The following is a 57671-nucleotide window of genomic DNA, read 5'->3' as shown; positions in this document are numbered from 1 at the left end:
CCAAGACACAACTTCTAATTATAAAATTCCGCCTTTTCCTCTTTGAAACCGTTTGGCTTATTCTCTGCACAATAGCGGAGGTCAAGTCTTCCGGATGGTCCAATACCGGTTGCCCGCTTCTTATTCCAGACAACCATTCTTCATAACGCTTATCTTCCTGTCTCATAAATCGGGGTCTGTTTGATTCATTTTATTTCGTATATTCTTACGTGCCAGATAAAGATTCGTCTTGATCTTCCCGGCAGAAAGCCCGGTTATTTGCCGCACCTCCTCCACTTCAAGTTCTTCTACATCCCGCAACATAAAAACCAACCTCTGCCGGGGAGTAAGTTCATCCGTATATTTCAGAATGAGTTCTTTCAATTGTTTATTAGACACATTTCTTTCAATATTATCCCCGGATGCCATATCGACAGAAGTCGAAGTATCCGAACTGTTATCCAAAGGCGAATGCCGCATCGAGCGTAACCGGTCATAGCAGGTATTACAAGTTATCTTGTAGAGCCAAGTGGAAAAACGGCATTCTCCGCTATATTGTCCCAATGACAGCCACACCTTCACAAACGTCTCCTGCACCATATCTCTGGCCTCGTCTTCATTGCACAATAACCGGAAAGCAAGCCGGAATACAAGCGGTTGAAATTCGGAAACCAAAAGAGCAAAGGCGGCCGTGTCCTCTTGTCTGCTCTTATCTACAAGTACTTGTATTCTTTCCTGCTCCATCATTATAACATCTTGTTTATAATATGATACGTAACAAAACGTATCCGGTCGATTGTGAAGTACCAAATATACAAAAAAAATCCCCGGACAAATAATTTTATCCGGGGAGAACATATATAATTAAGGTCCGGCTTACTGGCCTACCTCACTCAATTTCTCTTTCACATCATTGGCTTTATCGGCAACTTTACCGGCTACTTTCACACCCGCCTTCACAGCTTTTGCCTTGGCATCCTCCATTGCAGTTTCCGCATCTGCCTCTATTTCGCGAAGAGCATTGAACACATCATTTTTCAGTTTCTTAGCTTTTGCAGTGCGCGAAAAATGATAAACCAGCGCACCAATAGCAGAACCGATCCCGAGTCCTACTAAAAATTTAGTACTTCCACATTCCATAATCAAATCAATTTATGTTAGTTAATATAATAAATGCATCGCAAAAAATTAGCGGGAATGGCTGAATAATGAAGCAATCCACAGAAACAGGATAGCCCCCACAACGGAAGTTATCAAACTGCCGATGATGCCTGTTGCCGCAAGTCCGAGCAGAGAAAACACCCAACCGCCCAACACACCACCGATTATCCCCAAAACAAGATTAACCAGCAAGCCAAAGCCACCGCCTCTTGTTATTTTACCGGCCACATAGCCGGCTATTATTCCTATCAGAATATACCAGATAAAGTTCATAATATTCTTTTTTGTATGTTTATACGATAGGAACATATCTGTTCGGAGAAAGGTTCGGAACAACAAAAGGGAATTAACGAGAATTTAGAGTAAGACATAAAAAAACAGTGTAGAAGTTTCCTTCTACACTGCCCCTATCTCTTATAAAAATAAGAAAATCTTATTTATTAGTACCGTACATTCTTGCCCGTAACTCTTTAATATGATCCGAAGTGATATATTCGTCATACTCCATCATCTTATCGATAATACCATTAGGAGTCAACTCTATCACACGGTTTGCCACGGTCTGAATAAATTCATGGTCATGTGACGAAAACAGGATATTGCCTTTGTAAGTCTTCAAATTATTGTTGAATGCCTGAATAGATTCCAAATCGAGATGATTGGTCGGTGTATCCAAAATAAGACAGTTGGCATTGCGGAGCTGCATACGGGCAATCATGCAACGCATCTTTTCACCTCCCGAAAGCACACTTACTTTCTTCAGCACCTCTTCACCCGAGAATAACATACGTCCCAAGAAACCTTTCATATACACCTCATTTCCTTCACCATACTGGCTCAACCAGTCTACCAGATTCAAGTCAGTATTAAAGAAACCGGTATTGTCCAATGGCAGATAAGCGGTAGTGATAGTCACTCCCCAGTTAAAACTTCCGGCATCAGGTTTCATATTCCCATTAATAATCTCGAAGAATGCAGTCATAGCACGCGGATCACGTGACAGAAATACAATCTTGTCCCCCTTCTCCACATTGAAGTTCACGTCGTTGAACAGCACCACTCCCTCTTCCGTCTTCTTGCTCAGTCCGGAAACTTCCAAAATCTGATTACCCGGTTCGCGCTCGGGCGTAAAGATAATACCCGGATATTTACGTGAAGAAGGTTTAATCTCTTCCACGTTCAGTTTCTCCAACATCTTCTTACGGCTTGTAGTCTGCTTACTCTTTGCCACATTGGCACTAAACCGGCGGATAAACTCTTCCAATTCCTTCTTCTTCTCCTCAGCTTTCGCCTTTTGGTTCTGCTGCTGACGAAGTGCCAACTGGCTCGATTCATACCAGAAACTATAGTTACCTGCAAACATATTGATCTTTCCATAATCGATATCGACCGTATGCGTACATACAGAGTCGAGGAAGTGACGGTCGTGACTAACCACCAGCACGGTATGTTCAAAGTTCGACAGGTAATCTTCAAGCCACATCACGGTTTCCATATCCAAGTCATTGGTAGGTTCGTCCAGCAACAGATTGTCCGGATTACCGTAAAGCGCCTGCGCCAACATCACGCGTACCTTTTCCTTACCGCTCAATTCACCCATCAGTGTATAGTGCTTGTCTTCCTTCACTCCCAAGCCACTGAGCAACATGGCGGCGTCACTTTCGGCATTCCAACCGTCAAGTTCCGCAAATTTCTCCTCCAATTCGGACACTTTCAAACCGTCCTCATCGGTAAAGTCTTCTTTGGCATACAATATTTCGCGCTGTTTCATAATATCCCACAATACGGTATGCCCCATCATCACTGTATCCATCACCGTAAAAGCATCCCATTTGAAGTGGTCCTGGCTCAATACCGAAAGGCGTTCGCCCGGGCCTAATGCAATCGTTCCGGTAGTCGGATCCAGATCGCCATAAATAGTACGCAGAAAAGTAGATTTTCCTGCACCGTTGGCACCAATTATACCATAACAATTCCCACTTGTAAACTTCAGGTTTACATCATTAAACAATACCCTTTTACCAAACTGTACCGATACGTTTGAAACTGTAATCATCTTAAATAATTAATTAATGTGCTAATATGCCAATGTGCCAATTACCATGCAGTGTATTGCCATAGCGCAGCCAATTGGCATATTGGCACATGGACACATTGACACATTATTATTTCCGGCCGCAAAGATAGGTATTTTTAATGAATAACATACTATACCGGTTGTGTCAATCTGACAGAAAAGTATTACCTTTGCTGCGTTTTTTGGCATACAAAGTAAATTGGCAAAGTTTTTGCTGATATGCCACTATATTGTAACGTCTATCGACATGAAATTGAATCCATTTAATAAGAACAAAAAAAATAAAGATATGAATCCAAAAGAAAAAGAAGCAGAAAAAGAACTGAACAGCCAGGAAACCGAAAACATTGCAGAAGAACAACTGCAAGAAGAAACAACTGATCAGGAAGCTCCCCTTACCAAAGAAGAAGAGTTGGAAAAGGAATTGGAAAAAGCGAATGAAACAATTGAAGACCAGAAGGATAAATATCTTCGCCTGTCGGCAGAATTTGACAATTACCGGAAACGTACAGTAAAGGAAAAGGCCGAATTGATTTTGAATGGAGGTGAAAAAAGCCTTAGTAGCATACTTCCTGTCGTAGACGATTTGGAACGCGCTCTTCAGACAATGGAAAAAGCAACGGATGTGGCAGCCGTGAAAGAAGGCGTAGAACTGATCTATAACAAATTTATTTCCGTGTTGGGACAAAATGGCGTAAAAGTAATCGAAACCAAAGACAAACCACTGGATACCGATTACCACGAAGCCATCGCAGTAGTTCCCGCACCGTCTGAAAAACAAAAGGGAAAGATTCTGGATTGTGTACAGACCGGATATACACTGAACGATAAAGTACTGCGCCACGCTAAAGTGGTAGTTGGAGAATAAAATAAATATATGGAAAAGAGAGACTACTATGAAGTGCTGGAGGTGACGAAAACCGCAACAGCAGAAGAAATAAAAAAAGCGTATCGTAAAAAGGCAATCCAATTTCATCCGGATAAAAACCCGGGTGATAAGACAGCAGAAGAGAAATTTAAAGAAGCTGCCGAAGCATACGACGTGCTGAGCAATCCGGATAAGCGTGCCCGTTACGACCAGTTCGGTCATGCAGGTATGGGCGGTGCGGCCGGCAACGGAGGTCCGTTCGGAGGTTTCAGCGGAGGAATGTCTATGGATGACATCTTCTCCATGTTCGGTGATATTTTTGGCGGCCGTGGTGGCGGTGGCTTTGGAGGTTTCAGTGGATTCGGCGGTGGCGGTAGCCAACAGCAAAGACGCTACCGTGGCTCTGATCTCCGTGTAAAAGTAAAACTGACATTGAAAGAGATCTCCACAGGAGTAGAAAAGAAATTCAAATTAAAAAAATATGTACCTTGTACGCACTGTCACGGAACAGGTGCAGAGGGTGACGGTGGTTCGGAAACCTGTCCGACCTGTAAAGGAAGCGGTTCGGTAATTCGCAACCAACAAACGATTTTAGGTACGATGCAAACGCGCACTACCTGCCCTACTTGTAACGGTGAAGGTAAAATCATTAAAAACAAGTGTAAAGAGTGCGGCGGAGATGGCATTGTATATGGAGAAGAAGTAGTTACAGTGAAAATTCCTGCCGGAGTAGCCGAAGGAATGCAACTGTCTATGAGTGGAAAAGGAAATGCCGGTAAGCATAATGGTGTACCGGGAGATCTGCTGATCCTGGTTGAGGAAGAACCGCATGAAAGCCTTATCCGCGATGAAAATGATTTGGTATACAACTTGCTTCTCAGTTTCCCGGCTGCCGCCTTGGGTGGTGCTGTCGAGATACCTACCATCGATGGCAAAGTAAAAGTAAAGATCGATGCAGGAACACAACCGGGTAAAGTTCTTCGTCTGCGTGGCAAAGGATTACCGAGTGTCAACGGATACGGTACAGGAGACCTGCTGGTAAACGTAAGTGTTTATGTGCCGGAAGCATTGACAAAAGACGAAAAGAACATACTTGAGAAATTAGATGCTTCTGATAACTTCAAACCGAATACTTCTATAAAAGAAAAGATTTTCAAGAAGTTCAAAAGTTTCTTTGACTGATAACGCAAAGTCATTGAATTGATAAATATTGAAACGCAGATTTCCATGAGTTAATAAACCTCTTGGAAATCTGCATTTTTCATTTTTATAAAGACACAGACTTCGACAGATTGCCGGCAGGAAGTTATCAAATTGGCAAGTATAAACATTTCGTATTCAAAGCTCAATAGGTTCTACTCAAATCTAAAGCAGCAGCACAGTCCCACTCAAACAATTATATATCAATGACATAAACCACTAATATCAGATATAAAAGATAAGAATTTTCAGCAGACAAAGAATAGTAATTAACACACTATTAAAATCATATTTTTATATACCAAGAAATACATTCTTTATACACAAGAAATATATCTTTTGTAAGACTGATAATGAAATGCGGAAAAATCAATTAACAATGTTAAAAGACACCATCCATGATTTTGTATAAATAAAAAACAATGAGTATTTATTCCCAAACGTTTTTGTATTTATACAGACTATTATTATTTTTGCCGCAAAAAACAGGTATGCGTGAAAATATTTCAATCATCGGAAGAGGGATCGGACAAGTAATGTTTCAAAATAACGCGCTTTCCGGAATAATCATGTTAATCGGAATCATCTGCAATTCATGGCAACTTGCCATATTAGCCGTTGCAGGAACCGTTGTAGGCACAATAGCCGCCTCTCTTTTAAATTACGATAAAGAAGATATCCGTGCCGGTCTTTATGGTTTTAATGGCACTTTAGTCGGCATTGCCATAGGAGTGTTTATGGAAATTAATATCATATCTGTTGCATTATTAGTAATAGGGGCAGCCATATCCTCATGGGTTGCACATTGTTTTCGCCGGCAAAGTTTATTACCGGGATTCACAGCCCCGTTCATTCTTGTCGTATGGCTTTTACTCATAACATGCCATTATCTATATCCCGCTATACTACTACCCTCTCTCTCTGAAAATCCGGATAATGCAAGTCATTTTTTCCAATCATTCAGTTTAAATATCGGTCAAGTGATGTTTCAGGGAAATATCCTCTCCGGACTTTTCTTTCTGTTGGCTATCCTCATAAACTCCCGTATAAACGCTTTTTATACTGTCATCGCTGCTGCTCTTCCCTTACTCATAGGCTTGTTTCCAAACATAGACCTTACGGCATGGAATATAGGATTATTCGGATATAATGGAGTTCTTTGTGCCATTGCTTTGGGAGATTATACACATAAAGGAAATGTCAAAGTAATACTATCCGTCATACTCTCTATTCTGCTACAAATAGGGGGCATGCAAATAGGAATGACTACTCTAACCGCCCCATTTGTCATTTCGGTTTGGATGATCAATCTACTATGGCGTATAAAGCAAGCATAAGGCAATGCCTATGTTCTATTATATAATTTACCTGCTGTTCCTATATTAGGGATATTCAGCATTATACAACAACAAAGCCCCGACACAGTCATTATCACAATAAATCGTTATAACTTTACCAATCAAACATTTATATGATTTGTCTTCCCAATCGCCCCTTGTATCCAAAACGCCTTTAATCAATCATTCACAAAAACGTCATAATTAGATACATTAATGAAACGAATGCATCCTCTCCAAACATAAAGTGTTAACCCAAGACTATCAAAATAACAAACACCATAATTACGACCATTTTTTTTAGGACCACGTACATATATATCACCTATGTCATCAGGTAACAAATTTACCAAAGATAAAAAATCATCATACAACATATTTATCAATTCATGACCTTTATATACGCAAGATATATCTGTTCTTATCTCGTATATGATTTTATTTGTTTTTTCATCTGTCCAAAGTGATACCCCTAAGTCTGGAAAAGTATAAGTATCACTATATACTTTCATTTCCTCTTTTGAAATATATTCATAATTTAAATGAAAATAATTCTCCACATTTGTTCCTAATACAAAGATTGATAACGATTTTAGTGGTATCAATATGTTAACGACCTGTTCTTCCATGTTCTTCTCCTTTATTTTTAAGTTCACCAGTTTGTCTGATATTTCTTATTTTTTTCAAGTGCTTGCCTCTCTTTTATTTTTAGCAAGTTCCTTTTGCTGTTCCAAATCTTTTATCTGTTTTTCACTTTTAGCTTTAGCTCGTCCGTCGTCTCCATATTTTTCATTCTTACTACTATCAGTTGCCTCATCAACTGTACGCTTAGGAGAACTATCCCCTTGAAGTGTAAGTATAATAAAAATCGGACCAATATAAGAATCTGAAATTCCCGCATGCGAGCATTGAAATCATATTAATTCAATCCATGCGTAGAGAGAAGTTCCTTACCAGTGTACCTCTTGAGCTGAAAATCATAATTGGTGCATCGGAAAATCAAACCGGAAGGGAGATATTCCAAACTTTGAACCACATCACCGGTCTTCCCGTCATAGACCAAATGAACACTACCCAAATAATCACAAATATAAGAGATATCTACATGCATTATGCATCCGTAAAGAATCAAGTTTGTAGCAATTGCTACATAAATATCAACAAAATTATCCAATAATCAGTTATCATATTTCTAAAATCAATAAAAATAAAAACCTTACTAAGCTATAAAATGCATTGGACACTTTTCAATACTTATATAAAAGTGTTTTCTATATTCACCAGGGATATCCAATCTATCGCCATAATACTCCACGGCTACAAAAGTGACTAAAAACGTATTTAGCTTTATCTCTTCAGTAAGCTCCCCATTCATTTTAATAGTTATTACATGATTACCTAATGTTGTTTTAGCAGAATACTGTTTATCTAAATGAAATACACTGTTAATTTTATCATCTATGATTTTAATTCCGTCTACAAAAATCTCTAATTGAGCTGGATCTGCCAAAGATTCATTAGCTATATAAAACACTAAATTACCTTCATATTCAATTCTATAATACAATTGCTGAAAAATACCACACATAAGTATTACTGAGAAAACAATTAAAAACCTCCTCTTTATCTTTTTCATACAAATCCACATTAATTATTAATATTCAACATATGTACGGGCGATTCCCAATCCCCTATTAGTTTTTTTTCTTTATTATTACGCCTCCTGCCGAAGGACTACTATATCTAACATATTCCCAATTATCTCCTTGATTTAAAAGATCTTTTCTATAATTACTATGTATCAATTGTAATTGTTCATTATTCATTTTAGTACAACTCATCCATAAAATTCCTCCAGGGTACTTCCCCATCAATCCAGACGAATGATCTAAACCTGCCAGATGTCCTAATTCGTGGGCTGCGACTCCTAATCATAACCCAGATGCAAATAATCCTCCACATTTGTTCCTAATGCAAAGATTGATAACGATTTTAGTGGTATCAATATGTTAACGACCTGTCCTTCCATGCTCTTCACCCTTTTGATTTTTAATAGCAGTTTCTTTGATTTTTATCTTTAGCTGTTTCTTTTCTGTTTTCTCACTTTTCTGTGAATTATCTTCTATTTTGTAAGAATCCATAAAAAGATACTCTAATACAAATTGTGGTACATGTACAGATGACACACTCGAAAATACTTGCTTATTATAAATATCCATATTAAAATTCTGTATAGAAAGCCAGTCTGACACACTATTCTCTCTACCATCCATATCAATATATTTTACAGGATTTCCCATACGATATACATACGAACTCCAATCATAATGCAAGATTCACCATTTTCATTCTTTCAAATTTATAAAGAACACTATTTTTTTCTACTGCTTTTATATTCACCTCTGGTATAAACCCCAATCCACTTATCCATATCAGCATACCTGTATATCAAGAAAATAAAAAGGAAGAAAAAACCAAAAACAACCATACCTGATTCCGGACTATTCAATTTCAATTCTTTTGTTCCAACATAACTTAAGAAAGGAATTTTCTTATTATAGTACACACTATTCTCATAAAAATCGCATTCTGCAATACTTGGTATGTAAACAGACTGTTTCGATTCATACACTTTCTGATCAACAACGTATTTATAAAATATTGTTTTTGTTTCCTTTATAGAATCAATCTTAACATGCGTCTCAAGCTGTTCAGGTTTTACGTATTCAAAAATATCACCAAAACCATTATATGCGATAAATTGGAAAAAAGCAATTAAAAAGCCTCCACCCAAAAATAAAAAATTAGCAACAAATATTAGTTTTACAAACAATTTCATTTTAATGTCCTCCTTTTTTATATGATCTTCTACCTATTTTGTTGTATTAGTTCCTACAGTCCCCATCCCTCTTGTTATGCCACTTACTGCCGTGGTTACAGTTCCTTCAGAAACACCTTGTCTTGTTAATACTGCTGCCGTTGTTGTAATGTTTTTAGACATAGTTCCTCCACAAGTGCAAGAATCGGTTAAAAGCTACTCCGATACAAATTGCGATATACGCACAAACGACATATAGTCGAAAATATTCGCCCATAAATTTCCAATTAGAATACTACATAAAAATTTAGAGCACACTATTTTTCCTTATCAATCGTATCAACATATTTTACAGAATTCTCTATTGCTTATAATATACCTCATTTGTTCTCTTATTTATTAAACGATATTTACTATACAGAAAACATTCATTCAAAACTTCCGAATTTCTACGATTATAAATATCCAAGGAATCTATAAATAACTCGTTATCTACCAATTTGTATTTAATCTCAACAGATGATCCTATTCCACCATTTCTTTTATTATACCTTAAAACTGAATCATTTACTAATACAATAAATCTTTTCACATAATTTTTTGATAGTTTTTCCCTTATAATATCATCATTATCAGAATCACCAATAGGCAAGAATTGATAAACTTGAACTCTAAATCCTATTTTGCAAGATGCCGCAAAGAATGCCACAAACGCAAAGAATAAAAACATTACTATTAATTTCATTTCTTGTTTTGAACGTAGTTCCATCATTCATTTATATTTATTACATATGTATCACAGTCAAATATAGAAATACGACCATTTTTTAGCTCCGTGAATATATGTCATTTACATCATCAGGCTAACAAGTTCGCAAAAATTAAAATTGTTCCTAACACAAAAATTAATAACGATTTTAATGGCATCAATATGTTAACGACCTGTCCTTCCATGTTCTTCACCTTTTTGATTTTTATCTTTAACAGCTCCTTTTCTTGTTTTAGCATTCTTCACATCTGACTCAAGTCCTTCCAATCTTTCTTTTTCCTTTTCAAGAGTTCGTCCACCATCTCCATGTTTTTCATTCTTGCTACTATCAGTTGCCTCATCAACTGTACGTTTAGGAGAACCATCCCTTAAAGGCCCCACACGAACATAAATAATATCTCACAACTTTATATGTTCTCCATCCTCTTCATATATATAGTCTACTTGAATACTTCTAATTTTTTTACGCCAAACCCAAACTGTTACTCCTTGATTAAAGTAATATACATTATAATTACGCCCATTTTTTTGGGGACCTTCAGAAAAAACAGAAATAGCCTTATAAGGCAATAATCCAAATAAATATAAGAAAATATCATAATACATATTAATGAGTTCTCGTCCCATATAAACACACGAAGAATGCGTAGTTATACAATCTACAATTCCGTCTGTTCGTACATATAAATCAACATTTAATTCAACAAATTCATAAACATCATAATCATAAACTATATTTTCATTTTTAGGATAAAATAGATGTTTTAAAAATAGATAATTGGAAATGTTTGTTCCCAGTTTAAATATAGACAATGATTTCCCCATAATTAATTCCATTGACTGCTTTTTACCTTTTTGAATTCCGTCCATGTTCTTCTCCTTTATTTTTAAGTTCACCAGTTTGTCTGATATTTCTTATTGTTTTTTCAAGTGCTTGCCTCTCTTTTTTATTTTTAGCAAGTTCCTTTTGCTGTTCCAAATCTTTTATTTGTTTTTCACTTTTAACTTTAGCTCGTCCGTCGTCTCCATGTTTTTCATTCTTACTACTATCAGTTGCCTCATCAACTGTACATTTAGGAGAGCTATCCCCTTGAAGTGTATATAAGATGCGACTGTTGTACCAAATACTTCTACTGCAGTACCATAATCATACCCATGCATTTCAATAAACTCTTTTCTATTCTATTTACGGTTTTGGATATTTCTTTTCTCTAATATTATTATCTTCAATTTTCTCTTTACTTTAACTTAGTAAATTTATATAAATTGAGTTCGTCAGGATCACCAATATATTGAAATAGATACCAAGGAGGAGTATTGTTAAATAATCCTTCTCCTGAAATGTAAAAGCACATAAAAAGTACGCCTTCTTTACTAATTATTATATTATATTGTTTATTACCTAAGTCATCTTTATCTCTAAATTCCCATTTACCTTTGTAACTCAACATTTCTGTACATAAATATCCACTATATATAATGTTCTTAATTACACAGATACTGTCTTCTTGGAGAACAATCTCCCCTCCAGTGGACGATTTCCAGATGCCTATAAAATCTACAAGTGTAGGCTTTTTATAAGTACATCCTCCAATTGACGATAAAACACCTATCAGAATAAGTACGTTCAAAAGTTTTCTCATATTATTTCAAATTAAATATCCCAGTCCATTTAAAAGTTTGTGTTGTTGTTGACATAGGGCCTATTTCAAATATTGAATTCAGTTTATTTCCGACATTATTCTTCCAAAAAGTAGTATATCCTAAAATAAGATGAAAGCATTCATTATTCATTTTAGTACTACTCATCCATAAAATTCCTCCAAGGTACTTCCCCATCAATCCAGACGAATGATCTAAACCTGCCAGATGGCCAAATTCATGGGCTGCGACTCTTGGTCCTACATTACCTATATTAGTATCCAATGGTCCAGTAAAATAATCAGCATTAACAAATGCGACTTTTCCACCGAGAGAGTTAGCTACACCCTGCACAGTCCCACCCAAAGGAGAATCTATATCAGCTAAAGCAAACACATGATCGCTTTTTGCGATATCATTCATAGAATTTGCTACAGATAAATTTACGTTAGTTGAAAAAGTAATGCCATTATCATCTTGTCCGCTAAAGGAAGATTCCATTTGAGAAATAATTCTTTTAGTTGCATCAGCCATATTGATGTTAGAATTGGGTGAGACATTTATTACTTTGCCAATAACATTCATAGTTACACCGATCAAATTATTATCCGCCATTTTTGTTTATAATATACTCCCCATTTTTATCCTTTTCCCATTCATAGGAAAAAGATATTTCTTTTCCATCAGGATCTACAAAATTTGCTGGATTATTCGCACAATAAACATGCCTGATATCAAATGATCGAAACTATCATAATCAAAATATTAAGCATAAAGCGATCTACCTGTTTTGATACACTACATAAAAAATACGAATATAGATCAATCATTCACAAAAACATCATAATTAGATACATTAATGGAACGAATACGTCCTCTCCAAACAAAAAGAGTCAACCCAAGAGAATCAAAATAATAAACTTTGTAAATACGACCATTTTTTTTAGCCCCATGAATATATATATCACTTACGTCATCAGACAACAAGTTCACTAAAGTTAAGAAGTCATCATACAGCATGTTAATCAATTCATGGTCTTTATACACACAAGATACATCTGTTTCTATCCCATATATTAATTTATCTGTTTTCTCATCAGTTGAAAGTGATATTCCAAAATCTGGAAACGTATATGTATCGCTATATACTTGCATTTCCTCTTTTGAAATATAGCCATAACCCAGATGTAAATAATCCTCCACATTTGTTCCTAATACAAAAATTGATAACGATTTTAGTGGTATCAATATGTTAACGACCTGTCCTTCCATGTTCTTCACCCTTTTGATTTTTAATAGCAGTTTCTTTGATTTTTTTGATTTTTATCTTTAGCTGCTCCTTTTCTTTTCTTGTTTTAGCATTCCTTACATCTGACTCAAGTCCTTCCAATCTTTCTTTTTCCTTTTCAAGAGTGCGTCCACTATCTCCATGTTTTTCATTCTTGCTACTATCAGTTGCCTCATCAACTGTACGTTTAGGAGAGCTATCCCCTTGAAGTGTAAGTATAATAAAAATCGGACCAATATAAGATACAACTGTTGTACCAAATGCTTCTGCTGCAGTACCCAAAGTCGTTAAAATTGGAACAGGAAGAGCTGTTGCAGATTTTTTCTTTTCCGTTTTTTCACTTTTCTGTGGATTATCTTCTATTTTGTAAGAATCTATAAAAAGATGCTCTAATACAAATTGTGGCACATGTACAGATGACGCACTCGAAAATACTTGCTTATTATAAATATCCATATTAAAATTCTGTATAGAAAGCCAGTCAGATACACTACTCTCTTATCAATATATTTTATAAGATTCCCCATACAATATGCATACGGATTCCAATCATAATGCAAGATTCACCAGTTTCATTCTTTCAAATTTATAAAAAACACTATTTTTTTCTGCTGCTTTTATATTCACCCCTGGTATAAACCCCAATCCACTTATCCATGTCAGCGTATCTGTATATCAAGAAAATAAAAAGGAAGAAAAAACCGGTAATACACATATCTATTTTGGTACTTCTCAATTTAAATCCTTGCTTTCCAATATAACTTAGACAAGGAATTCGCTTATTATAGTACACATTATTTTCATAAAAATCGTATTCAGCAATCCTCGGAATATAAATGGATTGTTTCGATTCATACACTTTCTGATCAACAACGTATTTATAAAATATTGTTTTTGTTTCCTTTATAGAATCAATCTTAATATGAGTCTCAAGCTGTTCAGGTTTTACATATTCAAAAATATCACCAAAACCATTATATGCAATAAATTGGAAAAAAGCAATTAAAAAGCCTCCACCCAAAAATAAAAAATTAGCAACAAATATTAGTTTTACAAACAATTTCATTTTAATGTCCTCCTTTTTTTATACGATCTTCTATCAATTTTGTTGAAGCTTCGGTTGCCACTGATGTAACAGTTTCCACTTTCATCATTGATTTTGTTGTATTAGCTCCTACAGTTCCCATCCCTTTGGTTATGCCACTTACTACCGTGGTTACAGTTCCTTCAGAAGCACTCTGTTCGGTTAATGCAGCTGCAGTTGTTGTGATGTTTTTAGACATAGTTCCTTGAATAGCTTGTGTGGAAGAAGTTGCAGCTTTTCCCACCACCCCTAACAACCCTCCACTAAAACCTGTTATTGCACCACTTATGGCACCTCCTTTAGCTTTATCTGAAAAATTATCAGTTGAAATATTACTTGCTGCTTGAGAAAATGTTTTACCACTTCTCACTGACGCAACCACCTGTCCTGTAACATCTCCTGCAATCGCTCCTGTAGCCCCGGCTACCGTTCCTGCAGCAACACCCGCTCCAATTACAACCAAGGCCCCACCTCCAGTAGCAACCGTGGCTGCAACAGCAAGATCTACAGCCGCGCCTGTTATAGCACCAGCTACCATTCCTTCTGCAGCCCCTGCCCAAACATCAGTGCCATTCTTATGAGCCTCATATGCTCCCTTTATTCCTCCAACAATTGTCCCTATGGCAGTTCCTATAAATCGTCCGTCCGGATCAACATACCTCATCGGATTATTTGCGCAGTAAGCATACAAACTGATATCGTAATACTCCTCGCATAACGGATCCCGCGTCGTAAAATGAGGAATCTGAAATTCCTGCATACGCGCATCCGAATCATACTGATTCAATCCATGCATGGAAATTAACTCCTTACCTGTGTATTTATTAGATTGCAAGTCATAGTTTGTACTGCGAAAAATCAATCCGGACGGATAATATTCCAAACTTTGTACAACATCCCCCGTCACAGCATCACATACTTGACGAATGCTACCCAGATGATCGCAAATATATGCATAATAACCGATAGCATTTAAAGCACCGGATGTTTTATTTACATCTAACTGTAAATAACCGTCTTCAATATCTACTCGTTCCTCTATACCGTTTTTATAATGCATCCCTTCATTACGCCATTCCGTAGTTTCCACATAAGGATCAGCACTATGAGTTACTCCATCCAATGGGACCGACAGTGGAGTCGTATAGGTGCGTGACACACTCCCTAACTTAGTACCATTTGAAAGATAATAATTCACTATACGATTTCCATTCCCAAACTGCACTGTATCAGGTAAATTAAGAATATTGTAACGAGTGGCAACAATGTTCTTATCGAGATTAGCTATCTCATTCCCATTACTATCATAATAATATTCTTGTTCGTGGTCAACAAGATCAGGATAAATAGCAAAATCATAAGTTGCAGGAAAACTATGATTTCCATCCGTCACTTTCAATAATTGGTTCCCACGATAATGAATATCCAAATCATTCACCGACCCCGATTCTTCCAAACGAAGTAAAGAGGTTATATTACCCATTTTATCGTAATCGAAAAATTCATCATTCCTCATACGACTACCATTCACTCCATACATCATACCCGACGTTAAACGATCAAAACCATCATAATCAAAATGATAGAAATACAAACGCCCGCCCTGAGAAATGGATATATCAGCTATATTACCATTATTACAACGAGACAATTGATAGGGTAACATAGAATTGCCGAAATAAAGAGTTTCATTAAAGCCATTCATGCTGCCAATATTGAACAACGTTCCGTCATTATGATAACCATATGTCATCTTAACTTTATTTCCTTGCATCATTTTTTCAGAAATACGACCATGGGAATCATAAGTAAAAGCACGCAGAGGAGAAGTATAATGAGTGGTCCCATATCCCAAAACACATATACTGTTCTTTTCCCGTCCTGCATGATCGTAATTATAATCCAATCTCAAAGAATAACGATTACCGTAACGGGAGTCACTTCGTATCAATGCTCCACTAAAATTATAGCTATAATCGGCAGACAATGTATTGTTCGACAGAGTCTCTTTAGAGTCGCGACGAATCAAGCGTGATTTATCATCATATTGATTAATCGTAAAACGTCCTTTATCAGGTTGATTTAACACAGCTTCAAATACCCCTGTCAGCAAACCTTTGGCAGAAGCGGATGACGCCATATTAGCAAAAGACCAATCAGAAGAAAATTCTGTAAAAGCATAATTATCATAATAACGTATACAAGTTAAAATATAACGATTCTGTCCCATCTTTATATGATCTGTGTATCCACGACAAGGTCCTTCAGTTCCAATATATTCTTCGTGTACCAATACATCCTCATATATATCAGCCAAATCATCGCGAGTACGTTTATCTTTAACTATGCCTTCTATAACAACACGCCCTAAGCCGTCATATTTAATAAAACTCCATTCATCCCGTTTCCGCTGATTACCATCTTGGGAAAGAATGGGGCGATAATCTCCATCATATACTGTGTAAATCCAGTCCGCACCCGGATATTTTACGCCAACACATTGGTTATCGTTATCATAAATATAAAAATAAGCATACAAGTCGAGAAAATTACCGGCTGAAAGACTTTGATCATCAAAAGAAGAGTAAGCATCTACAGCAGCAGGTGGAAGAACACAACGTAAATGGTCGTAAGCATCGTATACCATATATGTATCGTGATATACATCTCCATCTACGCGACGCTTTAGCACCGTATGCCCATCGCTATCAGTAAACAAAAGAATACGATGTCCATCCTCATCTATTTCTTCCACCACCTGATAAGCCCCTCTCGCAGCCATACGTTTATTTATTGTAGTATTGTTCTGCATCCTGAATTCTAAAGCCGATAACTCCGGTTCTGAAGAATTACTTAACCGATAATCATATTTTATACTTTTTCCTCCGACATGCATCCCGGAAGTTTCTACTATCCGACCTTCCGTAGAAGCTTCATACAGATGCGTACGAGACCATGTCTGGGTGCTCTGTTCAAATTCAGAGACAGGTACAAAGACTCCATTATTTCCGGTAAAAGGAGTAGAGAGATACTCTTTCGCTATCCGGCCTGCTTCATCAAATTGAATATAATCCGCCAAATCTTCACCATTCGGTCCAAACCCTTTCCGTATCGTTTGTATCAAGCGGCCTGCTGTATCATAATACTCAATAGTAGTGACCGAGTTAGCATCATTTACTTCTGACACTTTTTGTACCGGTTCACGCAAAACGCGAGAAGTCAGAATATTCTCCTGTGCACTGAGAGACAGTGAAGTCCAAAGGAATCCTATAATGTATAATCTACTAAAACGTTTCATTTCTCGGTTGCTAATTTAAGGTGGTTTGTTTGAATAATATTATAATCATTATCACGTACACAACTCAACCGCCCCATATCATCATATTCATAATAGGTCGTCATTCCACGTCCATCCGTTTTTGAAGTAATACCAACTTCCGGTTCATAGGTCATCACGCTCACATCCGCTTTCGGGAGTTTACTTCGCAAAGCATGTAAAGCCTGCCACTGTGTTGCAGTGGGCTCGGCAGTACCACCTATTTTTTCAATGTCAACTCCTTGTGCTTTGACTTCTTCCAATGTCGCATTAAATATCTGAGCTATCACATAACGCCTGTGGTATCCCCAAACATAGACAGCACTTTGCCCCATACGACTTTCAATAGAAGTATGGTTACTCAAAGAATCATAACCAACATAGCGGATATCCGGTTTCTTATACAAACTAAAGTCACCGTACTGTACAGTAGGCTCTGCCAAACTTTCCGGCTGATAATAAGTATACTCAGCATCCGGAACAAAATGCCCTCCATGTATATTTTGCTTATTTTCTTTGTACGCATGCAAAGTTTTCTTTATGAGCCTGTTTTGTGCTCCCTTATAAAAATTCTCTTCTATCGGAGTACAAACCATATTAGCCTTGCTACACATTTCTCTATAAGGAGAACGATCCTTAAAATCAGTAGTATAAAACAATTCTTGTGTTTCACTACGGTTACGGTCTGTTACCACTTTAGTAATTTGCCGAGGTTGAAAATTATCAAGGTTATATCTATAATTCGTTCTATTGCTATGAATTATCGGATTCTCTTCATATACATCTATAATGGAATCACATTTCGTTGAAAGTGCACAAAATTTGAATGGTATTTTATACGATGAAATATTAAAGAAATTTCCTTCGTCTTCCCGAAGCCCTTTCAACGTATATAATGGAGTTTCCTGATAGGTATAATAAGAAGTATTCACCAACTTATCATCTTTATAAACACAATGCCTTTTCAATTTTCCATTAGTAAAAACAAACTCTCCAGGAAAGCCAGGAATGGCAGGTTCTTTCTCTTTTCGATTATAATAATAAAAATCTTCTCTCAGATTACCTTTATTCATCTCAGTAAAAACCTGTACCCAGTTGTATCCAAATAATACACCTGCAGTCTGACTTTCTATCGGATTAACAGGAGCCGAACACTGCTTTAAAACAGCAGCTATTCCCTCGGAAGTTATGACTTGCCCGAAAATTGACATGCGGGAATTAGCTTCAGAATAATAATAAACCTCGCGAACTGTATGTAGTAAATCACGCAGCAGAACCCCTGTGCTTTGCTTTTCTTCATCTATATATTGATATCTCTTTATGGACGAAGGTGATTTAATCTTCGCAATGCGAACCCCGCAAGAAGGGGGAAGGCCTGTATAATAAGGAATTTCATAGAATTTTATGGTTATCTCCGATTCAACCACTGTCGTGTTGGATTGAAGGTCAATCGTTGATATACCCTTAGATAAATAAAGTTTATGCTTATTCATTATAAAATTTTCTCTGTCGTCAATATCCTGAATAGTAAAGTAATATTTACCAAAAGCAACCATAGCCGTCCCCTTTTCTTCTGCAGCATGGAATTCATTACCATGATACCGATACTCAAAATCAATATAACCATCACACGGCATATCAAAAACAAATGTACAAAGGTGTTCTTTAGCAGGCTTTACAAAATGTACCGAACCTCTATATACTCCATCTGATGATAGAGGAATACGTACCGTTTCTCCAGCTATTTTGTTTGGCTCATATGTGAACTCGGTACGTCCCCCTTCCGGTGTCTCTAAAGCTGTCAGCATAGAAGAAGTAACAAGACGTGGATTTACAGACCGATCAGCACCACTTAAGTGAGTTCCTTTAGGCATTGCTATCACATTATTTTTTCCAATATAATCTTTATTTGTAACGACAGAAGGATACAGGCAAGTATTATTTTTACCGTTATAATATCCCCAATAATCACATGAAAAACTATTCTTATCGGGTAAAGGATAACGAGTATCATACTCCATTCTATACTTCAAACAACGCTCGGATGTTCCTTTCAAAGTAATAGAATCTAATTTTAAACGATGACATAAGTAATCATAACTCTTATCACGAAGTAATGTATCAGGAACAAAATAAGAGGTATGGAATTGATACGTTTCTAAAAGCTTATTCTGGCTACCAGAACCATAAATTTTTATTTCTTTCAATGAACGTGCCCAGCCATTTTGCAACTCATGGTTATGATTTACGTCATATAGAGAACGTATATCCTTTCGCCGTTCATCAGAAGCAATAAATTGAATATTCCCATTTTTCCAACTTATACGCTTCAAACGTGGATATTCTGTTGTTAAATCAATAGAATAAACTCCTTTATTATTAAAAAAAGGTTCAGGAAATTTTTTCCCCTCTTCTGCTAAAATATGATAGGTATATTGAGAGACACTTACAGGAGATACATAAGCATTCCATTCTTCATCATAGTCAAAGGTTATTCGATCTCCATTAGGATAATATATATCTTTCAAATACCACCCGGTGGTATATTCATATTTACTGATCACATCCAAATAGAAATTAGAATAAGGTCCATAAAGATCAGACATACTGGCTCTTTCATTCTTATACACATCCGAGTACTTCGTTTCAGGTTGAACAAAATAATAAGCTGTTCCATCTGGTACCGTTATTTTAAATCCAATAAAAGTAGTTGTATTGTTTAGATATACTTTTTCTATTCTTAAATTATCTTCCGGATTGGCACTGATAAAACCATTTCCAGGATCTGATTCCTGTAACTTTTCTCCCCCACATTTACAATAGAAACGTCCGGAATATCCGGCAAAATTATAATAGAAAATATCCGGTTCCGTATCACCAATTAACCGGTCATGAAACAAATGGGTAGATGAGTTATAAATAAGGCGTGTATAATTACTATTTACAATATCTTCCCCTTTCTCGGGTATTTCTTCCGTATTACTATAATACCCCTCTTCAAGGTCATCTCTCCCTCTTACTGTTCTCATTATAGCCCCTCCTGCATTCAAGGTCCACCCCAAGCCTACCCAAGAAGCTTCTTGAGCTACCCGAATACCGGAAGCATGATAACTCAAACTTACAGGTAGTTGATAACCTCCTAAATCAATCGTATAAATCGGTATATCAATAGTTGGAGTACCTGTATATAAAGATACCGGAAAATCAGCATATTGAACTAACGCACATGAATTAGGTGAAGGGATAAGATTTTTGAATGGACGAGTCTCCTCTTGTCCCCATAGTGAAGTTGAATAAAATAAATAACAAATAAATAATGTATATAGTGCTTTCATAATAACAATAATTTATACGAAGTTAGTAACAGATAATTTTTTGAGATTCCTGTTGCCCATTAACAATAGTACAAAGAACAAATTCATTTTCTCCTTGTCCGGCAAGATTCACCTGTTCGGTATAAATTCCATTAGAAACGGTATGAACTGGTTGATGATAAAGCACAATACCCGAAATCGTCGTAATAATCACTTCCAATTGTACCGGTTCATCAACCTGATAATGTAATGTCAGTTGTTTTTCGGAAGTCAGCATATAGTTTAATAAAACATTGCCATATTGTCCGCCGGAAGTGAATGAAAAATCGTTCGATTCTTGTTTGAAAGCTCTTTCATCAAGCATAGCTAACCGATCGCGAATAATACGATTTTCCGGGTCGTCTGCAAGATAGCACTGTTCCGTAAGAGGATAATAAAAAGCTGTATTAAAATGCTTGTACAAAGAACCGAATTTATAAATAGAGTTCTCAAACGTTTCGAATACCGGATAGCGATAACCGGGAACATACCACTGGCAATGAACAACATGCCACCTGGCCGGATCATGTTTCAGCCATTGTCGTACACTATCCGGCAAACAAGAAATACTATCGTTCATAAACTTACTATCAGCATGATAAACTTGCCCTATATATTGATTGTGACGAATACGGAGAACCTGTCGTAAAGTATCTACACCAGGGAGCAAAAGAGAACCTAAGCCATCTGCTACGGTAGAAGTAAATCCATAAGAAGAAATTCCTAAAGAATGGCTGTAACTACCCTCGCCATAAAAGTAAGACCCGATAGAATCACCATAAACAAAAGGGTAACATAAAGTAACTGCCGGAAGCTTATTTTCGATACGGATATTGGCATTTTCATAACCGACAAAAAGTAACGAATCTCCTGAAAGCCTATATTTATACTGTGTCCTTGATTCCGAAAGACACAATATTGAATCAATCTTACCAGAATAACTTACTTTGTAATTATCATCACGTACTGTCTGTTTACGAAAATCCCATATCACCTCTCCCCCACTCGCACCAGAAGTCGTGTAATCTAACTGTGTCTTATCAAGTATATCTCCCGCACGAGGAAGAGATATCTCTTGAGATAACTCCTGCGCAGATACCCGTATAAACACAAAAGACAGCAAAAACAGTAAAATGTAATTTTTCATATCATCATTTATAGGTTAACATATTTCAGATAACTTTTAATAGTTTTTTTTAATTATCGTAAAAATACAACAAGAAAACCTGTAAAACAAATAAATATTTATTTATTTTACAGGTGATTAGTATGTTTGTTAGCATTTATCAGCCAACAAAGCATTTTATATATTAATTATAAGTAGAAACTAAAGGAAAGTTGCATACCCCTCTCATTCATCATTTATACCCCGGATTCTGAATCAGATTCGGATTCATACGTCTTACCTTATCGGGAATCGGAAATACGGTAGTATACCCATTTCCCTCATCCGGCAGTTGTGGCCGGCTGCTATATGCACGGGTAAACAAGTCGAATCTGATAAGATCTTGCCGTCTCCAACCCTCCCAGGCAAATTCTAATTGTCTTTCGGCAAGCAAATTTTCCAAAGTAGCTTCACGATACGAAGCGCCCACTCGGGAACGAACCCGGTTCAATTCTTCATCGCCCGCTCCGCCGTTGCGGATTTTTGCTTCACTCTTCATCAGGAGCACATCGGCATAGCGATAAAGTACGATATCATTTTCCATCAGTTTACCGTCTTTCGTGGCCGTTTCATCCACTTCATATTTCTTCATACGGGCTCCTGCCGTTTTTTCATATGGGGTGTCGGATATATCTAAAGCAGCTTCCCAAGGCAGATACTCAAGTACCGTGCCATCGTCCAATCGGACTACATTCCCTTTCAAATCGTATACAATACCGGCAAAATAACAAATATCAAAACGGGGATCGACCTCCGCAGTGCCATACCCAAAAGTGCGCAACGCCTCGATGGTTGCACTGGAGCCATTCTCGCCGCTCAGTCCGTAGGCTTTGGCATGATTGTAATGGCGGGAACGGAAAAGATATTGCATTTGGTTAGTATACAGGTTTTTATTCATTGGAATAATAAATATATTCTCGGCCGACGACTCATTGAAAACTGCGAAGTTCGTCTTATAATCTTCTTCAAGACGATATCCGAATTTCGTAATAGAATCACAGTAGGCTTCCACTGTCTGCCAGGCATTCAAACGCTTTCCGTCAACAGTAAAATAAAGTTCCCGTCCATCCGGACGTACTCCGTCCGTCCAGTCATTATCAGCATACACCTCTGCATTCAAAGCCAATTTTGCTAAAAGGAAATAGACAACCGGACGGGTAATACGTCCATAATAAGTGCCGGGTAAATTGCTATGAGCCGTACTCAACTCCGGAGCTGACTCTTGTAATTCCTGTACCACGAAATCATACACTTCCCTGCGGCTCTTCTGCGTCACCTCTTTCATCGACGTGGAAGAAGAAAGAACCAAAGGGACATTTCCAAACAGATCTATCAGATGATAATAATACAGTGCCCGTAATGCACGCACCTCAGCCCGATAAGACGCCAACTCCTTATCAGTGTGGGTCTCAGCGTAAAGATCAATTCGCTCCAAAGACTTATTGCTGAGTACTACTACCTTATACAGATACTCCCAAGTTGCCTGTATGGCATCATTATTGACACCCCAATCGTGCAAATAAAGTCCTTGCCAGAAACCACCGTCATACCAGTCGCCTCCCCGAGTCGGCATAATGGCCTCATCGGTAGTGAAAGTGTTCAGATCGTAAATACCACGGCCGGTTCCCTGCAGCCCTTGACTGTCGCTATAACCGCCTATATGGTTATATAGAGAGGCTACCGCGTTCAGATAGAGCTCCGGAAGGTTCCGATAGGCTTCTTCCTCACCTATTCTATCCCGGGGATTTTCCCGGAGAAAGTCATCACAGGATATTTGTGACAATGACAACAACAAAAAATATAGTGCATAAATAAATGAACGTTTCATAGTGCAACCTTTCTTTAAAAGTTAATACTCAATCCTAATGTATACGTACGTGCCAACGGATACCCCCGTTTATCATCTACTCCTAATGTGGAATTTACAGTGGAACTGTTGATCATGGGCGACAGTCCGGAATACCCGGTGATGGTAGCCAGATTGTTCACCGTCAGTGCCAGGCGAAGCGACTGGATATACTTCCGGCTCTTACCCAATGGCACATCCCAGCCGATAGTCAGATAATCAAAATTGATATAATCTCCCTTTTCCAACCAATAATCGGTAGCAGTCTGGTCCTTGATGTTCCGTCGGGGAGCCTCTTCCATAACGTTATAATCGGGAAAAATATTCATATTCATGTAAGTAAGCGAGGTGCCGTTGTAGATTTTATGCCCGAAAGCGCCATTGACCTGCAACGAAACGTCAAACCGTTTATAGCGAAAGCTGATATTGGAGCCCAACAGCGTTTTAGGCACCGCCTGCCCGGCCACATAGCGGTCTTCGCCATCTTCAAGACTGACTCCGCCACCATTCAGATCAGCAATACCATAGGTATATCCACCGTTGCCGTCGGAAACGAGTCCACTGGAATGAGGAAGATAAAAGACACCCAAAGGCTGGCCTACTATCTGATAAACAATATGATTGTATCCGCCGTGAAAGCCGGCTCCGTCAAGACTCGCCAGACTCTTATACTCCGGCGCCGAAATATTCTCTCCATTGTAATCGCCGCTCAAGGATAGCAATTTGTTTCTTTGGAAAGTAATATTGGCATTGATGTTCAGTTCCATATCCCGGGTTTTAAGCGGAGTGATGCCGATGGCTATTTCAGTACCGCTATTGCGCATGGAGCCGATATTGGCCAGTAATGTATTGTAGGCAAATGGCGGGACGCTGACATTGTACAGATAAAGCATGTCGGTCGTTTTAGAATTGTAGTAGTTGATAGAGAACAACAGGCGGTTCCCAAACATCCCCAAGTCTGCTCCGGCATTAAAAGTGTGCTTCACTTCCCATTTCAAATCAGGATTTATATTCTGCATCTCGCCCAATGTGACTACGGCAGAATTTCCCACAGGTACTACTCCGTTGGGGCGAACCAATCTCAAAGTGGTGTAAGAATCTATTCCATTCTGATTGCCGGCCAATCCATAACCCACACGAAGTTTCAGATTATCCACCAAAGGAATGCGTTTCATAAACTTCTCCTCACTCACCGCCCATGCCGCCGAGACAGATGGGAAAAAGCCCCATTTATGATTATTACCAAACTTGGAAGAGGCGTCCGTACGGGCATTGACCGTAAGAATATAACGGTCGGCATAAGTATAGTTGAAACGCCCCATAAAAGAAGCCAAGTGTGGCTCTTCATAATAAGAATTCGTCCCCTCCCAAAGCCGGACAGCTCCTGCCTGAAGATTATCATAGCCGAAAAGATCGGTACTGAAATTAGTGACTGTGGTGTAATATCCGGTATACGTCTCCTTTTGAAGCTCTGCCAACGCCAACGCATCAAAGTAATGTTTCCGCCAATTCTTCTTGTAGGTCAACATCAGATTACCCAAAAGCGACTCCATCTTTTGGGTTCCTTTATAGGCTTGTCCATGTGCCCATACCGAAGTAGGAAGATACTGGGAGTTCTCTACTATATTATAAGTATAAGACCCGAACATGACGAGTTTCAGTTCATCAAGCAGATTAAATGTCAGTTTCGCATGGGTGCTGATGTGAGACGTTGCATCATGGTCCTTCACTTCCATCCATGCCAGAGGATTGGTTATCTGGCTGGCATTGGTGATTTGATCCCAGGAACCCGTCTCCGTATTCTTATGATTCGGAAAAGTAGGATTAAAGGTAGCTGCCGAATAAAAAGTCTTCTGATAATCGAAAAGATTGTGATTTTTCTGTACCGAACCGAACATACCCAACTCGCAACGGATAAAATCACCGAAGATTTTCTGTGTCATATTCATATTGGACGTGAAATTCTTCATATCCTCATTCAAGATCACTCCTTGCCGGTCAACATACCCTAAAGAGACACGATAATTGGAAGCATCGGAGCCACCATAAAAGGCAATATGATGATTTTGCTGGAAGCCGGTCTGTTCAATCTCCTTTTGAAAGTCCGTATTATTCCCCAAATCGAGAATGGAAATGCCCTGCTCAGCTGCTACTTGACGGAAAGCACCTGCCGGAAGCATTTTAAGATTCTTATAGACAGTGGCTATACCAAAACTACCGTTATAGCTGATCCGATTTTTGCCGCTAACGCCCTTTTTAGTGGTGACTTCAATCACTCCGGAAGCTCCGCGAGATCCATACTGGGCAGTTTCGGAAGCATCCTTCAAAATGGTGAAACTTTCAATATCAGTGGGATAGATAGACGAAAGCATATTCAGATCACCGAACACGCCGTCTACAATAATCAAAGGATCGTTGCCACTGGTAAGCGAGGTCGTTCCGCGCAGGCGGACGGCATCCAAAGTGGCCGTACCGTTTGTTCCTTTTTGTATGGTAAGTCCGGGAACACGTCCGCGAATAGCATCGAGAGGATTCAGTATCTGATCGCGGTTCATCTGTAACTCGGTGATTTTTTCCACAGAACCGGAAAGGTTCTTAATGTTGCCGGTGGCATATCCTACAGTAATCAAAGAGTCGAGAGGAACGGCCGACGGCTTCTGAGAAAAGCCATCCAATGACATTGCCAACAGAGAAAAACAGAATGAGACAGTCTGAAGAAAGATGAGTCGGTGTTGTTTCATGTTATCTTTATATTAAGGAATATAAAGATAAAACAAAAAAAGACTAAAAGCTGTTCTCCGGATACGGTCTTTTTTATCCGGAGAACAGCTTTTTTTAGCGGGAACGGAAAGTAGAAGCCGGCAAGCTCTGAGAGTTTACCAGATTTGCACGGGTAAACGGCCGCCAGGCATAACGGACATAGCATGGATGTTTCACCCGGTCACTGTATACCCTCACCTGATTTCCCACAACTTCGGCTTTGGCCGGATAATATAACCCTTCCGTCTCGGCTATTTCAAATTCCCTGATTGGCCTCCCGTCAGCCGTATGCAATCCGTCGGCATAATCAAAACCCACATAAGCCGCATCCTCCCGGAAATCCACACTACGAAACAAAGGTCCCGACGGAACAACCTGTTTCTTATCATAAGTACGGTTTAATGCCCAATGTGCCAACCGTTCGCCTATGGGACGTTTATTCTTTGGATGTACATCCAGTGAATCGCCATAATCGCTCGAAACCGCCATTCCCGTATGAGGAATCGCATCCATCAGCCTTCGTTGGCTATCGCGAAACCAAGGCCATGACGGCCTGTCGATAGAAGACAACTGTACATAGTAAAAAGGCAAATCCGGATCATTCCAGTTCTCACGCCAGCTACCGACCAACAAACGGAACAGTTTCTCATGTGCCTCATAATTATGGGCATTCGATTCTCCCTGATACCAGATAACCCCTTTTATGGGATACCTATCCAACGGCACTATTCCCGACTCAAACAAATAGCAAGGTTCATAGGGATGGCGCTGTAATTTATCAGTTGTCAGCTTAATATTCAAAGCCGCACGCCCGTGTACCCACTTCTGAACAAAATCATTCTTCAGCCAATCGCGCATAATAGCCGGAAATTCATATTCCAAAGCTTTACGACCTACCCAAGCTTCCGTAGGCGAACCGCCGATAGCATTGCAAATCAACCCTACAGGAACCTGCAAGCTGTCTTGCAGCATCTTCCCAAAATAATAGGCAACGGCTGAAAAATCCGCCACCGCCTTCGGGGAACATTCCACCCATTCGGTATTTGCATAATATTGCAAATGATTCAGTGAATCCAGCACGGAAGCATCCCATTTTACTGCATTCGTACGCCAACGGGCTTTCATATCGAACAAACGAATGCCCGCATTCCCACTCTGCGGAATATCGACCTTGCCATCCACTCCCTCCTTCATCATGAATTCCATATTGGACTGTCCGGAACAAAGCCAGACTTCTCCTACCAGCACATTCTCAAAATGCAACCGGCGCTTTCCGGTAGAGACGGTCAGCGTATGAGGGCCTCCCGGTTGCAGCGGTTTCAAGCATACAGCCCATTTACCGTTTGCACCTGCTTTCACACTTTCTGTCTGTCCGGCGATACTGACGGTGACTTTTTCACCGGCATCGGCCACACCATGAATATCCAACGGACATCCACATTGCAACACCATGTTATCACTGTATATTTCGGACAAACGCAGACCGCCGTAATCTCCGGTAATGGCAGAATACACAACTCCCGCTAAAATACCTGCTCCCTCTACCGTAGGATGTACTGCATCCGGTAACATGAAAGGATAACGATAAAGCGGTTCATGAAAATCAATCAACTGTACATTGGCGTATCTTGCAACGGTCTCAATGGCTTGTTGTATCTCTCCATGCCAGTCACGCGTACCGGACTCAAAACGCGGATGACGATCGGCAATAGGAGTCATCCGTGCCACCAAAATCCGTACATCAGGGTTTACTACACGAAAAGAGTCGATCAGTGCCAGATAATCCCTGACAAAAAAATCCCGATAGTCGGGCCAGTTTCTCGGATCCGTATCATTAATGCCCAAATGAATGACAACGATGTCTCCGGCAAAAGCCAGCGCCTTTTGAAACTCTTCCTGCTTCATATAAGGACGGTGACCTTTATTCAGCAAAGTCGCTCCGGATTTTCCAAAATTTCCAACGGTATACCCCTCACCCAGCATACGTTGTAACTGGGCAGGATACGAATCTCTTTCCCTGTTTTCAATCGTATAGCCATACGTAATGCTATTTCCTACACAGGCAATCTTTACAGGTGCTTTGGCCGATACCCCCAAACACAGCAAGAGACATAAGGCTCCTAAGAATATCTTTTTCATTTCTTCGAAATATAAGGTTTCACAATCTCTACCCATTTCAAATAACCTTTCCCCAAAAGATGGAGACCGTCATTGGTATATTCAATATTCATCTTACCCGTCTTTGAGTCTACAAAGTGGGAATAAAGATCGATATATGTCAGTTTTTCCTTCTCCGCCAGCCGGATTAATCCTTCATTTATCTTCGCCACTTCTTCCCAATGTGCCGTATGCCCTTTGAACATATTATAATGATCGCTTACCGGAAGCACACTTTGTAAATATAACCTTGTTTTAGGGGAATCTTTTTTTATTTTAGCAGCAATCATCCCGATATATCCGACAATGGTATCCGCCGAAGTCCCCCGGCTCACATCATTGATACCGATCAACAAAAAGATCTTTGCCGGCTTTCCTTTTAAAACGGCATCCAGACGATCATAGACCCCCATACAGATATCCCCGCTGATCCCCCTGTTCTTGACATGCTTATTACTGAACAGTTCCGACCATTCCGCTCCATTCGTAATGCTGTTTCCTAAAAAGATAATGTCTTTCGAAGTGACCGGAAGTTCTTCAAATAAAGTTGCCCGTTGATAATAGAACGTTGAATATTTCCGCTCCTGAGCATTGCCTGCCATCGATACAAGCAACAATAAAATAAAAATCCATTTGTGCGTCATCATATGCTTTAATCATTTTACTTGATTGTAATTCTGCTGATTTCTGCGGTACGAATACCCGGTTTCAGTTCGCCTCCTACAATAAATAATTGCTGTCCTTTCCCTAATAAAGCAGCACCGGCCCGTGCCAGGCAAGCAGATTCCTCCCATTCCTCCCAATGGTTCCGGCGGGTATTGTATGCCATCAACCGGCCATTAAACCGATACCAGGCAACGGGTTGCAGCAAATAATCTTCTTTTGCAATTCGCTTATAATCACCACTGATAGCATCCAGAAAAATATCTTTATCCACTCCACCTGTACATAGAATAATACTATCCGACCAAACGCAGGAAGTTCCTCCGGTCAAAGTAAGCGGCTCTCCTGTTTCTGCAACGGCAGGCGCCGGTACCGGTTCCCATCGTTCTTGTAAAGGCAGATACCGGTAACCATCAGTAGCTACACTGGCTTCGCCCCCATTCTGTGAAGGACAAAAGCCTCCCCACAGATACAACATACCATCTTGTACGGCACAAACTGGCTGTACACGTGCAGCACCCGGAAATGGAACTTCTTCTTTCCAACCGAGCTCCGGTTCATTGAGATTTAAAGACAACATCGAAGTAGAAGGAGATCCATTCCGGTTTCCCCCCGCCACATAAATCGTATTGCCGGATGCAGCACCGGACATATTGTCCAGTGCAAAAGGCAACGATGGCAATGTATCCAAAATAGCCCCGCCATCCTCTGCCAGTTTCAGACGGAATACGGAGGTAAGCCCTCCGTCTGCATTATTCCCTCCGATAAGAATCATCTCACCGGACCGTGAGATAGAAACTCCATAGGCTACCGGTGACGGCAATTCTCCAACTTGTTTCCACACGAGCACGGAGTCTTCCGTTATTTCGGCCGTATATATGCCTTTATAAAAATATTTCGGCCCACCTTCTGCCGCAGATTTCCCTGCAAAATTACAACCTCCGGCCATAACCAATTTGTTACCGATAATACCGGCGTAACAAGCAGACACTCCCAACTCATAACCGAATTCCTGATTCGGAAAGCCGGACATCTGCTGCACATGGATATCCTGCTTCCGGGACGAGTTTTCCCGAACACACGAAGCTGCCAAAAAGAAAAATGGCACAGCACTGCATAACAAAACCTGTCTTACCTTTATCATCGTTTCATCCTTTTTATTTTTGAAGTAACCCTGTTCAAACATTTATAAAGAGCAGATATGAAAAACCGAATTAATACAGTAGTTAAGTAGTCAAGTAGTTAAGTAGTAAGTAGTAGATAGTTAATGGAAACACATCAAACAAACTATTTCTACTTAACTACTTACCACCTGACTACCTACTATTTGACTATCTACCACTTACTACTTAACTATCTACTACTTACTACTTAACTATCTACTACTTGCTACTTGACTATCTACTACTTGCTACTTAACTACTTGACTACTTAACTACTTAATTATTGCATATAAATCATTACGGTCAATATACCGCTTCCCGGACAAGTTCGGAAAACAACTTTGCATATTTTTCCGCAACGGCTTCTGCATATCTTTTTCCTTTTTCTGCCGTAGCCAGTTTAGGGTTTCCGATCCCCGTATCATCAGACACTTTCTGCCAGTCACGTGGGATCCACGCAACCTTTTCCTGTAAAGACTTTATAGCAAACGGCTTATACCGACCCTCACCGGCTTCCTCCAGATTTACCAATTCAGGATGATAATGCATCATTACGGAAGTCTCCAACTCATCGGCATGATCTCCCGGCTGATCAAAATAATCTTTTGCAGGAAGCACTGTAAACCACTCACTGCAAGCAATCAGAAAATCGGGATAATCCATTGACAGGTCACGGATCATATTCTTAAAATTGTTTCCTCCATGTCCGTTTACAATAACCATTTTACGGATACCTTGCGTATGAAGCGAAGCTACAATGTCCGTAAGGATTGCTTTCTGTGTTTCATACCGGGCATGTATACAAAACGGCAGTTCGCGCTGTCCGGGGTTTTGTGATCCCAGCGTCACAGGAGGCATCACCATACAACGTACACCATATTCTTTTTTAGCCCGTTCTGCCGCATCGACTGCAACCGAATGAGATAATATGCAATCCGTCAAATAAGGTAAATGCAAATTATGGGGCTCAGTAGCTCCCCAAGGAAGAATTACTAAATCGTAATCCAAATCTTTCGTCTTTCCGTAGCATGATACGGATAAATCAATTTCTTTATTCATCACTATCGTTATTATCAGATAAATCTCTTCTACCGAATCCTGAATGAGGAGATAATCCTCTTTTTCTTATGAAATTTCCGGAATCGTTCTTATTTCAGTTTCTTCTCAGGAGAATAAACCAACCCGTCGACAGCACGTTCACCATCAAGCGTGACAAAAACAGTAGTAAACATCCATTTCACCAGACGTACCTGATGAGTTTTAAATTCTCCTACGGGAAGTTTCAGCAATACCTTGTTCCATCCTTTATTCAAATGCACCTTCAAGGGAGGACGAGCCATGAAGTTCTCATTCCCCAAGGGTATCTCATTATCCAACACAGTATGGTTGGCTGTCCACACAGGAGGAAGTATCTCGGTGTCATTCAACCAGATACGACTTCCTTTATAATCCCACTTACCGGCAGGAGGAGGCAGATCTTTCTCGGAACGTCCATAGTTCTGAAACTCTGCCCACAAACCAACCTCCTGGCTTTTGGGAGAATAAACCCAAGTATATGCATACGCCGTATGATTTTCTTCAGGTTCTTTATAGAAAGCAGGAATCAGAGTTCCCCACACATGACGCAGATAGATACCGGCACCAATGGCTTGTCGCACATTGTACTCCTGTCCTTCGTATACATATGATTCTTTCAACTCGGATTCGGGAGGAAACGTACGTTCCAAATCACCTTCATTGGGAAATGCATCCGTAATGTTCCATTTCACATTGGTTTGTTTCACATAGGCAAAAGGATACCCCTTGAAACAATGCTCTTTGTGCCACAACATTCTTCTCTCGAAATCGGCAAAACTCCGGAATTCGTCTGAATCCTCTCCCGGAAGAATCGTCCCGTTTTTATCGAAATACTCAAAACCGCCTCCTTTCCAAGACCGTTCGGCAAAAGCCAGCATATTGGGATAAAAGGAATTTTCTCTGATAACATTCACTTCCGGTACGACCCATCTGTCCTGCCACACAGACAGAATACTTCCGGCAATATCATCACTGCCATAGGGCTGGTTATAGATGCGGCTATTGTACAAAGCAATGATATCGGCAAACACATCAAAATGATTGAGATAATGGAATCTTGAATCAATGGCCGGAATACCCTCCTGCGCCTTCCCTCTATAACTCCATAAATGGGTCATATCTATCTCCCCCGGCTTATAATGCCAGCCCGGATTCCAGGAAATCGCCTTTTTCCCTTTAGCACGGACATAGGCCACCATTTCCGGCACAAACTGCGGATTGGTAAATGCCACTTCATCCGTCCCGATGTGCAAATACGGCACATCGAATGTCTCACAAATTTCATCCACCAATAATTTCAGGATTTTCATACCGGCTTCACTCTGCATATCGTGTCTGAATGCCCGCACAAAGGCCGCACTATGCCCCGGCATATCAATCTCCGGAATAAGCATCACCTGCCTTTGTTTACAAAACTCCACCAGATCCCTAACTTCTTCCAATGTATAAAACTTGCCGGGCATACGCGTCATATTGCAACTATCATTCAACACCGGAAAGATTTTGCTTTCAAGACGCCATGCCTGGTTCTCCGTCAGATGCCAATGAAATACATTGATTTTATAACGGGAAAGAATATCTATTTCCCGTTTCAATTCCTCTACGGAAATATATCCCCTGCCTACATCCTGCATGAAGCCACGAACGCGAAAAGCCGGCCAATCTACAATCTCCCCTCCATGAATGAGAGCCGTTCCTTTACAATGTAGCTGTCTTAAAGTCTGTAACCCCCAGTATGCTCCCTGTTCCGTAGTTGCTTCGATAGATATTTTATTCTTCCTCACAACCAAACGATATGCCTCGTTCTCATTCAAAGCTATTCCATCCAGTTTTTCTACTAAACGGATCTCAATTACGGAAGAGGATTTGCCATCTATCATGCCTCCTAATTCCGACACCAGCAGTCTCAATTGAGAAATGAGAATATCACCGGATAACCTTACTCTCTTTATACTGAATTTTTCATTCGTCAGCTTTACCTGTTGCGGTTCGGGCAAAAAATGGATATTACCTGCCCGAACCGTAGCAAATGTGCACAGCAATAGGAAACAGATGGCACAACAGGTTCTATTTTTCATTTGATTATGTCTTCTATTTTTATTCGCTGAAAAGTCATATGCGCTACGCTACTTTCATACAGAATACCAATCGTTTCCTTATCAATCAAAGTAAGGCAGGAGTATCCCCATCCCTCGGCTTCATCTATCAACAACTGATGTTCGGGCAGCCAGGTCACTCCACCGTCGAGACTGGCCTTGATGGTAATATGATTCCGTCCCTTTATCGTATTGGGGTTGGAAAACAACAAAATGTCTTTTCCCAGTACATTCTCTTTCGCATCTATCTTTATCAGACTTGCCATGCAAACCGGTTCACGCAAAGCACTTCGCGAAGAGACATGCTCTGTCCATGTTTTCCCTAAATCCTTTGTAATAGCCACCGCACGGCTCCCTCCCCGGTTATCACGCATATTCAACATCAGTACGCCGGGTTCTACCTCCGCCACTTGTGCCTCTGTAGTGTTTATACGGGCATAATTATGAATTTTCCATGTCTCCCCACGGTCTTTGCTATACATAATTCCGGCATTGGGTATACGGGCGGCATCGATAAACTGAATAGGAAAAACCAGCGTACCATCACTCATCGTAATCCCACGCCCCGGCCCTTGCAATAAGAAGTACCAGGAAGGGTCTTTCACCTGTTCTGTGATATTGATCGGAGCCGACCATGTTTTTCCGTCATCCGTACTTTTCGTCATTACCAATTGTGCCGTATGATTCATATCCATTCCCGGATGCGAACTCCACCACGCACGTTGATTTCCCATTCCATGTGTCCATGCAGCAACGATCCAGATGGTATTTGTTTTCGTATCTACCAGAATAGAAGGATCTCCTACCCCATTTTGTGCGGCCGGCAATCCTCCGTGTTCGCCAAACGCCAATGGCAAACGCATCTTTTCCCATGTCTTTCCGCCATCCGTACTACGGCTCAACCCCACATCCACATGCTCTTGTAAATCGACGCTGCTATTATAACGCACGTCATATACTCCCAATAAAGTGCCTTTATTAGTCGTTACCAATCCCGGAATACGAAATGCAGCCGAATGATCATCTCCGGCATGGCGCACTCCTACACCCATATAATGCTCTATATTTTCAGGAGAAACCAGATTTAAGAGTGCATTTTTACCATCTAAAGTTGCCGAAGCTATCTTTGCCTTCACTTTGGCAGTAAGCGAAGTTCCGGGTTTCATTTGCAAACTGATCCAGAAATAATTGATACCCGGAAACAGTTTTTGTTCACCTTTCAGTACAATCTCATTTTTAGGATTATTCACTTCGGCTTTTTTTATCGAATAAAAAGGATTGGCAGCCAATGTTTTTCCCGGAGCATGGCTGGATATATATTCAACGGGAGCAAAACGCTTTTTACCTACATCCTGTAAAGCTTCCGTACCTCCATAATAAAGCTTCACAGATTGAATATCCGAAAGCACGGTTTCTTCATCAAATTTCAACACAACCTTGTCCAGCACCTTACTATCCTTTGCGTCCAGACGCAAATAAAACAAAACATTATCTTGCCTTTCTATCAAAATAGGAATACGTGTTTCTTTGATAAAAAGGGTATCGGCCGCACAAAGTGTAGACACTGCACATAACAAACAAAAGAAAGGAAGTAAAAACAGAGTTTTTTTCATGGTATTGACTAAAATTATATTTACGTTATTGAGGACAAAGATACTATTTTTCATTTTATATCGGTTTACACACTTTTTTATTTCCAACCATACCGGTATTGAAATCCGGAGAAATCATCCACATCACTGCATATTATCCGTTTTAGGGCGCAGGAAGTAGAGTTGCAATGCCAATGCTATTAAAACAACTACACTCAGCCAGGCAAAACCCAATCCTAATTCGCCACCGTCGGTCCATCGCCCTAATAAACTGGTGACGGCAGCCCCGGCAAACACCCCTGTCATATTCATGATACCATAAGCAGTTGCACGATATTTAGCCGATACGAACTGGCAAAGAATAGGCATATTATTCGCATCAAAGATTCCAAAACCGATGCCAAACAATAATCCGGCTCCCACAATACCTACCGTATTGTGTCCAAACCCTAATAGCATCAATGCCGGGATAGTAAGTCCTAAGCCGATAGCTCCTGTATAAACCCGGCCACGAATATTCTTTAATACCCATCTGTCCGAAAGGATTCCACCGAGAAGCACTCCGATAAAAGAAGAAACAGCAATAGTAATAGTTGACATCGGACCTGCTTCCGACATCGGGATATTCAGATTCTCGGCAAACAGGGTCGGCAACCAGTTTTTCGTGGCCCATCCCGGAAGGCTGGGAGCAGCAAAATAAAATAATATCACCCAGAATGCAACATTACTGAATAACAAAGACAAACCTTTAAAAACAGATGACTTCTGCTTCGGTTCCTCCCGACGCAAACGCTCTATCTCCATATGCTCCTTATTTTCGCGCAAAAAGACAACTAATATAAAAGCATAGACAATACCGATGATCCCAAACCAGTGAAAAGCCGTATGCCAGGAATAAGCGGCTGCTACGGTAGCTCCAAATCCGCCAATAGCCTGACCTGTGTAAAGTCCGGTCATATGAATTCCCACTGCCAACGAACGCGACTTATCCTGATGCCAATCTGCAATCAAAGAAAGTCCGGCCGGAATATAAAGCGCTTCACTCACTCCCATCAAAGCGCGTAACCAATATACTTGAGTGAACGTTTCGGCATATCCCATACCAAAAGTAACGGCAGACCAAACAAAAAGACTTCCTACAATCAGCCATTTCCGGTTTAATCTGTCAGCAATCATACCGGCAACAGGGCTCATAAATCCATATATCCAAAGAAAGACAGCCATCAAACGGCCGAAATTAGTAGCTGACTGTAATTCTGCAATATCCAATTGCATAGCATCTTTCATAGTCGAAAGCATCTGACGATCCATATAATTGAGTAATGCTACTCCCCAAAGAAGAGCTACTACAATCCAAGGATAAATTTTTGAGTTTTTCATGATTTCCTGTTCGTTTTCAATTATAATAGCGTATGCCCTCCTGCTTTTTTGCTCGTTATAATTTACTTGCTATAAAAACAAGTATATTCTCTCCGATTATCAATGATAAGAAAATAAATATTCCTGTCGCTTTCATCTTCAAAAAAAATAATCAACTGAAAAACAACAGTTTCCGTGGAATATTCTTACTATTTACAAAAGTATATACTAAACGGCACATTAAGTATATACTTTAACCACATATAAATATATACTTTTAAATATCAAAAATATATACTCTTATAATGGAGAATTCAGGGCCTTAAATTTCTAATTAACAATGTTAAAACGGGTGCCATCGGGATACGCTATAACCCCTATGGCAAGCCGTACTCTCTCTATTCCGAATAATTCATGAGCTATTAAGTAGTTGAGTAGTTGAGTAGTTAAATAGTCAAGTAGTCAAGTAGTAAGTAGTTGAATGATGAGGTAGAAAGTAGTTAAAGAAAACACATCAGACAAGTCATTTCTACTTGACTACTTAATTACTTGACTACTTAACTACTTGACTACTTAACTACTTGACTACTTACTACTTAATCGCTTCTCAACCACTGTCACAAATTATTCAAACTATATATTCTTAAGGTAATAATTCCCGGCAAAGCTCATACCCCTTTGTCATCATCCGAGGGATGTGGAAAGGTCCTTTAAAGATATTACCTTTTGCCGGTTGTGAGACTGTTCCATCGCGATGAAGGTATCCGTACCACTCTCCAAATTCATGATCAGGGAAATGGGCATATGTCCAATCACTGACCTGCCGGTGCATAGCAAGATACTTTTCATCTTTCGTAGCCTGATAAGCATACAGAGAAGCAATGATCGCTTCGGTCTGTGGCCACCAGAATTTCATGTCATGTGCATAATCCTGTGGGGGCAGGTTACGACAGTCGCGGAAGTTTATAATACCACCATATTCTTTATCCCATCCCCACTCCCACGACCAGTCGAGGATAGTAAGCGCCATATCGGTCAGTTGTTTATCCCAATTACGATATTTAGCCTCTTCAAGAATAAACCAAGAAGTTTCAATACAATGCCCCGGATTGATAATACGTCCATTAATCGTATCGATGAATTCCCCGTTGGAACCAACCGTCTCCAATAACGCATTGAATTCCGGATGCATAAAATCTTTCTGTAACAATGCAATCGAATCATCGATCTGCTTATCGAGTGCCGGATCGGCGATAGCAGCACGAATACGTGAAGCTGTATTGATGAGAATCATAACGATGGAATGGCCTTTCGACTGCACCGTATTCCAATACTTAGGTTCCAATACACCGGGAGTATTGAGAAAACGCTGTATATCTTTAAACAGTTTCAAAGCCTTTTCCGCATATTCCCTTTCACCCGAAGCGATAGCATATTCTGCCATAGCAATAGCTGCAAAAGTTTCAGAAAAGACATAACGACGTTTGCGCAAAGGCTCTCCCGATGCGGTAACTTCAAAAAACATACGCCCATCAGAATCAAAACAATGTTGCTCTATAAAGTCAATCGTACTTTTTGCAGCAGCCAGCCACTCCGGATTCTGTTCAATATGATTATAAGCATAACTGCATGTGAACGCAAAACGCCCTTGAAACCAAACTGATTTGGTAGTATCTATCAAAGAACCGTCACGATCCAAGCAGGTATAAACACCTCCGTTCCGAAGATCCAACCCATGCTTCAACCAAAAAGGCATTATATTTCCCAACATGTCGTCCCGGTAAGAGACTGACCATTTTTGTAGATATTCGGTTACATTCATAACATAAACGGATTAAAACTTATTACAACGATCAAAAAAGTGAATAGCTTCCAATTCTGCTTTCATACGAGCCTCTTCCTCGTCGGTCATATTCTGGAAAGGTGTACGATTCTTGCCCAAATCCAAGCCGATCAGTTTCATAATGCGTTTACCGCCTACAATATTACCTCTATAATGACAGATCACATTGATCACTTCCTGAGAGAAATTCTGAAGTTGACGCGCTTTCTCCAAATCACCGGCATTCCAGGCATCGATAATACCTACCAGATTACAACCGTTGTAGTTAGTGGTACCACCTATTCCTCCCTGAGCGCCTCCCATTGCCAGACAAGGAAGAATAGTCTCATCCTGCCCATGCAACATATCAAACTTTCCATCCTTATAAAGACGGCATTGATTGTACTCATACAAGCTCTCATAGGTGTATTTGATGCCTGCAAAATTAGGAATACGCCCGTCTACCGCTTCAAGAAAAGCTACCATAGACAGAAATGCCCCGTTAAAAGCAGGAATATGATAAAAATAGAAAGGAAGCTCGGGAGCACCGCAAGCAATCTCTTCACAGTATTTCACCAGTTCTTCTACACGACCTACCTTAGGGAAAGGAGGAGCCATCGCACCAATACCCCATGCTCCGATCTTTTGTGCATGCTCTGCCAAGCGACGACTCGACTTCACGCAAGTACTACCCACATGAACAATTACTTTAAAATTTTCCGGAGATACTTCGATCCAGCGTTCCGCCAACTTCATGCGCTCTTCTTCGGTGAGCATATAGCCTTCACCCGATGAACCGTTAATAAAGACACCTTTCAAACCATTTTTTGCCAACATCGCCGCATAGGCAGCAATCGGTTCGTAATTCACCTCACCATTTTCATAAAAAGGAGTGAAAGGGGCATTTATCAACCCGATAATCTTTTCCATAAGTATACAGTTTTATTCTATCAAACATGTGATTTAAACATTCATGCCACAAATATAGATATTTCTTAATTAACAACAAGATTATTTTTAAAATTTCTTATTATCAACTCGCAAATAAACAAAAATGATTTATTATATAATCCCTTATTAGACTATAAACAAAGAATATTAATAAATTAAAAAGGAAAAACAGAGCAAAATATTCAAATAACCCGTATATTTGTTCATCATAAACCACTAATATGGCATACATGAAACATAATTTGCTCAAAGAAATAGAAATAGGTTCCAAAAATGCTCTCGTAAAGAAGAGAATTATTACGCATTATATATATAATGGAAGCTCAACGATCACCGACCTTTCAAAAGAAATGGACTTGAGCGTACCCACCGTAACCAAGTTTATTGATGAGATGTGTGAAGACGGGTATATCAATGATTACGGCAAACTGGAGACAAGCGGCGGGCGCCATCCAAACTTATACGGACTTAATCCGGAATCCGGGTATTTTATCGGAGTGGATATTAAAAAATTCGCCATCAATATCGGACTTATCAACTTTAAAGGAGATATGATGGAGCTCAAAATGAATATCCCCTACACTTTTGAAAATTCAAAAGAAGGATTAAATGAATTATGCAAACTCATATCGAGTTTCATAAAAACACTTAGTATCGACAAAGAGAAAATATTAAATATCAATATGAACGTATCCGGTCGGGTCAATCCGGAATCCGGATATAGTTTCAGTCAATTCAATTTCGAAGAACGCCCGTTGGCAGATGTACTAACAGAAAAACTGGGCTACAAAGTAACCATAGACAATGACACCCGCGCCATGACCTACGGAGAGTATATGCAGGGCTGCGTAAAAGGAGAAAAAAATATCATATTCGTCAATATCAGTTGGGGATTGGGCATTGGCATCATCATCGATGGGAAAATATATACCGGAAAATCAGGTTTCTCCGGTGAATTCGGGCACGTAAGCGCTTATGAAAATGAAATCATCTGTCACTGTGGGAAAAAAGGATGCATTGAAACAGAGGCATCGGGATCGGCCTTGCACCGAATATTATTGGAACGTATCAAAAACGGAGAAAACTCAATCTTATCCAACCGCATATCATCGGAAGATCCGATAACTCTTGACGAAATCATTGCATCCGTCAACAAAGAAGACGTCCTCTGTATTGAAATAGTGGAAGAGATCGGCCAGAAGTTAGGGAAACAAATTGCCGGGCTTATCAATCTCTTCAATCCGGAATTGGTTATTATCGGTGGCACTTTATCGCTTACAGGAGACTATATCGCCCAACCGATAAAAACAGCCGTCCGCAAATACTCCCTCAACTTAGTAAACAAAGATTCGGCTATCCTCACTTCCAAACTGAAAGACAAAGCGGGAATTGTAGGAGCCTGCATGCTTGCACGAAGCAGAATGTTCGAAGATTAAATCTCGGACATCCGCTTCATAAAAGCCTTGATTCCCTCCTTATCGGCAACATCAGGCGCCCAAGGAGCCAGATTTTCAGGGATCAATGGAGCATAAGGCCCCTGCTTTATTTCATATATCACCGTATTGGGCTCAAGCACTATAATACAATGCCATATGCAAGGCGGAATTTCTATACCATACATGCCCTTATCCGGATTCAAATTCACTTTATCCGTAACATTACCTTCTTCATCAAACAGAATAGCAAGCAAACTACCTCGAAGAACGATATAAATCTCTTCTTTATCCGGGTTCTTATGACGATGGGGCGGCAAATACGTATCCGGCTCAAGTGCATTCAGCATACGATGAATCGGTGCATCCATTGACTCATGAAAATTGTAATTCATGCGCAGGCGCGGATTCTCTTTTGCCTGCCCGGATACATTATTCAGTAAAGAATCGGTAATTAATTTCATAGAATCCTCATTTCATTTTTTCAACAGAATCAGCGGTAACTACAACCAAAGCGGAACCTAACCCTACAATACGAAGCATCAGTTTGTCTTTTCCCTGATAATCGACCAGTTCTCCTTTCACACCTTTGAGCTGTCCATGAACAACTTGAACCATCACACCAGATGCCAATTCTTCTGTAAATTCAACAAGTTCATCTGTATTTTCTACCATACTGCGGAAAGTTTCCATCTGATCTTCCGGAATAGAAACATATCGCCCCTCTTCCCGAAGAAGAAAAGAAATCCCTTTCATACTTTTAATTCTGGTAACTTCGTCCATCGGCAAACGTACAAAGACGCATCCCGGAATAACCGGAACCATCACCTTCCTCTTACGATTATTCCATGAACGAACTATAGACTGAAGTGGTAAATAGCTCTCAATACCTGCTTTATCAAGCTGTTCTTTTACACTCTTCTCAGCCTTTACTGCTGTATACACAGCATACCAACAAGATGTTTTTTCTTCTATTTTCCTGTTTGTTGTTTCCATCCCTTTAATAAGTCTTTCACAAAAAGCATCCATCTTATCCAACCAATATCCGCCAAAAATAAATAAGAATCAAGATATTACCTAATAAATCCGGCTTCCAAAGTATCACCATTTATCATACTGTCACTTACACAATCATCAGTCCGCACTTTGCTTATTTGCAATAGCTGAACTGTCTGACTATATATATCATAAACAATAAATCTACGCATAAGATATTCAGATTAATCTTTTTGAGTCTTTTATAAACTGGTCACAAAGGTAATATATTATTTTCATAATATACATTTATTTTATTACTAAGTTTTAGAATTTGTATCAAAAGCCAGTTATAAGTCCCCTGACAACTTAGTAACTTTCGCATACAAAAGCCGTTTTTATAGGATATGCAGCAAGATTAAGATTCGAAAAATCAAATATATATTAAAAACATATCATTTTGCCAAGGCTATTACCTTATAATAAAAATCACCAATCATCTTGCCTTTTATAAACGCTCTCATTTCAAATATGACAAATAGTTTCTTCAATATATTCTCTATCCACATCCATTTTTTCAATGCTATAGCTTTACAAATTCCATTCCATAACTGCTTATTTATCTCCAGAGAAATCCCATGCTACTATTCTTTTTTTAATAAGAGAATGCCAACTAACTGAAAGACAGAAACCAAAGAAAATAATAATCAAAAAAAAGAAGATTTCTTTTTGATTATTCGAATAAAGCTGTAATTTTGCATGCCGTAAACGGACAATGCCGCTATAGCTCAGTTGGTAGAGCAACGCATTCGTAACGCGTAGGTCGCCAGTTCAAGTCTGGCTAGCGGCTCTTTCATTAAGCACTGATTATTTTAATCGGTGCTTTTTGCTTAAATAGAATAATGTATTCAAAAAAAACACCTATAATCGTTATCTGAACAAGCGTACTAATTGCGATACCGGTAGTTTTTTCAAGTTAATCCTGTTTTAGTAAAAAACGCATCACAATCAGTTTTAGCCATGTCATGAGCCGAAAAAGGAATCAAAAAAAGAAAAAAGCCCAAAAATATTCCCAAATAGGATGTATTATTACTATCCTAGTTTTAATACCTGTTTTTTATGGTTTATACCTTTATTTTCAACAATCCGAAACGCTCCCCTCTTTTCCGGACAAGACAGTCAAAATTCCTGCTACATCCATTCGACAGCCGATACCGACAGCCGAAGAGCTTACGATACCGCGAATGATTATTCCCAGAAAAGAACAAATCATCCACCATACCGGATATAGCGTATCATATAATGAAAATCTCCGCCTGCCTAACTGGGTCGCATATGAACTGACACGCCAAGAGACACAAGGCAATGCTAAAAGAACCGACCGTTTCATTACCGACCCTTCGGTAAAAGGTATCATTGCTACCAATGCTGATTACGCACGCTCAGGATATGACAAAGGACACATGGCGCCCGCAGCCGATATGAAATGGAGCAATACGGCAATGAAAGAATCATTTTACTTTAGCAATATGTGCCCGCAACACCCGGAACTGAACAGACGCAAATGGAAAGACCTGGAAGAAAAAATACGTGATTGGGCCATTACCGACAGTGCTATTATTATAATTTGCGGACCTATTATAGAAAAAACGCCACAGAAAATAGGAAAAAACAAGGTAACAGTTCCACAAAAGTTCTTCAAAGTAATTTTATCACCTTTTACCACATCACCTAAAACCATTGGATTTCTATTCAAAAACGGACGTTCCGTATCCCCACTCGCCACTTACGCAGTATCAGTGGACAGTATTGAAACACTGACGGGAATGGATTTCTTTGCCCCTCTGCCTGATGATTTGGAAAACAAAATAGAATCACAAGTGAATTGCGACCAGTGGGGACTTTAAATCCGGGCAATAACCCTAAAACGCATTTATACCAATAACATCATCGGCATTCAAAAGCAAATAATAGCTAAACACTCAAAAAACAGTCTCCACCAAGTCGCCTATTTAGTCGAATTCTTATTACCTTTGATGAGTTTTTATAATGTGAACGTCTTTTTATGGACAAGAAAAAGAAAAAAATCCTTATCAGCCTAACGGCTATCTTCTTTATAGTCTGCATAGCAGGAATCGGTACTTTTTATTACTACCTCCTGTATCCGCAATTTCATCCCGCTAAAACAGTTTATGTGTACGTAGACCGTGACGACACGGCAGACTCCATATATAATAAGGTGAAAGCAAAAGGACATCCCGGTAACCTTACCGGATTCCGCTGGATGGCAAAATATCGTGAATTAGAAAAAACCATCCACACCGGCCGCTATGCCATTCGTCCCGGAGAGAATGTATACCATGTTTACAGCCGGATATCCCGTGGTTATCAAGAGCCGGTCAACCTGACAATCGGCAGTGTAAGAACGCTCGACAGGCTGGCACATAACGTAGCCAAACAATTAATGATAGATTCTATCGAAATTGCAACTTTACTATTCGATTCCACTTTTCAGCAAAAAATGGGATATGACAAAGAAACAATGGCATGCATGTTTATTCCCGAAACTTACCAAGTATATTGGGATATGAGTGCCGACAGCTTCTTCGAGCGTATGCAAAAGGAACATAAAAGATTCTGGAATGACGAACGTCTTGCCAAAGCACAAGCTATAGGAATGACTCCGGAAGAAGTGTGCACGCTGGCATCCATCGTAGAAGAAGAGACAAATAATAATGGGGAAAAACCTATGGTGGCAGGATTATACATCAACCGGTTGCAAAGAGGCATGCCGCTTCAAGCAGATCCTACGATCAAATTTGCATTGCAAGACTTCGGATTAAGAAGAATCACCAACGAGAACCTACGGGTTGAATCTCCATACAATACTTATATAAATACCGGACTTCCTCCGGGACCGATCCGCATTCCTTCCACTAAAGGCATAGATAGCGTTCTTAATTATGCAAAACACAATTATATTTATATGTGTGCAAAAGAAGATTTTTCGGGTACCCACAATTTTGCATCCAATTATACCGACCATATGGCTAATGCCAGAAAATATTGGAAAGCATTGAACGAAAGAAAGATTTTTAAGTAATCCTGTAATAAAATGATCTTAAAAATGTATCTTTGCCCAAATAAATAATAGAACTGTGACTAACACTAATTAAAAAGATATATGAGCAAGCAACTCTTACTTGGCGATGAAGCCATTGCACAATCTGCATTGGATGCTGGGCTTTCAGGCGTTTATGCCTATCCGGGCACCCCTTCAACTGAGATAACGGAATATATCCAATCATCCCCCGTCACGAGTGAACGGAACATACACAGCCGTTGGGCCGCCAACGAAAAGACAGCAATGGAGGCTGCCTTGGGAATGTCATTCGTAGGTAAGCGGGCACTGGTTTGCATGAAACATGTAGGCATGAATGTAGCCGCCGACTGTTTTATCAATTCAGCAATCACCGGTGTAAAAGGCGGACTTATCGTCGTTGCAGCTGATGATCCCAGCATGCACTCCTCTCAAAACGAGCAAGACAGTCGTTTTTATGGTGATTTTTCATTGATTCCGATGTATGAGCCGAGCAATCAGCAAGAAGCTTATGACATGGTTTACAACGGATTCGAATTTTCCGAAAAGATCGGCGAACCATTATTGATGCGTATGGTTACCCGCCTGGCGCATTCCCGTTCCGGAGTAGAACGAAAAGCCCAAAAGCCGCAGAATGAAATATCTTTTGGAGAAGATCCGCGTCAATTTATTCTTTTACCGGGTAATGCACGCAAACGCTATAAAGCATTATTATCACGCCAGGACGAATTTATCAAAGCATCCGAAGAATCTCCCTATAACAAATATACCGACGGTCCGAACAAAAAGACAGGTATCGTAGCCTGTGGCATCGGATACAACTATCTAATGGAAAACTATCCGGAAGGCTGCGAATATCCGGTATTGAAAATAGGGCAATATCCGCTACCCAAAAAGCAATTAATGCAATTAGTGGAGACTTGTGATGAAATTCTTGTTTTGGAAGACGGGCAACCGTTTGTAGAAAAACAATTGAAAGGGTATTTGGGTATCGGATTGAAAGTGAAAGGACGTCTTGACGGTACACTTTCACAAGACGGAGAATTAAATCCGGATTCCGTAGCACGTGCCGTAGGAAAAGAAAACAAATCCGAATTCAAAGTTCCGGGTATTGTAGAGATGCGCCCGCCCGCCCTATGCGAAGGTTGCGGCCATCGCGATATGTATACCACTCTGACTCAAGTACTAAAAGAAGAATATCCTACTCATAAAGTATTCAGTGACATCGGATGTTATACATTGGGAGCCAATGCGCCGTTCAATGCCATAAACTCCTGTGTCGATATGGGGGCATCCATTACGATGGCAAAAGGTGCTGCCGATGGAGGATTATATCCCGCCGTAGCCGTTATAGGCGATTCGACTTTTACCCACTCCGGAATGACCGGATTGCTGGACTGTGTTAATGAAAATTCAGATGTTACCATTGTTATTTCCGACAATGAAACAACAGCTATGACAGGTGGCCAAGATTCTGCCGGTACAGGACGTATCGAAGCAATCTGTACCGGACTCGGAGTAGATCCTGCACATATCCGTGTAGTAGTTCCCTTAAAGAAGAACTACGATGAAATGAAACGGATCATACGTGAAGAACTTGATTATCACGGTGTATCCGTTATTATCCCCCGCAGGGAATGTATACAAACATTAGCACGTAAAAAAAGAAGTAAATAAGCCATGAAAAAAGATATTATACTATCAGGAGTAGGCGGGCAAGGTATCCTGTCAATCGCCACAGTCATCGGCAAAGCAGCCTTGAAAGACGGACTTTATATGAAACAGGCAGAAGTACACGGGATGAGTCAACGTGGTGGAGACGTACAGTCTAACCTGCGCATCAGTGACCAACCTATCGCTTCAGACTTGATACCATCGGGGAAATGTGACCTGATCATATCCTTAGAACCCATGGAAGGATTACGGTATCTTCCCTATCTCAGCCCGGAAGGATGGCTGGTGACCAACGAAACACCGTTTATCAATATTCCAAATTATCCGGCAGAAGAAAAAGTACTGGAAGAGATTAACAAACTGCCTCATAAAGTGGTCTTGAATGTGGACAAAGTAGCTAAAGAAGTAGGATCGGCACGTGTCGCCAATATTGTTCTATTAGGAGCCACTATCCCATTCTTAGGAATAGATTACACAAAGATACAGGATAGCATCCGTGAAATATTCCAGCGCAAAGGGGATGCTATTGTAGAAATGAACCTCAAAGCGTTGGCAGCCGGAAAAGACATAGCAGAAAAATTAATGTAATCATGTGTATCCTGCCGATATGTCAATCGGCATAACAACTGTTCAAAACATACAATTGGCATATCGGCAGGACAGCACATTGAATAATTGTTCAAACCATGAATACAAGATACTGGGAAGAAGAAATAGAAACGATGAGTCGTGAAGAACTAAAAGAATTGCAATTACAACGACTCCGTAAAACAATTTCCATAGCAGCAAACGCTCCTTATTATAAGGAGGTTTTTGCCAAACACGGCATTACCGCCGACTCCATCCGGTCACTGGAAGATATTCGTCAAATACCATTCACAACCAAAGCGGATATGCGTGCCCATTATCCTTTCGGCCTCGTAGCCGGTGATATGAAAAATGACGGAGTACGAATCCATTCATCCAGCGGCACAACCGGTAATCCAACTGTCATAGTACACTCACAGCATGATCTTGACTCATGGGCAAACTTGGTGGCACGATGCCTTTACATGGTTGGAATCCGTAAAACCGATGTATTTCAGAACAGCTCCGGATATGGAATGTTTACAGGAGGATTAGGATTTCAATACGGTGCCGAACGGTTAGGAGCATTGACCGTACCTGCTGCTGCCGGTAACAGTAAACGTCAGATAAAATTCATCAATGATTTTAAGACGACTGCCTTACACGCAATCCCCAGCTATGCCATACGCTTGGCAGAAGTATTCCAGGAAGAGGGTATGGATCCGGCAGGCACCACCCTAAAAACCCTTGTCATCGGAGCAGAACCGCACACCGATGAACAAAGAAAAAAAATAGAACGCATGTTGGGAGTGAAAGCCTATAACAGCTTTGGAATGACAGAAATGAACGGCCCGGGAGTAGCCTTCGAATGTACCGAACAAAATGGTATGCACTTTTGGGAAGATTGCTATTACGTAGAAATTATCGACCCGGAAACCGGCGAACCTGTCCCCGAAGGAGAAATAGGAGAATTGGTACTGACCACACTCGACCGAGACATGATGCCCCTGATTCGTTACCGGACGCGCGATCTTACACGTATTCTTCCGGGCAAATGTCCTTGCGGGCGTACTCACTTGCGTATAGACCGAATCAAAGGACGCAGCGATGATATGTTCATCATCAAAGGGGTTAATATTTTCCCAATGCAAGTCGAAAAAATATTGGTGCAATTCCCGGAATTAGGCAGCAATTACCTTATTACCCTGGAAACCGTCAATAATCAGGATGAAATGGTCGTTGAGGTAGAGTTAAGCGATCTTTCCACTGACAACTATATTGAGCTGGAACGTATTCGTAAGGAGATTACCCGCCAATTGAAAGATGAAATATTAGTAACACCTAAACTGAAATTGGTTAAAAAGGGCTCTTTACCACAAAGCGAAGGAAAAGCAGTACGAGTAAAGGACTTGAGAGATAACAAATAATTCAATATAATTATATGTCTAATGCGCCAATTAAGAAAATTGTTTCTTCAGTTGGCGCATTCGTACATCCATACTTTAATCATACCTTATGCAACTATTAAAAAAAAGAATCCTGCAAGATGGAAGATGCTTCGAGGGAGGCATTCTGAAAGTAGACAGTTTTATAAACCATCAAATGGATCCCGTACTGATGAAATCTATCGGAGTAGAATTCGTACGCCTTTTTGCAGGAACCAATGTCAATAAGATTATGACGATAGAAGCCAGTGGTATCGCTCCGGCCATTATGACCGGTTATCTGATGGATTTACCGGTGGTATTTGCCAAAAAGAAATCTCCTAAAACCATACAGAACGCATTAAGTACCACAGTTCATTCTTTCACCAAAGACCGTGATTATGAAGTTGTCATCAGTAGTGATTTTCTAACCCCCGAAGACAACATTCTTTTCGTTGATGACTTTCTGGCATATGGAAACGCCGCCTTAGGTGTTTTAGACTTGATCAAGCAATCCGGAGCTAACCTGGTAGGAATGGGGTTCATTATAGAAAAAGCCTTTCAAAACGGGCGTAAAACACTCGAAGAAAGAGGTGTACGCGTAGAAAGTCTCGCCATTATAGAAGATTTATCCAATTGCCAGATTAAAATAAGATAGCTTCTTCTATTTTTCATTCGGATTAAAATATTGTCCTTTTTTCCCCGTCACGCTCCCGTATTGTACAGCATTTTGGGGACAGATATGATAACAGGCCAAACAAGAAGTACAATCTGTTCCCCAAACAGGTTTCCATCCTACCATTACAATATTGTTCATAGGACAAGCTTTTTCACAACGTTTGCAAGCTATACAAGCATCTGTGGTATGAAACTTCCTCGCAGATATCCCCCATTTTGTGAAAAACGGATTAATTATCTTCGTTTTTATAAAAGGGAAACTACCTTCATGGCATTGAAACACCTCTTTTCCTTCTTCCAACATACTGCCTATTTCTGCCAATTTTGGAATCGCATCAGTCAGTTTCCGTTCTTCAATCTCTTTAGAGTCCACATCAAACCCCGGGAGTAATACATAATTATTAGGCATAATAACAGAAAATCCGGCATCACATTTCCATCCCCTTCTTGATACAGCATTGCAAAACACCTGCTGAGTCAATCCGGTGTCATCCCCGCAAGAACATACAAAAAAAAGATACTGCTTATCATAGCGCTGAAGATTCAGTTGTTCTATAAACTGCAACACAATGGGAGGAGGCCCCCAGGAATACACAGGAAACACAAAGCCGATTTTTTCTTTATCAGCCATTTCATAATCAAATATCGCGTTTCGCATTGTTTCCGGAATAAATATCAATTGCTCCTTAAGCCTGTCAGCAAGCTGTTCTGCAATCCATTTAGAGTTTCCTGTACCCGAGAAATAAAAAATCATAATTGAGATTTTTTTAATAAATCAATATAAAAAGAAGGGCGGTAGTCTTCGAATGATTACCGTCCTTCTCCGTTATAAAAAAGCCGCACCGACGATGTGATGAAACTCTGATAGAACAAGATTTGAGTGCTCGCCCCCTTTGTAATCCACCGGCTAAAAGCTGTCCCGAAAGATGTGGCCCGCCATTGAGAGCAGAAGCGTTCTCGGTATATCAGATTAATTTGAAGAGTTTCCCGATCAAGTCGATACGGCTAATACTTTAACTACACAAATGTAGTAACTTTGTATGAGATAAACAAGAAAAATATAGAATTTGTTTATTCTAAAAGCCACTTTTTATAGCCTGAAAATTCTTTAGTAATAATAAAAATGCCGATCACTTTTCAGTAATCGGCATCTATTATTCTTAAACTGTGCAACTTAAGCCGCTTTAGCTTTAGCAACTACAGCTTTGAAAGCTTCCGGATGATTCATTGCTAAATCAGCCAAAACCTTACGGTTTATTTCGATACCGGCTTTATGCAAGCCACCCATCAATTTAGAATATGACATTCCTTCAAGGCGTGCAGCTGCATTGATACGTTGTATCCAAAGAGCGCGGAAGTTTCTTTTCTTGTTTCTACGGTCACGGAACGCGTATGTCAAACCCTTCTCCCAAGTGTTTTTAGCTACGGTCCAAACATTTTTTCTTGCACCAAAGTAACCTCTGGTCAATTTCAAAATTTTCTTTCTTCTTGCTTTTGAAGCAACATGATTTACTGATCTTGGCATAGTTTTACTCTTTTTTGAATGTTAGCGCCGTTACTTCACGTAGCGAACTTAAAGCTAATGCATTCGGTTAATACTTTAATAATACTTTTACGCTTTTGATTACTTCATAGCTAAGAGTTCCTTAACCTGGCTTACATTTGTTGTATCAACAGTTGTAGAGTAGCACAGATTTCTCTTTCTCTTTTTAGTTTTCTTAGTCAAAATATGACTATGAAAAGCGTGCTTTCTTTTGATTTTACCTGTTCCGGTAAGGGTAAACCTTTTTTTAGAACCGGAGTTAGTCTTCATCTTTGGCATCTTACTTGATTTTAAATTATTAAATTATATGGCAACGCACTATACCTGCGCGTTACGCATTTCTGTCTTATTCTTCTGCTGCCTTATCCGCAGGCTTTGGAGCTGCAGGCTTCGGTGCAGCCGGCTTTTTGGGAGCGCCTTCTTTCTTTTTCGGAGAAAGCTGGATAGTCATACGCTTACCCTCTAAAACAGGCATTTGATCTACTTTTGCGTAATCTTCCAAATCATTGGCAAAACGCAACAACAGCACTTCACCCTGTTCTTTAAAAAGAATGGAACGTCCTTTAAAGAAAACATAAGCTTTCACTTTGTCCCCGTCTTCAAGAAACCCTTTAGCATGTTTCAACTTAAAGTTGTAATCATGATCATCCGTTTGAGGTCCGAAACGTATTTCCTTTACGTTCACTTTCACCTGTTTCGCTTTTTGTTCTTTCTGACGTTTCTTTAGTTGATAAAGAAATTTTGAATAGTCAATAATACGGCAAACCGGGGGTTGTGCATTAGGGGAAATTTCTACGAGGTCTAACCCTTTTTCTTCCGCCATTTTTAATGCCTGGGAAATAGGATATACCATAGGTTCCACTTCGTCGCTTACAATGCGAACTTCCTTGGCGCGAATCTGCTCATTGATTCTGTACTGCCCTTTTAAGCTGTCATTCTTCATCAAATAACCTTTACTTCCGAATTGTTTTTTATTGTCTACCAAAATTTGTTTATTTATTAATTGGGCGCAAAGTTACCATTTATTTATCATATTTTGAACTTCTTCGTTCAAAATTTTAGCAAAATCTTCAAATTTCATGGTACCTTTATCACCTTCGCCTTGTCTACGAACTGAAACTTCTCCATTTTCTGCCTCTTTCTCACCGACAATCAGCATATAAGGAATACGTTTCATCTCATTATCACGTATCTTACGGCCGATCTTTTCGTTACGATCGTCAACGATCGCACGAATTTCATGTGTCTTCAGATACATTTTCACCTGTTCGGCATAATCATTGAATTTTTCACTGATCGGCAGGATAGCAACCTGGTCCGGAGTTAACCACAATGGGAATTTACCTGCAGTATGCTCTATCAACACTGCTACAAAACGCTCCATTGACCCGAACGGTGCACGGTGAATCATCACCGGACGATGTTTCTGGTTATCAGAACCCATATATTCAAGTTCAAAACGTTCCGGTAAATTATAATCCACTTGAATCGTTCCCAACTGCCAACGACGGCCAATGGCATCTTTCACCATAAAATCAAGTTTCGGGCCATAGAAAGCAGCTTCGCCATATTCTATCTTCGCCTTCAAGCCTTTTTCTTCACAAGCTTCAATAATAGCCTGCTCTGCCTTTTCCCAGTTTTCATCGCTACCGATGTACTTTTCGCGATTCACTTTGTCACGCAAGGATATCTGTGCCTCAAAATTAGTGAAATCCATGGAACGGAACACGATCGAAATAATATCCATCACCCGAAGGAATTCACCCTTCACCTGATCGGGACGACAAAAAATATGCGCATCATCCTGTGTAAAGCTACGTACACGGGTCAAGCCGTGAAGCTCGCCGCTTTGTTCATAACGGCACACCGTACCGAACTCAGCAATACGCAAAGGCAGATCCTTGTAAGATCTTGGGAAGTTCTTATAGATTTCGCAGTGATGCGGACAGTTCATCGGTTTCAGGAAATACTCCTCTCCTTCTTCCGGAGTATGGATCGGCTGGAAAGCATCCTTACCGTATTTAGCATAGTGACCGGAAGTTACATACAATAACTTATTGCCGATAGGCGGAGTTATTACCTCCTGATAATCATAACGGGTCTGAATGCGGCGCAAGAATTCCTGTAAACGCAAACGAAGCGCTGTTCCCTTCGGCAACCACATCGGCAAACCTTTTCCTACTGTTTCGGAGAACATAAAGAGTTGCATTTCTTTACCAATCTTACGATGGTCGCGCTTCTTTGCTTCCTCCAGCAATACCAGATATTCATCCAGCATTTTCTTTTTCGGGAAAGTAATACCATAAATACGAGTCAGCATCTTACGATCTTCATGACCACGCCAGTAAGCGCCTGCTACAGAAGTCAGCTTTATGGCTTTGATAGGTGCTGTCGTCATTAAGTGAGGGCCACGACAAAGATCGGTAAACGCCCCTTGTGTATAAGTAGTGATATGTCCGTCTTCCAATTCAGAGATCAACTCGCATTTATAAGTTTCGCCACGGTCACCAAACATTTTCAAAGCATCGTTTTTAGCGATGTCTGCACGAACTACGGCCTCTTTCTTAGCTGCCAGTTCAGCCATCCTGGCTTCTATGGCAGGCAGATCGGATTCCTTAATGATCGCTTCTCCCGGATCGACATCGTAGTAAAATCCATTCTCAATAGCCGGTCCGATACCAAATTGTATCCCCGGATAAAGTTCCTGCAATGCTTCGGCCAGCAAGTGGGCACTTGTATGCCAGAAAGCATGTTTACCTTCCTCGTCCTCCCATTTATAAAGCACAATAGAGGCATCCTCATTGATAGGACGGCCTAAATCATAAATCTCACCATTCACGCCACAAGCCAGTACATCCTGAGCCAGACGCGAACTGATACTTTCTGCAATCTGCAGACCGTTCACTCCTTCGCTATATTCACGAACAGAGCCATCGGGAAATGTTATCTTTATCATAATGTGATGTTATATTTTTCTTTTTAGCACGCAAAAATAACTAATTCTTTTTGAGTTTTCTATTATTTATCAAAAAAATGTTATTCGCCCTGATCGGTGAAGCGCTTGATTATATTGTATGCCGAAACAATTCCCAACTCTCCGGCCTTACTCAAATCGGTGATACCTTGTTTATTATTCCCAAGGAATATATGGGTCAGCCCACGGTTAAAGTAAGCGTCGGCAAAGTCATGATTCAAGTCAATAGCCTTGTCATAATCAACCAATGCAGCCCTATAGTCTTTCAACATGGCCAACACATTGGCACGATTATAGTAAGCATATACAAAGTCCGGAGCCAATGCAATAACTTTATCCAAATCGGCTTTCACAACATCATAATCTATTACACCAATTTCCTTCGAGCCATCCCCGCCTTGTTTTGCATTTGCAGCCTCCTCTGCTTTCTGATACTCCAACTGCTTACAACGTACTAAAGACCGCATAAAGTAAGCCGGGAAAAATTTATCGTCAAGTAAGATAGCCTGCGTCAAATCATCCATTGAGCTCGCAAAGTCCTGTACCAGATAAAAATCGAGTGCACGGGCAAAACGCTTCGCAGCACTTTTCTCATCTTCCACAATTGCCGATGTATGTGCATCGATCAAGGCAAAATGGAATTTAACCTGCTCTTCTGTCAGTGGCGCTTCCATATTAGTTATACGCAAACGTTTTGGAAAGATCCCCGACTGGTTCAATTCATCAATAAACGTATGATAATTCACAGAGCGTTTTACATCGCTCATCTTTTCATAATAAGTAAGTGCAAACAACGGTTCCGGCTTAATCGTCACGTTACGATCCTGTACCCGTCCCCTATAATCGCTCTTGTATTGACGTTCCTGTTCGGAATCGTCGGCAATTACTATCTTCCGATAGTTATTCATATTCTTATCCGACTTTTTACGTGTCTTGCCTTCATCCTCCTCATTATCATCCTCCTTGTTTTGATCATTCTGTGCCACATCATTTTTCGAAACGCCATTCTGACGATCCAACTGCGCTTTCATTACCTTAAACTCATCCGCCTCGGCTCCTTTACGGTCTCCAATTTTTTTACGCGCTTCAGCACGCTGGTAATAACCGGCCAAGAAGTTAGGATATTGGTTGATCACAGTCGTATAGTCTTCTATCGCCCCACGATAATCTCCGGTCTGCGCACGTAGCAAACCTCTATTAAATGTAGCCATCATGTTATCGGGCTCCATCTCGAGCACAAAGTTGAAATCTTCAATCGCACGATTATCATCACCTACCTGAGCACGCAACAGACCACGGTTATAATGTCCGATAAAATTATTAGGATCGATATCCAATGCCAGATCATAATCACTCATGGCACCTCTCAAATTATTCTGATGAAAACGAGCCAACGCACGATTTATATAATTTCCGGCATTCCGTGCACTCAGGCGAATTGCTTGATTAAAGTCCGCTTCCGCCTCGGCATACTTGGATTGTTGCAATTGGACAATTGCCCGGGAAGACCATGCATCCGGATCGTATTTATCCAATTCGATAGCCGTATTGAAATCTTTTAACGCCCTAATAGTGTCTTGTTGTTTCAGTGCAACCTCTCCCCGCATCAGATAAGCGCGTGTATATTTAGGAGAGATTGTAAGCAGCTTTTCCAAATCATCTTCCGCAGCCTTGTAATCTTTCTTTTGAATATGGCACAAGGTCAGATTATGCCAAAGTGTAATATTCTCCGGCGCGTAATGCAAAGCTTTTTTATAATCTTCAATCGCCCCATCGTATTTATTTTGACGAATACGTGCCAAGCCACGAATCTGATAAGCCCCCACTACAAAAGGATTACGTTCGATCGCTTTATCACAATCAGCTTCCGCACCTTGAAAATCATCCAGATTTATTTTTGCCAATCCCCTGAAAAAATAAGGTTCATACAGATAAGGCTTTGCATTAATCACCTGGTTAAAATATTGAATAGAAAGCACATAATCCTCAAAATAAAGAGCATTACGGGCTATCATCATTACCCGTTCCGTATTTATCTGAGCACATACCAGTGTAGGTAGCAGCAGAAGAGCTACTAATATCTTTTTTATCATTGGCTTTTGAATATACTTAATAAATGAAACAAAAGTAATGCTTTTCGTCTATTATACAGGGATATCAGATAACTTTTTATATTTTTTGAGCATTTGATGCGACATAAAAGCTACTTCAATATGAATTTAAAACAAACTCTCTACTTGTCAATATGACAAGTAGAGGCAAACTGTATTTTTTCGAGTTTGCAATACAAGAAGATTTCATGGAAAGCAGCACATCAAGCCAAGCAACTGTATATCAATCATATAAACAAGTATTTCCTAAAGAAGAAGGGTCTATTTTCTCTAATACAAGAAAGCGTTATTAAGACTGTGTTAAATAGTATTCTTTGGCAATAAGAATACTATTTCCTGCACTTAAAGAATTAATGTTTTATCGGGAGGAAACCGTACTTTGGAAAAATCAATTAACAATGTTAAATAATTATCCTGCCAAAACGGATTTAGTAATGTTTTAAAAATAATCTGGCACCTATTGTTCCGGTTTGATCGGATCATTTCATTTTGGAAGTTTCCTCTAAAGGACGTTTTTGTCCATCGGAATATATTATTCACATAAAATCTCCCCCCTTCACCGGCTTCACCTTTTTTAATCAAGCTCCCTATTCATCTGTAATACAGAGTGAAGGCACGCTCCAGTCTCTCGGTAATCGTGTTTGCCGCCCGTATGCCCGGTACTCACCACCCGTATGCTCGGTGTTCATCGCCCGCATACCCAATACTTGGGAGACATTTGCACAGAGACAGAAAAACGACAACCGCCCTTCACCCAGTATTGCCGATGAACAAAGCAGTGAAGCAAAAAGGTGAAGGCGGTGAAAGGGATGAAAAACATACAAAAGAGACATTCTGAAGAATAAAAAACATTCACCGGAAAAAAGATGCTACATCTTTTTTTAAAACCTGCACATCTTTCCGTTGAAACCTGTTACATCTTTTTCGGAGAGATGCTACGTCTTTCTTTGAAAGGCACTATGTCTTTTTGAAAGAGATGCTACGTCTTTTTCAAGCAGGCAGGAGTTACATTGATGTGAAGTATATGGGTTGGATTAACGCTCTGTCACAACTTACCTTTTCACGATTACTTAGAAACCGTTTCAATTTTTATAATATTTCTTTTTTGTTTCTTGATCAATAAACAGAATATCTGCCCACCCAATAAGCCTACATACAGTATTATTTTATTTGCTTCATTTTATAAGAGCTGCGAGCCTTTCCTTTCAGCATGGTATTCAATTTACCCTTTATCATTTGCTTGCGAAGCGGCGAAATATGGTCAATGAACATTTTTCCATCCAAATGATCAAATTCGTGCTGCATCACACGTGCAAGATATCCTTCAACCACTTCATCATGCTCTACAAAATTTTCATCCATATACTTCACGTGAATCCGATTCCCTCTTTTCACCGTTTCATGAATACCCGGCAAACTGAGACAACCTTCTTCCATTGCCACTTCCTCGCCACCGACTTCAAGAATGTGCGGATTAATGTATGCCCGGTTAAAATCTTTAAATTCAGGGAACTCATCCGACAGAGGATCCAACGTAATTGTCACCACCCGGATAGGAAGTCCGATTTGAGGTGCCGCAAGTCCCACACCATCCGCATGCACCATCGTCTCAAACATATTTTCAATCAGTTTCTTTAATTCCGGATAATC

General features: G+C 39.9%; 53 protein-coding genes and 1 tRNA gene (2 of these 54 only partly in view). 12 read left to right on the top strand and 42 right to left on the bottom strand.

The genetic code is table 11. From position 1 onward, the window contains the following. The 5 genes from RB604_RS12780 to RB604_RS12760 all read right to left on the bottom strand — a co-directional run. Positions 1–166 carry the 5' portion of a hypothetical protein gene (locus RB604_RS12780; RefSeq protein WP_055294972.1) on the bottom strand. 233 nt of this gene lie to the left of the window's left edge, so only the first 166 of its 399 coding nucleotides appear in the window; it begins with the start codon at positions 164–166; its stop codon lies off the left edge, out of view. Then, the gene (locus RB604_RS12775; RefSeq protein WP_005923386.1) at positions 163–726 is read right to left on the bottom strand and encodes an RNA polymerase sigma factor; all 564 of its coding nucleotides are present in this window, start codon (positions 724–726) and stop codon (positions 163–165) included. Before RB604_RS12775 ends, RB604_RS12780 begins: the two co-directional genes overlap by 4 nt. A 129-nt stretch (positions 727–855) precedes the next feature. Next, positions 856–1119: a YtxH domain-containing protein gene (locus RB604_RS12770; protein WP_005923388.1), complete on the bottom strand. Its 264-nt coding sequence runs from the start codon at positions 1117–1119 to the stop codon at positions 856–858. Between the two features lie 48 nt (positions 1120–1167). Next, on the bottom strand, positions 1168–1413 hold the full coding sequence (locus RB604_RS12765; RefSeq protein WP_007480498.1) for a GlsB/YeaQ/YmgE family stress response membrane protein: 246 nt from the start codon (positions 1411–1413) through the stop codon (positions 1168–1170). A gap of 160 nt (positions 1414–1573) precedes the next feature. Further along, positions 1574–3196 (bottom strand): ABC-F family ATP-binding cassette domain-containing protein, encoded by a 1623-nt coding sequence (locus RB604_RS12760; protein ID WP_007480497.1) that lies wholly within the window; start codon positions 3194–3196, stop codon positions 1574–1576. Positions 3197–3506: 310 nt separating this feature from the next. Here RB604_RS12760 and RB604_RS12755 point away from each other — a divergent pair, with 310 nt between their 5' ends. From RB604_RS12755 to RB604_RS12745, 3 genes are all read left to right on the top strand, one after another. Continuing rightward, entirely contained in the window at positions 3507–4085 is a 579-nt protein-coding gene (locus RB604_RS12755) for a nucleotide exchange factor GrpE (RefSeq protein WP_005923397.1), read from the top strand. Positions 4086–4094: 9 nt separating this feature from the next. Continuing rightward, positions 4095–5267: a molecular chaperone DnaJ gene (gene dnaJ, locus RB604_RS12750; RefSeq protein ID WP_055294970.1), complete on the top strand. Its 1173-nt coding sequence runs from the start codon at positions 4095–4097 to the stop codon at positions 5265–5267. A gap of 509 nt (positions 5268–5776) precedes the next feature. After that, positions 5777–6622, top strand: a complete 846-nt coding sequence (locus RB604_RS12745; protein ID WP_055294968.1) for an urea transporter — start codon at positions 5777–5779, stop codon at positions 6620–6622. A 179-nt stretch (positions 6623–6801) separates the two neighbouring features. On the opposite strand, the gene RB604_RS12740 is transcribed toward RB604_RS12745, so the two are convergent. From RB604_RS12740 to RB604_RS12605, 28 genes are all read right to left on the bottom strand, one after another. Beyond that, positions 6802–7251 (bottom strand): hypothetical protein, encoded by a 450-nt coding sequence (locus RB604_RS12740; protein WP_055294966.1) that lies wholly within the window; start codon positions 7249–7251, stop codon positions 6802–6804. A 590-nt stretch (positions 7252–7841) separates the two neighbouring features. Beyond that, positions 7842–8258: a hypothetical protein gene (locus RB604_RS12735; RefSeq protein WP_021935570.1), complete on the bottom strand. Its 417-nt coding sequence runs from the start codon at positions 8256–8258 to the stop codon at positions 7842–7844. A gap of 373 nt (positions 8259–8631) precedes the next feature. Further along, entirely contained in the window at positions 8632–8922 is a 291-nt protein-coding gene (locus tag RB604_RS12730) for a hypothetical protein (protein ID WP_224202899.1), read from the bottom strand. 71 nt (positions 8923–8993) lie between these two features. Next, positions 8994–9461: a hypothetical protein gene (locus RB604_RS12725; protein WP_055294964.1), complete on the bottom strand. Its 468-nt coding sequence runs from the start codon at positions 9459–9461 to the stop codon at positions 8994–8996. A gap of 340 nt (positions 9462–9801) precedes the next feature. Continuing rightward, positions 9802–10212, bottom strand: a complete 411-nt coding sequence (locus tag RB604_RS12720; protein WP_055294962.1) for a hypothetical protein — start codon at positions 10210–10212, stop codon at positions 9802–9804. Positions 10213–10374: 162 nt separating this feature from the next. Continuing rightward, positions 10375–10590: a hypothetical protein gene (locus tag RB604_RS12715; protein WP_224205861.1), complete on the bottom strand. Its 216-nt coding sequence runs from the start codon at positions 10588–10590 to the stop codon at positions 10375–10377. Positions 10591–10608: 18 nt separating this feature from the next. Further along, positions 10609–11079 (bottom strand): hypothetical protein, encoded by a 471-nt coding sequence (locus RB604_RS12710; RefSeq protein ID WP_055294960.1) that lies wholly within the window; start codon positions 11077–11079, stop codon positions 10609–10611. Continuing rightward, positions 11057–11188: a hypothetical protein gene (locus tag RB604_RS12705; RefSeq protein ID WP_259327050.1), complete on the bottom strand. Its 132-nt coding sequence runs from the start codon at positions 11186–11188 to the stop codon at positions 11057–11059. Before RB604_RS12705 ends, RB604_RS12710 begins: the two co-directional genes overlap by 23 nt. Positions 11189–11193: 5 nt before the next feature. After that, positions 11194–11370, bottom strand: a complete 177-nt coding sequence (locus RB604_RS12700; RefSeq protein WP_182422695.1) for a hypothetical protein — start codon at positions 11368–11370, stop codon at positions 11194–11196. A 77-nt stretch (positions 11371–11447) separates the two neighbouring features. Then, positions 11448–11852: a hypothetical protein gene (locus tag RB604_RS12695; RefSeq protein ID WP_055294958.1), complete on the bottom strand. Its 405-nt coding sequence runs from the start codon at positions 11850–11852 to the stop codon at positions 11448–11450. Position 11853: 1 nt separating this feature from the next. Continuing rightward, positions 11854–12465 (bottom strand): zinc-dependent metalloprotease family protein, encoded by a 612-nt coding sequence (locus tag RB604_RS12690; protein WP_055294955.1) that lies wholly within the window; start codon positions 12463–12465, stop codon positions 11854–11856. A 207-nt stretch (positions 12466–12672) separates the two neighbouring features. Next, complete coding sequence (locus RB604_RS12685; protein WP_055294953.1) at positions 12673–13122, bottom strand: hypothetical protein; 450 nt, start codon at positions 13120–13122, stop codon at positions 12673–12675. Continuing rightward, positions 13103–13594 carry a hypothetical protein gene (locus RB604_RS12680; RefSeq protein WP_055294951.1) on the bottom strand — a complete coding sequence of 164 codons (492 nt, stop codon included), beginning with the start codon at positions 13592–13594 and terminating at the stop codon, positions 13103–13105. The genes RB604_RS12685 and RB604_RS12680 overlap by 20 nt, the downstream gene beginning before the upstream one ends. A 142-nt stretch (positions 13595–13736) precedes the next feature. After that, positions 13737–14204 carry a hypothetical protein gene (locus tag RB604_RS12675; RefSeq protein WP_122282044.1) on the bottom strand — a complete coding sequence of 156 codons (468 nt, stop codon included), beginning with the start codon at positions 14202–14204 and terminating at the stop codon, positions 13737–13739. A gap of 1 nt (position 14205) precedes the next feature. Then, positions 14206–17520 carry a DUF6443 domain-containing protein gene (locus RB604_RS12670; RefSeq protein ID WP_055294949.1) on the bottom strand — a complete coding sequence of 1105 codons (3315 nt, stop codon included), beginning with the start codon at positions 17518–17520 and terminating at the stop codon, positions 14206–14208. Then, positions 17517–20873 carry a hypothetical protein gene (locus RB604_RS12665; protein ID WP_055294948.1) on the bottom strand — a complete coding sequence of 1119 codons (3357 nt, stop codon included), beginning with the start codon at positions 20871–20873 and terminating at the stop codon, positions 17517–17519. Before RB604_RS12665 ends, RB604_RS12670 begins: the two co-directional genes overlap by 4 nt. 22 nt (positions 20874–20895) lie before the next feature. Further along, entirely contained in the window at positions 20896–22038 is a 1143-nt protein-coding gene (locus RB604_RS12660; protein ID WP_055294944.1) for a hypothetical protein, read from the bottom strand. Between the two features lie 211 nt (positions 22039–22249). Then, complete coding sequence (locus RB604_RS12655) at positions 22250–23884, bottom strand: RagB/SusD family nutrient uptake outer membrane protein (RefSeq protein WP_055294942.1); 1635 nt, start codon at positions 23882–23884, stop codon at positions 22250–22252. A gap of 14 nt (positions 23885–23898) precedes the next feature. Next, on the bottom strand, positions 23899–26643 hold the full coding sequence (locus RB604_RS12650; RefSeq protein WP_055294940.1) for a SusC/RagA family TonB-linked outer membrane protein: 2745 nt from the start codon (positions 26641–26643) through the stop codon (positions 23899–23901). 94 nt (positions 26644–26737) lie between these two features. Then, positions 26738–28801, bottom strand: a complete 2064-nt coding sequence (locus RB604_RS12645; protein ID WP_055294938.1) for a GDSL-type esterase/lipase family protein — start codon at positions 28799–28801, stop codon at positions 26738–26740. Continuing rightward, the gene (locus tag RB604_RS12640; RefSeq protein ID WP_044097437.1) at positions 28798–29463 is read right to left on the bottom strand and encodes an SGNH/GDSL hydrolase family protein; all 666 of its coding nucleotides are present in this window, start codon (positions 29461–29463) and stop codon (positions 28798–28800) included. Before RB604_RS12640 ends, RB604_RS12645 begins: the two co-directional genes overlap by 4 nt. Positions 29464–29480: 17 nt before the next feature. Further along, positions 29481–30626, bottom strand: coding sequence for a cyclically-permuted mutarotase family protein (locus RB604_RS12635; RefSeq protein WP_055295062.1), 1146 nt, complete (start codon positions 30624–30626; stop codon positions 29481–29483). Positions 30627–30948: 322 nt separating this feature from the next. Beyond that, positions 30949–31704: a creatininase family protein gene (locus tag RB604_RS12630; RefSeq protein ID WP_055294936.1), complete on the bottom strand. Its 756-nt coding sequence runs from the start codon at positions 31702–31704 to the stop codon at positions 30949–30951. 89 nt (positions 31705–31793) lie between these two features. After that, entirely contained in the window at positions 31794–33800 is a 2007-nt protein-coding gene (locus RB604_RS12625; protein WP_055294934.1) for a family 20 glycosylhydrolase, read from the bottom strand. Continuing rightward, positions 33797–35431: a sialidase family protein gene (locus tag RB604_RS12620; RefSeq protein ID WP_122282049.1), complete on the bottom strand. Its 1635-nt coding sequence runs from the start codon at positions 35429–35431 to the stop codon at positions 33797–33799. The genes RB604_RS12625 and RB604_RS12620 overlap by 4 nt, the downstream gene beginning before the upstream one ends. Before the next feature lie 123 nt (positions 35432–35554). Beyond that, a complete protein-coding gene (locus RB604_RS12615; protein ID WP_005923478.1) occupies positions 35555–36790 on the bottom strand; it encodes an MFS transporter in 1236 nt (411 codons plus the stop codon). 622 nt (positions 36791–37412) lie between these two features. Beyond that, positions 37413–38591, bottom strand: coding sequence for an AGE family epimerase/isomerase (locus tag RB604_RS12610; RefSeq protein WP_005923484.1), 1179 nt, complete (start codon positions 38589–38591; stop codon positions 37413–37415). A gap of 12 nt (positions 38592–38603) precedes the next feature. Then, the gene (locus RB604_RS12605; protein WP_005923487.1) at positions 38604–39521 is read right to left on the bottom strand and encodes a dihydrodipicolinate synthase family protein; all 918 of its coding nucleotides are present in this window, start codon (positions 39519–39521) and stop codon (positions 38604–38606) included. A gap of 251 nt (positions 39522–39772) precedes the next feature. Here RB604_RS12605 and RB604_RS12600 point away from each other — a divergent pair, with 251 nt between their 5' ends. Then, the gene (locus tag RB604_RS12600; protein WP_025819702.1) at positions 39773–40978 is read left to right on the top strand and encodes an ROK family transcriptional regulator; all 1206 of its coding nucleotides are present in this window, start codon (positions 39773–39775) and stop codon (positions 40976–40978) included. Here RB604_RS12600 and RB604_RS12595 read toward each other — a convergent pair. Together RB604_RS12595 and RB604_RS12590 are read right to left on the bottom strand one after the other, a co-directional pair. Beyond that, positions 40975–41439 (bottom strand): WbuC family cupin fold metalloprotein, encoded by a 465-nt coding sequence (locus RB604_RS12595; RefSeq protein ID WP_005923493.1) that lies wholly within the window; start codon positions 41437–41439, stop codon positions 40975–40977. The two genes, RB604_RS12600 and RB604_RS12595, sit on opposite strands and share 4 nt — an antisense overlap. 7 nt (positions 41440–41446) lie before the next feature. Then, positions 41447–41971: a UpxY family transcription antiterminator gene (locus RB604_RS12590; RefSeq protein WP_055295061.1), complete on the bottom strand. Its 525-nt coding sequence runs from the start codon at positions 41969–41971 to the stop codon at positions 41447–41449. Positions 41972–42727: 756 nt separating this feature from the next. On the opposite strand from RB604_RS12590, the gene RB604_RS12585 reads away from it, so the two are divergent. The 7 genes from RB604_RS12585 (at position 42728) to xpt (ending at position 49373) form a co-directional block, all read left to right on the top strand. Further along, positions 42728–42800 (top strand) — tRNA-Thr (locus RB604_RS12585). Between the two features lie 175 nt (positions 42801–42975). After that, positions 42976–43857: a DNA/RNA non-specific endonuclease gene (locus tag RB604_RS12580; protein WP_005923503.1), complete on the top strand. Its 882-nt coding sequence runs from the start codon at positions 42976–42978 to the stop codon at positions 43855–43857. Between the two features lie 158 nt (positions 43858–44015). Continuing rightward, the gene (mltG, locus tag RB604_RS12575) at positions 44016–45053 is read left to right on the top strand and encodes an endolytic transglycosylase MltG (RefSeq protein ID WP_055294932.1); all 1038 of its coding nucleotides are present in this window, start codon (positions 44016–44018) and stop codon (positions 45051–45053) included. Between the two features lie 81 nt (positions 45054–45134). Then, a complete protein-coding gene (locus RB604_RS12570) occupies positions 45135–46727 on the top strand; it encodes a thiamine pyrophosphate-dependent enzyme (protein WP_005923509.1) in 1593 nt (530 codons plus the stop codon). 3 nt (positions 46728–46730) lie between these two features. Continuing rightward, a complete protein-coding gene (locus RB604_RS12565; RefSeq protein WP_055294930.1) occupies positions 46731–47312 on the top strand; it encodes an indolepyruvate oxidoreductase subunit beta in 582 nt (193 codons plus the stop codon). 98 nt (positions 47313–47410) lie between these two features. After that, a complete protein-coding gene (locus RB604_RS12560) occupies positions 47411–48718 on the top strand; it encodes a phenylacetate--CoA ligase (protein ID WP_005923515.1) in 1308 nt (435 codons plus the stop codon). 88 nt (positions 48719–48806) lie between these two features. Continuing rightward, the gene (gene xpt / locus RB604_RS12555; RefSeq protein ID WP_005923517.1) at positions 48807–49373 is read left to right on the top strand and encodes a xanthine phosphoribosyltransferase; all 567 of its coding nucleotides are present in this window, start codon (positions 48807–48809) and stop codon (positions 49371–49373) included. Between the two features lie 6 nt (positions 49374–49379). On the opposite strand, the gene RB604_RS12550 is transcribed toward xpt, so the two are convergent. The 6 genes from RB604_RS12550 to RB604_RS12525 all read right to left on the bottom strand — a co-directional run bounded on the left by RB604_RS12550 (position 49380) and on the right by RB604_RS12525 (position 56003). Continuing rightward, complete coding sequence (locus RB604_RS12550; RefSeq protein WP_005923519.1) at positions 49380–50147, bottom strand: EFR1 family ferrodoxin; 768 nt, start codon at positions 50145–50147, stop codon at positions 49380–49382. A gap of 420 nt (positions 50148–50567) precedes the next feature. Continuing rightward, positions 50568–50918: a 50S ribosomal protein L20 gene (gene rplT / locus RB604_RS12545; protein WP_004297540.1), complete on the bottom strand. Its 351-nt coding sequence runs from the start codon at positions 50916–50918 to the stop codon at positions 50568–50570. A gap of 99 nt (positions 50919–51017) precedes the next feature. Further along, positions 51018–51215, bottom strand: coding sequence for a 50S ribosomal protein L35 (gene rpmI, locus RB604_RS12540; RefSeq protein WP_004326827.1), 198 nt, complete (start codon positions 51213–51215; stop codon positions 51018–51020). 67 nt (positions 51216–51282) lie between these two features. Then, on the bottom strand, positions 51283–51879 hold the full coding sequence (gene infC, locus RB604_RS12535) for a translation initiation factor IF-3 (protein ID WP_081623164.1): 597 nt from the start codon (positions 51877–51879) through the stop codon (positions 51283–51285). A 72-nt stretch (positions 51880–51951) separates the two neighbouring features. Then, complete coding sequence (thrS, locus tag RB604_RS12530; protein WP_005923525.1) at positions 51952–53892, bottom strand: threonine--tRNA ligase; 1941 nt, start codon at positions 53890–53892, stop codon at positions 51952–51954. A gap of 80 nt (positions 53893–53972) precedes the next feature. After that, positions 53973–56003, bottom strand: coding sequence for a tetratricopeptide repeat protein (locus RB604_RS12525; protein ID WP_055294928.1), 2031 nt, complete (start codon positions 56001–56003; stop codon positions 53973–53975). Positions 56004–56510: 507 nt separating this feature from the next. On the opposite strand from RB604_RS12525, the gene RB604_RS12520 reads away from it, so the two are divergent. After that, positions 56511–56816, top strand: a complete 306-nt coding sequence (locus RB604_RS12520; RefSeq protein ID WP_130058522.1) for a hypothetical protein — start codon at positions 56511–56513, stop codon at positions 56814–56816. A 366-nt stretch (positions 56817–57182) separates the two neighbouring features. Here the strand turns inward: RB604_RS12520 and def are convergent, their stop codons facing one another. After that, positions 57183–57671, bottom strand: partial view of a peptide deformylase gene (gene def, locus RB604_RS12515; RefSeq protein WP_005923530.1) — the 3' portion only. 66 nt of this gene lie beyond the right edge of the window; only the last 489 of its 555 coding nucleotides appear in the window; its start codon lies off the right edge, out of view; its stop codon occupies positions 57183–57185.

This window comes from Bacteroides salyersiae (assembly GCF_031172035.1).
Lineage (GTDB): Bacteria > Bacteroidota > Bacteroidia > Bacteroidales > Bacteroidaceae > Bacteroides > Bacteroides salyersiae.
This window is presented reverse-complemented; position numbering and strand designations above follow the sequence as displayed.

Bases quoted from the DNA above. Each gene is read 5' to 3' on its own strand.
- RB604_RS12640 (WP_044097437.1), bottom strand. From the start codon at position 29,463: ATGACGCACAAATGGATTTTTATTTTATTGTTGCTTGTATCGATGGCA.
- RB604_RS12710 (WP_055294960.1), bottom strand. From the start codon at position 11,079: ATGGACGGAATTCAAAAAGGTAAAAAGCAGTCAATGGAATTAATTATG.
- RB604_RS12660 (WP_055294944.1), bottom strand. From the start codon at position 22,038: ATGAAAAATTACATTTTACTGTTTTTGCTGTCTTTTGTGTTTATACGG.
- RB604_RS12645 (WP_055294938.1), bottom strand. From the start codon at position 28,801: ATGAAAAAGATATTCTTAGGAGCCTTATGTCTCTTGCTGTGTTTGGGG.
- RB604_RS12775 (WP_005923386.1), bottom strand. From the start codon at position 726: ATGATGGAGCAGGAAAGAATACAAGTACTTGTAGATAAGAGCAGACAA.
- RB604_RS12655 (WP_055294942.1), bottom strand. From the start codon at position 23,884: ATGAAACGTTCATTTATTTATGCACTATATTTTTTGTTGTTGTCATTG.
- RB604_RS12590 (WP_055295061.1), bottom strand. From the start codon at position 41,971: ATGGAAACAACAAACAGGAAAATAGAAGAAAAAACATCTTGTTGGTAT.
- RB604_RS12630 (WP_055294936.1), bottom strand. From the start codon at position 31,704: ATGAATAAAGAAATTGATTTATCCGTATCATGCTACGGAAAGACGAAA.
- RB604_RS12700 (WP_182422695.1), bottom strand. From the start codon at position 11,370: ATGCATGGGTATGATTATGGTACTGCAGTAGAAGTATTTGGTACAACA.
- RB604_RS12550 (WP_005923519.1), bottom strand. From the start codon at position 50,147: ATGATTTTTTATTTCTCGGGTACAGGAAACTCTAAATGGATTGCAGAA.
- RB604_RS12695 (WP_055294958.1), bottom strand. From the start codon at position 11,852: ATGAGAAAACTTTTGAACGTACTTATTCTGATAGGTGTTTTATCGTCA.
- RB604_RS12735 (WP_021935570.1), bottom strand. From the start codon at position 8,258: ATGAAAAAGATAAAGAGGAGGTTTTTAATTGTTTTCTCAGTAATACTT.
- dnaJ (WP_055294970.1), top strand. From the start codon at position 4,095: ATGGAAAAGAGAGACTACTATGAAGTGCTGGAGGTGACGAAAACCGCA.
- RB604_RS12770 (WP_005923388.1), bottom strand. From the start codon at position 1,119: ATGGAATGTGGAAGTACTAAATTTTTAGTAGGACTCGGGATCGGTTCT.
- RB604_RS12565 (WP_055294930.1), top strand. From the start codon at position 46,731: ATGAAAAAAGATATTATACTATCAGGAGTAGGCGGGCAAGGTATCCTG.
- RB604_RS12755 (WP_005923397.1), top strand. From the start codon at position 3,507: ATGAATCCAAAAGAAAAAGAAGCAGAAAAAGAACTGAACAGCCAGGAA.
- RB604_RS12610 (WP_005923484.1), bottom strand. From the start codon at position 38,591: ATGAATGTAACCGAATATCTACAAAAATGGTCAGTCTCTTACCGGGAC.
- RB604_RS12665 (WP_055294948.1), bottom strand. From the start codon at position 20,873: ATGAAAGCACTATATACATTATTTATTTGTTATTTATTTTATTCAACT.
- infC (WP_081623164.1), bottom strand. From the start codon at position 51,879: ATGAAGAATGACAGCTTAAAAGGGCAGTACAGAATCAATGAGCAGATT.
- RB604_RS12525 (WP_055294928.1), bottom strand. From the start codon at position 56,003: ATGATAAAAAAGATATTAGTAGCTCTTCTGCTGCTACCTACACTGGTA.
- RB604_RS12595 (WP_005923493.1), bottom strand. From the start codon at position 41,439: ATGAAATTAATTACCGATTCTTTACTGAATAATGTATCCGGGCAGGCA.
- rplT (WP_004297540.1), bottom strand. From the start codon at position 50,918: ATGCCAAGATCAGTAAATCATGTTGCTTCAAAAGCAAGAAGAAAGAAA.
- RB604_RS12625 (WP_055294934.1), bottom strand. From the start codon at position 33,800: ATGAAAAATAGAACCTGTTGTGCCATCTGTTTCCTATTGCTGTGCACA.
- RB604_RS12650 (WP_055294940.1), bottom strand. From the start codon at position 26,643: ATGAAACAACACCGACTCATCTTTCTTCAGACTGTCTCATTCTGTTTT.
- RB604_RS12765 (WP_007480498.1), bottom strand. From the start codon at position 1,413: ATGAACTTTATCTGGTATATTCTGATAGGAATAATAGCCGGCTATGTG.
- RB604_RS12760 (WP_007480497.1), bottom strand. From the start codon at position 3,196: ATGATTACAGTTTCAAACGTATCGGTACAGTTTGGTAAAAGGGTATTG.
- RB604_RS12740 (WP_055294966.1), bottom strand. From the start codon at position 7,251: ATGGAAGAACAGGTCGTTAACATATTGATACCACTAAAATCGTTATCA.
- RB604_RS12685 (WP_055294953.1), bottom strand. From the start codon at position 13,122: ATGGAAGGACAGGTCGTTAACATATTGATACCACTAAAATCGTTATCA.
- RB604_RS12730 (WP_224202899.1), bottom strand. From the start codon at position 8,922: ATGGGAAATCCTGTAAAATATATTGATATGGATGGTAGAGAGAATAGT.
- RB604_RS12680 (WP_055294951.1), bottom strand. From the start codon at position 13,594: ATGGATATTTATAATAAGCAAGTATTTTCGAGTGCGTCATCTGTACAT.
- thrS (WP_005923525.1), bottom strand. From the start codon at position 53,892: ATGATAAAGATAACATTTCCCGATGGCTCTGTTCGTGAATATAGCGAA.
- RB604_RS12635 (WP_055295062.1), bottom strand. From the start codon at position 30,626: ATGATAAAGGTAAGACAGGTTTTGTTATGCAGTGCTGTGCCATTTTTC.
- RB604_RS12580 (WP_005923503.1), top strand. From the start codon at position 42,976: ATGAGCCGAAAAAGGAATCAAAAAAAGAAAAAAGCCCAAAAATATTCC.
- RB604_RS12620 (WP_122282049.1), bottom strand. From the start codon at position 35,431: ATGAAAAAAACTCTGTTTTTACTTCCTTTCTTTTGTTTGTTATGTGCA.
- RB604_RS12615 (WP_005923478.1), bottom strand. From the start codon at position 36,790: ATGAAAAACTCAAAAATTTATCCTTGGATTGTAGTAGCTCTTCTTTGG.
- RB604_RS12690 (WP_055294955.1), bottom strand. From the start codon at position 12,465: ATGGCGGATAATAATTTGATCGGTGTAACTATGAATGTTATTGGCAAA.
- RB604_RS12720 (WP_055294962.1), bottom strand. From the start codon at position 10,212: ATGATGGAACTACGTTCAAAACAAGAAATGAAATTAATAGTAATGTTT.
- RB604_RS12605 (WP_005923487.1), bottom strand. From the start codon at position 39,521: ATGGAAAAGATTATCGGGTTGATAAATGCCCCTTTCACTCCTTTTTAT.
- RB604_RS12675 (WP_122282044.1), bottom strand. From the start codon at position 14,204: ATGAAATTGTTTGTAAAACTAATATTTGTTGCTAATTTTTTATTTTTG.
- RB604_RS12600 (WP_025819702.1), top strand. From the start codon at position 39,773: ATGAAACATAATTTGCTCAAAGAAATAGAAATAGGTTCCAAAAATGCT.
- RB604_RS12725 (WP_055294964.1), bottom strand. From the start codon at position 9,461: ATGAAATTGTTTGTAAAACTAATATTTGTTGCTAATTTTTTATTTTTG.
- rpmI (WP_004326827.1), bottom strand. From the start codon at position 51,215: ATGCCAAAGATGAAGACTAACTCCGGTTCTAAAAAAAGGTTTACCCTT.
- RB604_RS12560 (WP_005923515.1), top strand. From the start codon at position 47,411: ATGAATACAAGATACTGGGAAGAAGAAATAGAAACGATGAGTCGTGAA.
- mltG (WP_055294932.1), top strand. From the start codon at position 44,016: ATGGACAAGAAAAAGAAAAAAATCCTTATCAGCCTAACGGCTATCTTC.
- RB604_RS12745 (WP_055294968.1), top strand. From the start codon at position 5,777: ATGCGTGAAAATATTTCAATCATCGGAAGAGGGATCGGACAAGTAATG.
- xpt (WP_005923517.1), top strand. From the start codon at position 48,807: ATGCAACTATTAAAAAAAAGAATCCTGCAAGATGGAAGATGCTTCGAG.
- RB604_RS12670 (WP_055294949.1), bottom strand. From the start codon at position 17,520: ATGAAACGTTTTAGTAGATTATACATTATAGGATTCCTTTGGACTTCA.
- RB604_RS12570 (WP_005923509.1), top strand. From the start codon at position 45,135: ATGAGCAAGCAACTCTTACTTGGCGATGAAGCCATTGCACAATCTGCA.